50 protein-coding genes and 2 pseudogenes (1 of these 52 running past the window's edge) are annotated in these 57,545 nt (G+C 65.1%); 32 read left to right on the top strand and 20 right to left on the bottom strand.

What is annotated here, in order from left to right; all coding sequences use genetic code 11:
* From G3N94_RS12005 to G3N94_RS12040, 8 genes are all read left to right on the top strand, one after another.
* The coding region (locus tag G3N94_RS12005; RefSeq protein ID WP_205792605.1) for a 2-hydroxymuconic semialdehyde dehydrogenase at positions 1-1,374 on the top strand (1,374 nt) is incomplete at its 5' end.
* Positions 1,375-1,402: 28 nt separating this feature from the next.
* Positions 1,403-2,185: a 2-oxopent-4-enoate hydratase gene (dmpE, locus tag G3N94_RS12010; RefSeq protein ID WP_205792606.1), complete on the top strand. Its 783-nt coding sequence runs from the start codon at positions 1,403-1,405 to the stop codon at positions 2,183-2,185.
* 40 nt (positions 2,186-2,225) lie between these two features.
* Positions 2,226-3,158: an acetaldehyde dehydrogenase (acetylating) gene (locus tag G3N94_RS12015; protein WP_205792607.1), complete on the top strand. Its 933-nt coding sequence runs from the start codon at positions 2,226-2,228 to the stop codon at positions 3,156-3,158.
* A 45-nt stretch (positions 3,159-3,203) separates the two neighbouring features.
* Positions 3,204-4,250 (top strand): 4-hydroxy-2-oxovalerate aldolase, encoded by a 1,047-nt coding sequence (gene dmpG / locus G3N94_RS12020; RefSeq protein ID WP_205792608.1) that lies wholly within the window; start codon positions 3,204-3,206, stop codon positions 4,248-4,250.
* Positions 4,247-5,035, top strand: coding sequence for a 2-oxo-3-hexenedioate decarboxylase (gene dmpH / locus G3N94_RS12025; protein WP_205792609.1), 789 nt, complete (start codon positions 4,247-4,249; stop codon positions 5,033-5,035). Before dmpG ends, dmpH begins: the two co-directional genes overlap by 4 nt.
* 14 nt (positions 5,036-5,049) lie before the next feature.
* A complete protein-coding gene (locus tag G3N94_RS12030; RefSeq protein ID WP_205792610.1) occupies positions 5,050-5,241 on the top strand; it encodes a 2-hydroxymuconate tautomerase in 192 nt (63 codons plus the stop codon).
* Positions 5,242-5,280: 39 nt separating this feature from the next.
* Positions 5,281-6,102: an alpha/beta fold hydrolase gene (locus G3N94_RS12035; protein WP_205792611.1), complete on the top strand. Its 822-nt coding sequence runs from the start codon at positions 5,281-5,283 to the stop codon at positions 6,100-6,102.
* A gap of 144 nt (positions 6,103-6,246) precedes the next feature.
* Positions 6,247-7,149 (top strand): transporter, encoded by a 903-nt coding sequence (locus G3N94_RS12040; protein ID WP_205792612.1) that lies wholly within the window; start codon positions 6,247-6,249, stop codon positions 7,147-7,149.
* 123 nt (positions 7,150-7,272) lie between these two features.
* Here the strand turns inward: G3N94_RS12040 and dbpA are convergent, their stop codons facing one another.
* The 4 genes from dbpA to G3N94_RS12060 form a co-directional block, all read right to left on the bottom strand.
* Positions 7,273-8,667: an ATP-dependent RNA helicase DbpA gene (gene dbpA / locus G3N94_RS12045; protein ID WP_205792613.1), complete on the bottom strand. Its 1,395-nt coding sequence runs from the start codon at positions 8,665-8,667 to the stop codon at positions 7,273-7,275.
* Positions 8,664-8,861, bottom strand: coding sequence for a hypothetical protein (locus G3N94_RS12050; RefSeq protein ID WP_124599689.1), 198 nt, complete (start codon positions 8,859-8,861; stop codon positions 8,664-8,666). The genes dbpA and G3N94_RS12050 overlap by 4 nt, the downstream gene beginning before the upstream one ends.
* A 342-nt stretch (positions 8,862-9,203) precedes the next feature.
* Positions 9,204-10,862: a malate dehydrogenase (quinone) gene (gene mqo, locus G3N94_RS12055; RefSeq protein ID WP_205792614.1), complete on the bottom strand. Its 1,659-nt coding sequence runs from the start codon at positions 10,860-10,862 to the stop codon at positions 9,204-9,206.
* 530 nt (positions 10,863-11,392) lie between these two features.
* A complete protein-coding gene (locus tag G3N94_RS12060; RefSeq protein ID WP_205792615.1) occupies positions 11,393-11,881 on the bottom strand; it encodes an Lrp/AsnC family transcriptional regulator in 489 nt (162 codons plus the stop codon).
* A gap of 116 nt (positions 11,882-11,997) precedes the next feature.
* Between G3N94_RS12060 and G3N94_RS12065 the strand changes: the two genes are divergently transcribed.
* The 3 genes from G3N94_RS12065 (at position 11,998) to G3N94_RS12075 (ending at position 15,402) form a co-directional block, all read left to right on the top strand.
* Positions 11,998-13,032: a histone deacetylase family protein gene (locus tag G3N94_RS12065; RefSeq protein WP_205792616.1), complete on the top strand. Its 1,035-nt coding sequence runs from the start codon at positions 11,998-12,000 to the stop codon at positions 13,030-13,032.
* A gap of 115 nt (positions 13,033-13,147) precedes the next feature.
* Positions 13,148-14,224, top strand: a complete 1,077-nt coding sequence (locus G3N94_RS12070; RefSeq protein ID WP_205792617.1) for an ornithine cyclodeaminase — start codon at positions 13,148-13,150, stop codon at positions 14,222-14,224.
* 44 nt (positions 14,225-14,268) lie between these two features.
* The gene (locus tag G3N94_RS12075; protein WP_205792618.1) at positions 14,269-15,402 is read left to right on the top strand and encodes a branched-chain amino acid ABC transporter substrate-binding protein; all 1,134 of its coding nucleotides are present in this window, start codon (positions 14,269-14,271) and stop codon (positions 15,400-15,402) included.
* A gap of 96 nt (positions 15,403-15,498) precedes the next feature.
* Here the strand turns inward: G3N94_RS12075 and G3N94_RS12080 are convergent, their stop codons facing one another.
* Positions 15,499-15,975, bottom strand: coding sequence for a GNAT family N-acetyltransferase (locus G3N94_RS12080; protein ID WP_205792619.1), 477 nt, complete (start codon positions 15,973-15,975; stop codon positions 15,499-15,501).
* Between the two features lie 132 nt (positions 15,976-16,107).
* On the opposite strand from G3N94_RS12080, the gene G3N94_RS12085 reads away from it, so the two are divergent.
* Positions 16,108-17,631, top strand: a complete 1,524-nt coding sequence (locus G3N94_RS12085; RefSeq protein WP_205792620.1) for a PLP-dependent aminotransferase family protein — start codon at positions 16,108-16,110, stop codon at positions 17,629-17,631.
* A 25-nt stretch (positions 17,632-17,656) separates the two neighbouring features.
* Here G3N94_RS12085 and G3N94_RS12090 read toward each other — a convergent pair whose 3' ends face one another.
* Positions 17,657-18,694, bottom strand: a complete 1,038-nt coding sequence (locus tag G3N94_RS12090; protein ID WP_205792654.1) for an aldo/keto reductase — start codon at positions 18,692-18,694, stop codon at positions 17,657-17,659.
* Between the two features lie 293 nt (positions 18,695-18,987).
* Here G3N94_RS12090 and G3N94_RS12095 point away from each other — a divergent pair, with 293 nt between their 5' ends.
* The 4 genes and pseudogenes from G3N94_RS12095 to G3N94_RS42315 all read left to right on the top strand — a co-directional run.
* A complete protein-coding gene (locus G3N94_RS12095) occupies positions 18,988-19,287 on the top strand; it encodes a helix-turn-helix domain-containing protein (RefSeq protein WP_205792621.1) in 300 nt (99 codons plus the stop codon).
* Positions 19,288-19,299: 12 nt separating this feature from the next.
* Positions 19,300-20,652, top strand: coding sequence for an aminotransferase class V-fold PLP-dependent enzyme (locus G3N94_RS12100; RefSeq protein WP_205792622.1), 1,353 nt, complete (start codon positions 19,300-19,302; stop codon positions 20,650-20,652).
* A gap of 182 nt (positions 20,653-20,834) precedes the next feature.
* Positions 20,835-21,257 (top strand): cupin domain-containing protein, encoded by a 423-nt coding sequence (locus G3N94_RS12105; RefSeq protein ID WP_205792655.1) that lies wholly within the window; start codon positions 20,835-20,837, stop codon positions 21,255-21,257.
* Between the two features lies 1 nt (position 21,258).
* Positions 21,259-21,351 (top strand): annotated as a pseudogene (locus G3N94_RS42315) (short-chain dehydrogenase); the annotation flags it as partial.
* A 23-nt stretch (positions 21,352-21,374) separates the two neighbouring features.
* On the opposite strand, the gene G3N94_RS12110 reads toward G3N94_RS42315, so the two are convergent.
* Together G3N94_RS12110 and G3N94_RS12115 are read right to left on the bottom strand one after the other, a co-directional pair.
* Positions 21,375-21,674, bottom strand: a complete 300-nt coding sequence (locus G3N94_RS12110; RefSeq protein WP_205792623.1) for an AzlD family protein — start codon at positions 21,672-21,674, stop codon at positions 21,375-21,377.
* Positions 21,667-22,401, bottom strand: coding sequence for an AzlC family ABC transporter permease (locus G3N94_RS12115; RefSeq protein WP_205792624.1), 735 nt, complete (start codon positions 22,399-22,401; stop codon positions 21,667-21,669). The genes G3N94_RS12110 and G3N94_RS12115 overlap by 8 nt, the downstream gene beginning before the upstream one ends.
* A gap of 125 nt (positions 22,402-22,526) precedes the next feature.
* Here G3N94_RS12115 and G3N94_RS12120 point away from each other — a divergent pair, with 125 nt between their 5' ends.
* Together G3N94_RS12120 and G3N94_RS12125 are read left to right on the top strand one after the other, a co-directional pair.
* The gene (locus tag G3N94_RS12120; protein ID WP_124599676.1) at positions 22,527-22,985 is read left to right on the top strand and encodes an Lrp/AsnC family transcriptional regulator; all 459 of its coding nucleotides are present in this window, start codon (positions 22,527-22,529) and stop codon (positions 22,983-22,985) included.
* Positions 22,986-23,209: 224 nt separating this feature from the next.
* Entirely contained in the window at positions 23,210-23,779 is a 570-nt protein-coding gene (locus G3N94_RS12125) for a hypothetical protein (RefSeq protein WP_205792625.1), read from the top strand.
* A 36-nt stretch (positions 23,780-23,815) separates the two neighbouring features.
* Here G3N94_RS12125 and G3N94_RS12130 read toward each other — a convergent pair whose 3' ends face one another.
* The 5 genes from G3N94_RS12130 to G3N94_RS12150 form a co-directional block, all read right to left on the bottom strand.
* Positions 23,816-24,448, bottom strand: coding sequence for a LysE family translocator (locus G3N94_RS12130; RefSeq protein ID WP_205792626.1), 633 nt, complete (start codon positions 24,446-24,448; stop codon positions 23,816-23,818).
* A 216-nt stretch (positions 24,449-24,664) separates the two neighbouring features.
* Positions 24,665-24,997: a DUF2322 family protein gene (locus tag G3N94_RS12135; RefSeq protein ID WP_205792627.1), complete on the bottom strand. Its 333-nt coding sequence runs from the start codon at positions 24,995-24,997 to the stop codon at positions 24,665-24,667.
* A gap of 107 nt (positions 24,998-25,104) precedes the next feature.
* Complete coding sequence (gene atsR, locus G3N94_RS12140) at positions 25,105-26,925, bottom strand: hybrid sensor histidine kinase/response regulator AtsR (RefSeq protein ID WP_205792628.1); 1,821 nt, start codon at positions 26,923-26,925, stop codon at positions 25,105-25,107.
* Positions 26,922-27,422 (bottom strand): molybdopterin-dependent oxidoreductase, encoded by a 501-nt coding sequence (locus G3N94_RS12145; protein ID WP_205792629.1) that lies wholly within the window; start codon positions 27,420-27,422, stop codon positions 26,922-26,924. The genes atsR and G3N94_RS12145 overlap by 4 nt, the downstream gene beginning before the upstream one ends.
* Before the next feature lie 34 nt (positions 27,423-27,456).
* On the bottom strand, positions 27,457-28,344 hold the full coding sequence (locus G3N94_RS12150; RefSeq protein ID WP_205792630.1) for a helix-turn-helix domain-containing protein: 888 nt from the start codon (positions 28,342-28,344) through the stop codon (positions 27,457-27,459).
* A 655-nt stretch (positions 28,345-28,999) separates the two neighbouring features.
* Here G3N94_RS12150 and G3N94_RS12155 point away from each other — a divergent pair.
* The 4 genes from G3N94_RS12155 to G3N94_RS12170 all read left to right on the top strand — a co-directional run bounded on the left by G3N94_RS12155 (position 29,000) and on the right by G3N94_RS12170 (position 36,626).
* Positions 29,000-32,086 carry an ATP-binding protein gene (locus G3N94_RS12155; protein ID WP_205792631.1) on the top strand — a complete coding sequence of 1,029 codons (3,087 nt, stop codon included), beginning with the start codon at positions 29,000-29,002 and terminating at the stop codon, positions 32,084-32,086.
* Positions 32,087-32,205: 119 nt separating this feature from the next.
* A complete protein-coding gene (locus tag G3N94_RS12160; RefSeq protein WP_205792656.1) occupies positions 32,206-32,394 on the top strand; it encodes a hypothetical protein in 189 nt (62 codons plus the stop codon).
* Between the two features lie 392 nt (positions 32,395-32,786).
* A complete protein-coding gene (locus G3N94_RS12165; RefSeq protein WP_205792632.1) occupies positions 32,787-33,467 on the top strand; it encodes a response regulator in 681 nt (226 codons plus the stop codon).
* Positions 33,468-33,626: 159 nt separating this feature from the next.
* Positions 33,627-36,626, top strand: coding sequence for an ATP-binding protein (locus tag G3N94_RS12170; RefSeq protein WP_205792633.1), 3,000 nt, complete (start codon positions 33,627-33,629; stop codon positions 36,624-36,626).
* Positions 36,627-36,764: 138 nt separating this feature from the next.
* On the opposite strand, the gene G3N94_RS43185 is transcribed toward G3N94_RS12170, so the two are convergent.
* The 4 genes from G3N94_RS43185 to G3N94_RS12190 all read right to left on the bottom strand — a co-directional run bounded on the left by G3N94_RS43185 (position 36,765) and on the right by G3N94_RS12190 (position 41,937).
* A complete protein-coding gene (locus G3N94_RS43185) occupies positions 36,765-37,772 on the bottom strand; it encodes a fimbrial protein (protein WP_205792634.1) in 1,008 nt (335 codons plus the stop codon).
* Complete coding sequence (locus tag G3N94_RS12180; RefSeq protein WP_205792635.1) at positions 37,739-40,342, bottom strand: fimbria/pilus outer membrane usher protein; 2,604 nt, start codon at positions 40,340-40,342, stop codon at positions 37,739-37,741. The genes G3N94_RS43185 and G3N94_RS12180 overlap by 34 nt, the downstream gene beginning before the upstream one ends.
* A gap of 202 nt (positions 40,343-40,544) precedes the next feature.
* The gene (locus G3N94_RS12185) at positions 40,545-41,282 is read right to left on the bottom strand and encodes a fimbria/pilus periplasmic chaperone (RefSeq protein WP_205792636.1); all 738 of its coding nucleotides are present in this window, start codon (positions 41,280-41,282) and stop codon (positions 40,545-40,547) included.
* A gap of 112 nt (positions 41,283-41,394) precedes the next feature.
* Positions 41,395-41,937, bottom strand: a complete 543-nt coding sequence (locus G3N94_RS12190; RefSeq protein ID WP_205792637.1) for a fimbrial protein — start codon at positions 41,935-41,937, stop codon at positions 41,395-41,397.
* A 305-nt stretch (positions 41,938-42,242) separates the two neighbouring features.
* On the opposite strand from G3N94_RS12190, the pseudogene G3N94_RS12195 reads away from it, so the two are divergent.
* The 8 genes and pseudogenes from G3N94_RS12195 to G3N94_RS12230 all read left to right on the top strand — a co-directional run.
* Positions 42,243-43,046: pseudogene (locus G3N94_RS12195) on the top strand (IS630 family transposase); the annotation flags it as partial.
* Positions 43,047-43,247: 201 nt separating this feature from the next.
* Positions 43,248-43,802, top strand: a complete 555-nt coding sequence (locus G3N94_RS12200) for a CS1 type fimbrial major subunit (protein ID WP_205792638.1) — start codon at positions 43,248-43,250, stop codon at positions 43,800-43,802.
* Between the two features lie 247 nt (positions 43,803-44,049).
* Positions 44,050-46,203 carry a TcfC E-set like domain-containing protein gene (locus G3N94_RS12205; RefSeq protein WP_205792639.1) on the top strand — a complete coding sequence of 718 codons (2,154 nt, stop codon included), beginning with the start codon at positions 44,050-44,052 and terminating at the stop codon, positions 46,201-46,203.
* Between the two features lie 17 nt (positions 46,204-46,220).
* Entirely contained in the window at positions 46,221-46,910 is a 690-nt protein-coding gene (locus tag G3N94_RS12210) for a pilus assembly protein (protein ID WP_205792640.1), read from the top strand.
* Positions 46,907-47,383 (top strand): hypothetical protein, encoded by a 477-nt coding sequence (locus G3N94_RS12215; RefSeq protein ID WP_205792641.1) that lies wholly within the window; start codon positions 46,907-46,909, stop codon positions 47,381-47,383. The genes G3N94_RS12210 and G3N94_RS12215 overlap by 4 nt, the downstream gene beginning before the upstream one ends.
* Entirely contained in the window at positions 47,380-47,919 is a 540-nt protein-coding gene (locus G3N94_RS12220) for a hypothetical protein (protein ID WP_205792642.1), read from the top strand. Before G3N94_RS12215 ends, G3N94_RS12220 begins: the two co-directional genes overlap by 4 nt.
* An 8-nt stretch (positions 47,920-47,927) precedes the next feature.
* Positions 47,928-48,473: a hypothetical protein gene (locus tag G3N94_RS12225; RefSeq protein ID WP_205792643.1), complete on the top strand. Its 546-nt coding sequence runs from the start codon at positions 47,928-47,930 to the stop codon at positions 48,471-48,473.
* A 275-nt stretch (positions 48,474-48,748) separates the two neighbouring features.
* Positions 48,749-49,768 carry a hypothetical protein gene (locus G3N94_RS12230; protein ID WP_205792644.1) on the top strand — a complete coding sequence of 340 codons (1,020 nt, stop codon included), beginning with the start codon at positions 48,749-48,751 and terminating at the stop codon, positions 49,766-49,768.
* Positions 49,769-49,793: 25 nt separating this feature from the next.
* Here the strand turns inward: G3N94_RS12230 and G3N94_RS12235 are convergent, their stop codons facing one another.
* Complete coding sequence (locus G3N94_RS12235; RefSeq protein ID WP_205792645.1) at positions 49,794-50,846, bottom strand: RNA-guided endonuclease TnpB family protein; 1,053 nt, start codon at positions 50,844-50,846, stop codon at positions 49,794-49,796.
* Between the two features lie 86 nt (positions 50,847-50,932).
* Between G3N94_RS12235 and G3N94_RS12240 the strand changes: the two genes are divergently transcribed.
* Together G3N94_RS12240 and G3N94_RS12245 are read left to right on the top strand one after the other, a co-directional pair.
* Positions 50,933-51,124, top strand: a complete 192-nt coding sequence (locus G3N94_RS12240) for a hypothetical protein (protein ID WP_205792646.1) — start codon at positions 50,933-50,935, stop codon at positions 51,122-51,124.
* 155 nt (positions 51,125-51,279) lie between these two features.
* A complete protein-coding gene (locus tag G3N94_RS12245; protein ID WP_205792647.1) occupies positions 51,280-51,942 on the top strand; it encodes a hypothetical protein in 663 nt (220 codons plus the stop codon).
* A 108-nt stretch (positions 51,943-52,050) separates the two neighbouring features.
* Here G3N94_RS12245 and G3N94_RS12250 read toward each other — a convergent pair whose 3' ends face one another.
* Both G3N94_RS12250 and G3N94_RS12255 read right to left on the bottom strand, forming a co-directional pair.
* Positions 52,051-55,362, bottom strand: coding sequence for a GLUG motif-containing protein (locus tag G3N94_RS12250; RefSeq protein ID WP_205792648.1), 3,312 nt, complete (start codon positions 55,360-55,362; stop codon positions 52,051-52,053).
* Positions 55,363-55,583: 221 nt separating this feature from the next.
* Positions 55,584-57,545 carry the 3' portion of a filamentous hemagglutinin N-terminal domain-containing protein gene (locus tag G3N94_RS12255; RefSeq protein ID WP_205792649.1) on the bottom strand. Its footprint extends 1,134 nt past the window's final position, so 1,962 of the gene's 3,096 nt are visible here — the last part of the coding sequence; the start codon falls outside the window, past its right edge; its stop codon occupies positions 55,584-55,586.

Below are 57,545 nucleotides of genomic sequence, written 5' to 3' on the forward strand. Positions count from 1 at the left end.
ACGCTGATCGCCCGCGTCGCCGAAGCGGGGCGCGCGGATGTCGACGCGGCCGTGCGCGCGGCGCGCGCCGCGCTGTCGGGCCCGTGGGGCGGCCTGACGGTCGCGCAGCGCGTCGAGATCCTGTATGCGGTTGCCGACGGCATCGAGCGCCGTTTCGACGATTTCCTCGAAGCGGAAGTGGCCGACACCGGCAAGCCGGCGAGCCTCGCGCGCCATCTCGACATCCCGCGCGGCGCCGCGAACTTCAAGGTGTTCGCGGACGTCGTGAAGAACGTGCCCGGCGAAACCTTCGAGATGGCGACGCCCGACGGCGCCGGTGCGCTCAACTACGCGATCCGCCGGCCGGTCGGCGTGGTCGGCGTGATCTGTCCGTGGAACCTGCCGTTGCTGCTGATGACGTGGAAGGTCGGGCCCGCGCTCGCGTGCGGCAACACGGTGGTCGTGAAGCCGTCGGAAGAAACGCCGCAAACGGCCGCGCTGCTCGGCGACGTGATGAACGCGGCCGGCGTGCCGCGCGGCGTGTACAACGTCGTGCACGGCTTCGGCCCCGACTCGGCCGGCGAATTCCTGACGACCCACCCGGGCGTGAATGCGATCACGTTCACGGGCGAGACGCGCACCGGCGCGGCGATCATGAAGGCCGCCGCCGACGGCGCGCGGCCCGTCAGCCTCGAGATGGGCGGCAAGAACGCGGCGATCGTGTTTGCCGACTGCGACTTCGACGCGGCCGTCGAAGGCACGCTGCGCTCGTGCTTTGCGAACGCAGGGCAGGTGTGTCTCGGCACCGAGCGCGTGTACGTCGAGCGGCCGCTGTTCGAGCGCTTCGTCGCCGCGCTGAAGGCCGGCGCGGAGCGTCTGCAGCCGGGCCGGCCGGAAGCCGCGACGACCGGCATCGGGCCGCTGATCAGCCAGGAGCACCGCAACAAGGTGCTGTCGTACTACCGCCAGGCGGCCGAGCTCGGCGCGACCGTCGTCACCGGCGGCGGCGTGCCCGACATGCCGGACGACCTGCGCGACGGCGCGTGGGTGCAGCCGACGATCTGGACGGGCCTCGGCGACGACTCGCCGATCGCGCGCGACGAGATCTTCGGGCCGTGCACGCTCGTGATGCCGTTCGATTCCGAAGCCGAAGTCATCGGCCGCGCGAATGCGAACGCGTACGGGCTGTCGACCGCGATCTGGACCAGCAACCTGTCGCGCGCGCATCGCGTGGCCGCATCGATCGATGTCGGCATCGCATGGGTGAATGCGTGGTTCCTGCGCGACCTGCGCACCGCGTTCGGCGGCGCGAAGCAATCGGGCATCGGCCGCGAAGGCGGCGTGCATTCGCTCGAGTTCTACACGGAACTCCGCAACGTCTGCATCAAGCTCTGACCCTCCCGTTACCGACCGGATGAAAACCATGGATTCCACATTGATTACCACGCTCGGCGACCGGCTGTACGACGCGATGACGTCGCGCACGCCGATCGCGCCGCTGACGTCGCAGCACGAGGACCTGTCGGTCGACGACGCTTACCGGATCCAGCAGCGCTTTGTCGCGCGCCGCCTGGACGCCGGGGAAACCGTGATCGGCAAGAAGATCGGCGTCACGTCGAAGGCCGTGATGGACATGCTCGGCGTGTACCAGCCCGACTTCGGCTACCTGCTGTCGGGGATGGTGTACGGCGACGGCGAGTGCATTGCGCTCGACACGCTGATCCAGCCGAAGGCGGAAGGCGAGATCGCGTTCGTGCTGAAGCGCGACCTGCTCGGGCCCGGCGTGACGAACGCGATGGTGCTCGCCGCGACCGAATGCGTGATGCCGTGCTTCGAGATCGTCGATTCGCGGATCCGCGACTGGAAGATCCGGATCGGCGACACCGTCGCGGACAACGCGTCGTGCGGCGTGTTCGTGCTCGGCGACAAGGCGGTGAGCACGCGCAGCGTCGATCTCGCGACCTGCGGGATGGTGCTCGAGAAGAACGGCGACGTGATCGGCACGGGCGCCGGCGCGGCCGCGCTCGGCTCGCCGGTCAACGCCGTTGCGTGGCTCGCGAACACGCTCGGCCGGCTCGGCATCCCGCTGAAGGCTGGCGAGGTGATCCTGTCCGGCGCGCTGGCCGCGATGGCGAGCGTCGGGCCCGGCGACAACTTCCGCGTGTCGATCGGCGGGATCGGCGCGTGTTCGGTGCGGTTCGCGTGAGCGGCGCCGTTCCCATTTACTGGCAAACAAGGACATCCCCATGACCCGGAAAATCCGTTGCGCGCTGATCGGCCCCGGCAATATCGGCACCGACCTGCTCGCGAAACTGATGCGCAGCCCCGTGCTCGAGCCCGTCTGGATGGTCGGCATCGACCCCGAATCCGACGGCCTGAAGCGGGCCCGCGAACTCGGCCTGAAGACGACCGCGGACGGCGTCGACGGCCTCGTGCCGCACGTGCAGGCCGATCGCGTGCAGATCGCGTTCGACGCGACGAGCGCATACGTGCACGCGGAGAACAGCCGCAAGCTCAACGCGCTCGGCGTGCTGATGATCGACCTGACGCCGGCCGCGATCGGCCCGTACTGCGTGCCGCCCGTCAACCTGCAAGACCACATCGGCCGCGGCGAGATGAACGTGAACATGGTCACGTGCGGCGGCCAGGCGACGATCCCGATGGTGCGCGCGATCTCGCGCGTGCAGCCGGTCGCGTATGGCGAGATCGTCGCGACCGTGTCGTCGCGCTCGGTCGGCCCCGGCACGCGCAAGAACATCGACGAGTTCACGCGCACCACGGCTGCGGCGGTTGCGCAGGTCGGCGGCGCGAAGGAAGGCAAGGCGATCATCGTGATCAACCCGGCCGAGCCGCCGCTGATCATGCGCGACACCGTGCACTGCCTGACCGAAGGCGAGCCGGACGAGGCGCGCATCGTCGAATCGGTGCACGCGATGATCGCCGACGTGCAGCGCTACGTGCCCGGCTACCGGCTCGTCAACGGCCCGGTGTTCGACGGCCGGCGCGTGTCGGTCTATCTCGAGGTCGAAGGGCTCGGCGACTACCTGCCGAAATACGCGGGCAACCTCGACATCATGACGGCCGCCGCCGCGCGCACCGCCGAGATGTTCGCCGAGGAGCTGCTGGCGGGCCGCCTCGTGCTGGCGCCGCTGGCGCCGCTCGCGCCCGCAGCGGCCTGACGCCCACGCACGCCTATCCCACGATCGGACGAACAAGGAACCGCAATGAATCTCAAAGGAACGCGAATCACCGTCCACGACATGACGCTGCGTGACGGCATGCACCCGAAGCGTCACCAGATGACGCTCGACCAGATGCGCTCGATCGCGAGCGGACTCGACGCGGCCGGCGTGCCGCTGATCGAAGTCACGCACGGCGACGGCCTCGGCGGCTCGTCGGTCAACTACGGCTTTCCGGCGCACAGCGACGCCGATTACCTCGGCGCGGTGATCCCGCTGCTGAAGCGCGCGAAGGTGTCGGCGCTGCTGCTGCCGGGCATCGGCACCGTCGATCACCTGAAGGAGGCGCACGCGCTCGGCGTGCACACGATCCGCGTCGCGACGCACTGCACCGAGGCCGACGTGTCGGAGCAGCACATCGCGATGGCGCGCAAGCTCGACCTGGATACCGTCGGCTTCCTGATGATGAGCCACATGAACAGCCCGGAAGGGCTCGTGAAGCAGGCGAAGCTGATGGAGTCGTATGGTGCGAACTGCATCTACATCACCGATTCGGCCGGCTACATGCTGCCCGGCGACGTGACCGCGCGGCTTCGCGCGGTGCGCGACGCGCTGCGGCCCGACACCGAACTGGGCTTCCATGGCCACCACAACCTGGCGATGGGTGTCGCGAACTCGATCGCGGCGATCGAGGCCGGCGCGAACCGGATCGACGGCGCGGCGGCGGGGCTCGGCGCCGGCGCGGGCAACACGCCGCTCGAGGTGTTCGTCGCGGTGTGCGAGCGGATGGGCATCGAGACCGGCATCGACGTGTGGAAGATCCAGGACGTCGCCGAGGATCTCGTCGTGCCGATGATGGATTTCCCGATCCGCATCGACCGTGACGCGCTGACGCTCGGCTACGCGGGCGTGTACGGCTCGTTCCTGCTGTTCGCGAAGCGCGCGGGCGACAAGTACGGCGTGCCGGCGCGCGACATCCTCGTCGAGCTCGGCCGGCGCGGGATGGTGGGCGGGCAGGAAGACATGATCGAAGACACCGCGCTCACGCTCGCGAAGGCGCGCGCGGCACATGCGAAGCAGGAGGCAGCATGAATCTCACGACCGATATCGTCGACGCGCTGGCGACCCGCCTCGACGACTGTGCGCGCGACGCGCGCGACACGCCGAAGATCACCGACACGCATCCGGAAATGGACTGGGACGACGCGTATGCGGTGCAGGACGCGATCCGCGGCAAGCAGATCACGCGCGGCGCGCGGATCGTCGGCTACAAGGCCGGCCTGACGTCGCACGCGAAGATGCGCCAGATGGGCGTCAACACGCCCGTGTTCGGCTTCCTGACCGATATCTACACGCTGCCGGAAGGCGGCGAATGCGACACGGCCGCGCTGATCCATCCGAAGGTCGAGCCGGAAATCGCGTTCGTCACGAAGGCCGAGCTGAAGGGCCCCGGCTGCCATATCGGCGCGGTGCTCGCCGCGACGGATTTCGTCGTGGCCGGCATCGAGGTGATCGACAGCCGCTACCGCGATTTCAAATTCGACCTGAAGAGCGTGGTGGCCGACAACACGTCGGCTGCGCGCTTCGTCGTCGGCGGGCGGCCGCTCGCGGTCGACGGCGTCGACCTGCGCACGCTCGGCGTCGTGCTCGAGAAGAACGGGCAGCCGGTCGCGTTCGGTGCGGGCGCGGCCGTGCTCGGGCATCCGGCCGCCGCGATCGCGATGCTCGCGAACCATCTCGGCGCGCGCGGCGAAGCGATTCCCGCAGGCAGCGTGATCCTGTCGGGCGGCATCACCGAGGCGGTGGCCGTCGCGGCCGGCGACAGCGTGACGCTGCGCGTGCAGGACATCGGGTCGGTCGGCCTGCGTTTCATCTGACGAGGAGGCCAATCGTGCCGGTAGCTCATCTTTACATCCTGGAAGGCCGCGACGACGACAGGAAGGAACGCCTGATCGCCGAGGTCACCGAAGCCATCCATCGCTCGCTCGACGCGCCCGTCGAATCGGTGCGCGTGATCATCACCGAGATGCCGAAGGCGCACTTCGGGATCGGCGGGCAGAGTGCGAAAAAGCGCGGGCGCTGACGCGCCCGGCACACGACAGGAATCGACTGGAGGAGTGTCATGACGACCAACCCTGAAATCGGCCGCCGGATCGTCGCCGGCGGCATCGACACGAACTATCACGACGTCGGCGACGGGCCGCCCGTGCTGCTGATCCACGGCTCGGGGCCGGGTGTGACCGCCTACGCGAACTGGCGGCTCACGATGCCCGCGCTCGCGCAGCAGTTTCGAGTGATCGCGCCCGACATGGCCGGCTTCGGCGAGACCGAGCGGCCGGCCGGCTACCGGTATTCGCTGGACCACTGGGTCGACCATGCGCTCGGTTTGCTCGACGTGCTCGGCGTCGCGCGCGCACACGTGGTCGGCAATTCGTTCGGCGGCGCGCTCGCGCTCGCGCTGGCGATCCGGACGCCCGAGCGGGTCGGCCGGCTCGTGCTGATGGGCGCGGCCGGCACGCGCTTCGCGCTGACCGAGGGGCTCGACGCGGTATGGGGCTACACGCCGTCGATCGCGAACATGCGTGCGCTGCTCGACGTCTTCGCGTTCGACCGCACGCTCGTGAACGACGAACTCGCAAAGCTGCGCCATGACGCGAGCGTGCGGCCCGGCTACCAGGAAGCGTTCGCGAACATGTTTCCCGCGCCGCGGCAGCGCTGGGTCGATGCGCTCGCGAGCGACGACGCGAAGCTGCGCGCGCTCACGCACGACACGCTGATCGTCCATGGACGCGAGGATCGCGTGATTCCGCTCGCGAGCTCGCTGAAGCTGCTCGAGCTGCTGCCGAACGCGCAACTGCACGTGTTCGGCCGCTGCGGGCACTGGACGCAGATCGAGCACGCGGAGCACTTCAATCGGCTCGTGATCGATCACTTCGGCGGGTAACACGCATCGGCAGGTCGCGTTGCCGTCACGTGCCGGTTGGACCGGCGCGTGACGGCAGCGGAAGCGGTGGAAGCGGTGGAAGCAGTTTCGGCGCAGCAGAACACATAACAACACCAATCAGTAGAACGAATATTGGAGACATCGATGAAACGGAAGGCTGCATTCGGATTGATCTCGCTCGCCGCGTATGCGGGCATCACGTTGAGCACCGGTGCGTGGGCGACGGAAGGCGGCGGAGACACGATCGGCGAGGGCGCCGAGGCGTTCTTCGCGGGCGCGCTGCCGCCGGCCGGCCTGTACATGCTGGCGTACTACACGCATTACCATGCGTCGCGCTTCAACGATACGCATGGCAACGGCTCGGTGCCGGGTTTCAAGCTCGATGCGGACGTGCTGATTCCACGTGTCGTGTGGATGTCGAACCTGTCGCTGCTCGGCGGGCACTACGGTGCGTATGCGGTGCTGCCGATGCAGCATCTGGCGCTCGATGCGGGCGGCGCGTCGTTCGACCGCACCAATCTCGGTGACCTGATCGTCAGCCCCGCGATGATCGCGTGGGGCTCAGGTGCGCTGCGCACGGTCGCCGCGATCGAGTTCGTGTTCCCGACCGGCCAGTACGACGCGCACGCGGCGCTGAACACCGGCAGGAACTACTACACCGCGCGGCCCGTGTTCGGCGTGTCGTGGCTGCCGAACGACAAGGTCGAGGTATCGGCGAAGTTCACGTACAGCTTCAACGCGCCGAACAACGACACGCACTATCACTCGGGGAACCTGTTCCACGTCGACTACTCGGCGAGCTATGCGGTTACACCGAAGGTGCGCGTCGGCTTGTCGGGCTACCTGGTCAAGCAGACGACCGACGACATGCAGAACGGTCAGCCGGTCGCGGGCGACGGTTTTCGCGGACAGACGTTCGCGATCGGGCCCGGCGTTCGCTACCAGTTCAGCAAGATCAGCGTGGAAGCGCGCGTCGTGAAGGAGTTCTTCGTGCGCAACCGGCCGGCCGGGGAGGCCGTGTGGGCGAAGGCGGTCATACCGTTCTGACCGCACGGTTCGCGGCGGTCATCGTTGCGATGACGACGCTGTTCGCGCATCGTGATGGGCGGCGGAAGGTGGGGGCGGAGGGCGCCGCGCAGTATCTGGCGATGCTGCGCGGGCCCACCGCCATCATTCGTCCATCAGACGCACTTTCACCCGCTTGCCCTTGATCTTGCCCGCATTGAGCTTGCGCAACGCATCGTGCGCAATGCCGCGCTCGACGGCGACGTAAGTCGAGAACTCGGTCACGTTGATCTTGCCGATCTGCGCGCCGCTGAAGCCCGCATCGCCGGTCAGCGCGCCGAGCACGTCGCCGGGGCGGATCTTGTCCTTGCGGCCGCCGAGCACCTGCAGCGTTTCCATCGGCGGCAGCAGCGGCTCACTGGCGTCGGCCTTCAGTTCGGCGAGCGGATGCCATTCGACGTCGCGCTTCTGTGCGTGCTCGATGCCGCCGACGCGCCCCATCTCGTCCATGCTCGCGAGGCTCAGCGCCCAGCCTTCCTGGTCCGCGCGGCCCGTGCGGCCGATGCGGTGCACGTGCACTTCGGGATCGGGCGTCACGTCGACGTTGATCACCGCTTCGAGCTGCGCGATGTCGAGGCCGCGCGCGGCCACGTCGGTCGCGACGAGCACCGAGCAGCTGCGGTTCGCGAACTGGATCAGCACCTGGTCGCGTTCGCGCTGCTCGAGTTCGCCGTGCAGCGCGAGCGCGTGGAAACCCTGTGCGTGCAGCACGTCGAGCAGGTCGCGGCATTGCTGCTTGGTGTTGCAGAACGCGATCGTGCTGACCGGGCGATAGTGGTTCAGCAGCAGGCCGACCGCGTGCAGCCGCTCGTTCTCGGTCACTTCGTAGAAGCGCTGGCGGATCTTGCTGTCGTCGTGGCGTTCCTCGAGCTTCACTTCCTTCGGGTTGCGCAGAAACTGCTGGCTCAGCTTCGCGATCCCTTCCGGGTAGGTCGCGGAGAACAGCAGCGTCTGACGCGTCGGCGGGCATTGCCGCGCAACCTTCGCGATGTCGTCGAAGAACCCCATGTCGAGCATCCGGTCCGCTTCGTCGAGCACGAGCGTGTTCAGCGCGTCGAGCGTCAGGTGGCCGCGGTCCAGATGGTCCATGATGCGCCCCGGCGTGCCGACGACGATGTGCGCGCCGTGTTCGAGGCTCTGCGACTGCGGGCGCATCGGCGTGCCGCCGCACAGCGTCAGCACCTTGATGTTTTCCTCGGCGCGCGCGAGGCGGCGGACTTCCTGCGCGACCTGGTCGGCGAGTTCGCGCGTCGGGCACAGCACCATCGCCTGCACGTCGAAGCGGCGCACATCGAGGCGCGCGAGCAGCGCGAGCGAGAACGCGGCCGTCTTGCCGCTGCCCGTCTTCGCCTGCGCGATCAGGTCGTGGCCGGCCAGTGCGATCGGCAGGCTCGCGGCCTGGATCGGCGTCATGTCGGTGTAGCCGAGCTGCGCGAGATTCGCGAGCGTGGCGGGCGTCAACGACAGCGCGCTGAAGGGCGTGGTGGTCGGCTGGGTCATTCCAGGTCTCCGAGATAAGGGCGGCCTGCCATCTGTTCGTAGACGATCGTGCCGTCTTCGGCTTCGAAGCGCTCGACATAGTTGCGCGCGCCGCACAGCGGGCAGCGGAACAGCAGTCCCTGGCCTTCGTCCTTGATGACGACGTCGGATTCTTCCCACTGCGTGCCGCAGCTCTGGTTTCGGCAGGTAAACACGGTCATTCTCCAGCTGAATTCGGTTGTGCGCGCCGGCGCGACGGGCGCGGGCGCTGACGTTGCCCGGCCGTCGCGCGCGGCGGCCGCGTGAAATCGCGGCGAGGGCGGCGCACGGCGCGGCCGTTCGCGTGATGGTTCGTCGAGGTGGATGGTGGATCGGCGCGCGATCGGTGAAACGCGCGTGGCGCAATTCTAGCGGATACGGCGGCCGTGCCGGCGGTCTCGCGCGGGCGTGCGCCGAAATGAAAAACGGCCGCCCGGCCCGGACTGCCCCCCGGTGTGCGGGGTGGTCCGGATCGAACGGCCGTTTGATTCGATGCGGCGGTGCTCAGCGCATCGGCATCACAGTGCCATGTCGGCCGCGGCCTTGGCCGGCGCCGGCTTGGCAGGCTTGAGCGGGTTGAGCGGGTTGAGCGACGCTGCGGCGGCGCCCGGCTGAGCAGGCGCGGTCATGTCGATCTTCGGCGGCGGCGTGAGCTGCAGCACGTCGCTCGTATAGGTCCACTCGTCGTAGACCTTCGCGGGGCTGTCGTTCAGCTTCGTGCCGTAGCTCGGCACGATCTCGCGGATCTTCTGCTGCCACGCGGGCGTCGCGAGCTTGTCCTTGAACACGCGCTCGAGCAGGCTCAGCATGATCGGCGCGGCGGTCGATGCGCCCGGCGATGCGCCGAGCAGGCCCGCGATGCTGCCGTCCTTCGCGCTGACGATCTCGGTGCCGAGCTTCAGCACGCCGCCCTTCACGGGGTCGCGCTTGATGATCTGCACGCGCTGCCCGGCTTGCCACAGACGCCAGTCTTCCTTCTTCGCGTTCGGGAAATACTCCTTCAGCGCGTTGAAGCGGTCGTCGTCCGACAGCATCAGCTGGCCGGCGAGGTATTCGACGAGCGGGAACTCGTCGACGCCCACGCGCATCATCGGCATCGCGTTATGCGTGTTCGTGCTGGTCAGCAGGTCGAAGTACGAGCCGTTCTTCAGGAACTTGGTCGAGAACGTCGCGAACGGGCCGAACAGGATGATCTTCTTGCCGTCGATGATGCGCGTGTCGAGGTGCGGCACCGACATCGGCGGCGAGCCGACCGACGCCTTGCCGTACGCCTTCGCGAGGTGCTGCTTCACGACTTCCGGATTGTCGGTCACGAGGAACGAGCCGCCGACCGGGAATGCGCCGTAGTCCTTCGCTTCGGGAATGCCCGATGCCTGCAGCAGGTGCAGCGCGCCGCCGCCCGCGCCGATGAACACGAACTTCGCGTCGACGGCCTGCGGTGCTTCGTTCGAGTGCAGCTTGACCCACGACACGTGCCACGTGCCGTCCGCGTTGCGCGTGATGCCGCGCACTTCGCTCGACAGCGACAGCGAGAAGTTCGGCTGGCGCTGCAGGTAGCCGACGAACTGGCGCGTGATCTCGCCGAAGTTCACGTCGGTGCCGATCGGCGTCCAGGTGGCTGCGACCTTCTGCTTGCGGTCGCGGCCTTCCATCATCAGCGGCACCCACTGCCTGATCTGGTCGTAGTCTTCCGAATACTGCATGCCGCGGAACAGCGGGCTTGCCTGCAGCGCGTCATAGCGCTTCTTCAGGAAGCGGACGTTGTCGTCGCCCCACACGAAGCTCATGTGCGGCGTCGAGTTGATGAACGAGTGCGGGTTCTTCAGCACGCCCTGCTTGACCTGCCACGCCCAGAACTGGCGCGAGATCTGGAACGACTCGTTGATCTCGATCGCCTTCGTGATGCTGACCGTGCCGTCCGGCTTCTCCGGCGTGTAGTTGAGCTCGGCGAGCGCGGAGTGGCCCGTGCCCGCATTGTTCCAGCCGTTCGAGCTTTCCTGCGCGACGCCGTCGAGGCGCTCGACCATCGTCATCGACCAGTCCGGCTGCAGCTCGTGCAGCCAGACGCCGAGCGTCGAACTCATGATGCCGCCGCCCACCAGCAGGACGTCGACCTTCTTCGTGTCGGCCGCGTGAGCGGCAGACGCGGCTACGCACAGCGCGAGCCCGGACAGCATTACCCGTAACGTTTTAATCAAAGCACTACCCTTTTCAGCTTGGTCACATCAGGTCTGCCACGCCGCCCGGCGCACGGCTTCGTCGGCCGGCGCGCGAGCGTTCCGGACGATGCCGGATCGGCATCCGGAAATCCGGAGCGCATTTCCGGGATCCCGGAATGTGCTCGCGAAACACGCTGGTGCCGATGCGGAACCGATTAGAAGGACACCTTCCGATCGGCTTCGGGCGCGTCGTCCGTCACGTGCTGCCGGGACCGCGCAAAACGCGCGCGTGCCCTTGTGGAAAGCGTGTGCGGACGAGGCCGGCGGCCGCGCGCACGCATGCGGCGCGCGACGCGTTCATCGGGGGGCGGGTGGCAAGGGGCGCGTAATATAACCGAAGTCGATCATCGTGTCGTACGCGAAATTTGTCCTTGTTTTTGTGGGGTTTTTCGCGTGTCCGGCTTTCCGGAACGGGTTCGGTCGCGGCTGGAAAATGCGATGGTATCGGCAGGGTGCCGAACGGCATTTGTGCGCGCGCCCGACGGCGTTCACTCGTCCGGCACCGGCAACCGCGACGAGAACTTCACCTCGCGCAACGCGAGGCTCGACTGGATCGACGAGATGCCGGCCTGCTTCCTGAGCACGTGCTCGACGAACTCCGCATACGCATCGAGATCGGTCGCGACGACCTGCAGCATGTAATCGGCCGCGCCGGTGATCTTGTGGCACGACACCACTTCGTCGCGATGCCGGATCACCATTTCGAAATGGTCGGAGGTCTGGTCCGAATGCATGTTGAACGTGACGAGCACGAACGCGAACACGTTCATGCCGAGCGCGCGCCGGTCGAGGTTCGCCTGATAGCCGGTGATCACGCCCTCGTCCTCGAGCCGCTTGCGGCGCCGCCAGCAGGGCGTCACGCTCAGCGACAGCTTCTCGCCGAGCGTCGCGTTCGACAGCGCGCCGTCCTCCTGCAGCAGGCGCAGCATCGCGCGGTCGACGCCATCCATTTCGGTGGCCGGGCGATTTTTGCTCATATCTGGCATCCCGTAGACAGTTTGTACAAAAGTGTAAGCAACACACGCGCGAAAAGCAAAGCTATTGCCCACTCTCGCCAATAAACTGTTGCTCACCCTTATCGCAACGGTCAAACATGCTCACGATCTACAGCAGCGATCATCGCCTGCATCGCGGCGTCGAACTGAAGGACGGCGCCATCACCGAGTCGTTCGAGAACCCCCAGCGCGCCGAAACGGTGCTCGCGCAAGTCCGGGCGACCGGCCTCGGCGACGTGATCGCGCCGCAATCGTTCGACCGCGCGTGCTACGCGCTTGCGCACAGCCAGCGCTACGTCGATTTCCTGGCGGGCGCGTGGGACGAATGGCGCGCGACCGGCCGGACCTGCCAGGCGCTGCCGCTCGTGTGGCCGGTGCGCGCGATGCCGGCTGCCGCAACGCCGCCCGCGTTCATCGACGGCAAGCTCGGCTTCTTCGCGATGGATGCGGGCGCGCCGATCAACGCCGGCACGTGGGACGCGGTGAGTGCCAGCGCGAATTCGGCGCTGACGGGCGCCGACCTGCTGTCGAACGGCACGCGCGCGGCGTTCGCGCTGTGCCGTCCGCCCGGTCACCATGCGGGCCGCGAATACATGGGCGGCTACTGCTACCTGAACAACGCGGCGATCGCGGCGCAGCACGCGATCACGCGCGGCGCGGCGCGCGTCGCGGTGCTCGACGTCGATTTCCATCACGGCAACGGCACGCAGGACATCTTCTACGACCGATCGGACGTGCTGTTTGCGTCGATTCACGGCGAGCCTTCGGTGTCGTACCCGTACTTCTCCGGCTATGCGGACGAGTGCGGCACGGGTGAGGGCGAAGGCTTCAACCTGAACCTGCCGCTGCCGAAGGGCACGCTGTGGAACACCTACGACGAAGCGCTCGGCCGTGCGACGGCGGCGATCGCCGCGCATGCGCCCGACGTGCTCGTCGTGTCGCTCGGCGTCGACACGTTCGAGCACGACCCGATCAGCCACTTCCGTCTGCGCTCGCAGGACTACCTGCGGATCGGCGAGGCGCTCGCGCGCCTGAACCTGCCGACGCTGTTCGTGATGGAGGGCGGCTATATGGTCGACGAGATCGGCATCAATGCGGTCAATGTGCTGCTCGGCTTCGAAGGCCGCGCATAACGGTCACGCATGACGGCCGCACATAGCGACCGCACATGACGGCCACACACAACGGCCGCGCGCCAACCATTTCAACGGCGGCCTGCCGGCCGCCGCAACCGATGGAGCAACTTGCATGACGCGATATCTGGATGTGACGAGCGTGTCGAAGCTCGTCGACGCAGTCGGGATCCCGCAGATCCTGACGACGATGGCTTCGTACATCGAGCAGGACTACCGCCGCTGGGAGACGTTCGAGAAGACCGCGCGCGTCGCCAGCCATTCGCCCGACGGCGTGATCGAGCTGATGCCGACGTCCGACACCCGGCTGTATGCGTTCAAATACGTGAACGGGCACCCGAAGAACACGAAGGCCGACTTGCTGACGGTGATGGCGTTCGGCGTGCTCGCCGACGTCGACACCGGCTATCCGCTGCTGCTCAGCGAGATGACGCTGACGACGGCGATCCGCACGGCCGCGACGTCCGCGCTGGTCGCGCGCTTCCTCGCGCGCAGCGACGCGCGTTCGATGGCGCTGATCGGCAACGGCGCGCAGAGCGAATTCCAGGCGGTCGCGTTTCACGAGATGCTCGGTATCGACGAACTGCGCGTGTTCGACATCGATCCGGCGGCGACCGACAAGCTCGTGCGCAATCTCGCGCCGTTCACGGGGCTGCGCGTGATCCGCTGCGCGTCGGCGGCCGATGCGGTGCGCGGCGCGGACATCGTGACGACGGTCACCGCCGACAAGACGAACGCGACGATCCTGACGCCCGACATGATCGAGGACGGGATGCACGTCAATGCGGTGGGCGGCGATTGCCCCGGCAAGACCGAACTGCATGCGGACGTGCTGCGGCGCGCACGCGTCGTCGTCGAGTTCGAGCCGCAGACGCGCATCGAAGGCGATCTCCAGCAGATGCCCGCGGATTTCCCGGTCGTCGAGTTCGCGCAGGTCGTGTCCGGCGCGCAGCCAGGCCGGGAATCCGATGCGCAGGTGACGGTGTTCGACTCGGTCGGCTTCGCGCTCGAGGATTTCTCGGCGCTGCGCTATCTGAACGCGGCCGCGCGCGAGCGCGACATCGGCATCGAGCTTGACCTGATTCCGACGCCGCGCGATCCGAAGAACCTGTTCGGCGTCGCGACCGGCAGCGAGGCCAGTGCGGCGTCCGGCGCCGCGGGCCGTGCGATGCTCGCAGCCCTGAGCCATTGATGATTCGTACCGACACCAACAACATAGCCCACCAGGAGACAAACATGATTCGACTACACAAGACGACGTTGGCCGCGGCCGCCGCGATGATCTGCGCGCTGTCCGCGCACGCGGACGAAATCGTGCGCATCGGCCACGTCGCGCCGCTGACCGGCCCGATCGCGCACCTCGGCAAGGACAGCGAGAACGGCGCGCGGCTGGCCGTCGAGGAGATCAACGCGAAAGGGCTCGTGATCGGCGGCAAGAAGGTGACGCTGCAGCTCGATCCGCAGGACGACGCGGGCGATCCGCGCACCGCGACGCAGGTCGCGCAGCGGCTCGTCGACGACAAGGTGGTGGGTGTCGTCGGCCATCACAACTCGGGCACGTCGATCCCGGCGTCGCGCGTCTATCGGGATGGCGGCATCGTGCAGATCTCGCAGGCCGCGACCAATCCGATGTACACGCAGCAGGGCTTCAAGACGACCTACCGGGTCGTCGCGACCGACGCGCAGCAGGGGCCGGCGCTCGCCAGTTATGCGATGAAGAGCATGGGCATCAAGACGGTGGCCGTGATCGACGACGCGACCGCCTACGGCCAGGGGCTCGCGACCGAATTCGAGAAGGCCGCGCAGGCCGCCGGCGTGAAGATCGTGTCGCGCGATGCGACGAACGACAAGGCGATCGATTTCCGCGCGATCCTCACGAAGATCAAGGGCGAGAACCCGGACGCGATCATGTATGGCGGCATGGATGCGACCGGCGGGCCGCTCGCGAAGCAGGCGCGGCAGCTCGGCCTGCGCGCGAAGATCCTCGGCGGCGACGGCGTGTGCTCGACCGACCTGCCGAAGCTCGCGGGCGCGGCATCCGACAACGTCGTGTGCTCCGAAGCGGGCATCGCGCTCGAGAAGATGCCGGGCGGCGCGGCGTTCGCGCAGCGCTACGAGGCGCGCTACCATCAGCCGCTGCAGGTCTATGCGCCGTTCTCGTACGACGCCGTCTACATCATCGTCGACGCGATGAAGCGCGCGAACTCGACGTCCGCCGCGAAGGTGCTGGCCGCGATGCCGGCCACCGACTATCGCGGCGTGATCGGCGAGACGAGCTTCACGCCGCAGGGCGACCTGAAGCACGGTGCGATCTCGGTGTTCTCGTACAAGGGCGGCAAGAAGATGCTGCTCGACATCGTGAAAATGTGATGCAGCCTGGCGGACGCGGCGCGATGCAACTGCGTCGCGTCCGCAGCATCGATATGAAGCGACAAGCGGCGGGCGAATGGTCCCGCCGCTTGCCGTTTACCGCGGCAGCACCTTCCGGTAGATCACGAAGCCCGACTTTTCCGCGACCGTGTCGTAGAGCCGCATCGCGGTGTGGTTCGTCTCGTGCGTCTGCCAATACACGCGTTCCGCCCGCGCGCTGCGCGCCTCCGCATAGACGGCTTCGATCAGCGCGCGGCCGACGCCCTTGCCACGCTCGCTGTCGAGCGTGAACAGGTCCTGCAGATAGCAGGTCGGGCCGATCAGCGTCGTGCTGCGGTGATACAGGAAATGCACGAGCCCGACGAGCGTCCCGTTGCGTTCCGCGACGAACGCATGCACGGGTTCGTACCCGTCGAAGAAGCGCGACCACGTGAGTCGCGTGATTTCCGCCGGCAGTGCCGTCTCGCCGAAGCGCCCGTAGAAGCGGTTGTAGCCGTCCCAGAGCGGCAGCCAGTTGTCGTAGTCGTCCTCGCGGACGCGGCGCACGGTCAGGCTCGCATCGGTAGCGTTCATGTTATTGACCTCTCGTTGATTGGCGTGGAGTGGGGCCGTTGCCGGCATGGCGGGATACGGCTCGAATGCTTACGATAGAAAATTCGTGGCACCATGTGTAGACCCATGAGCCAACCCATTCCTGGAGCCACGATGGACTACGGTGTTTTGCTGTCGATGTTCGAGCGCGAAACCGGGCCGGACGCAGTCGCGCGAATGTCGCAGCAGCACCGGCTCTATGCGTGCCTGCGCGCGGCGATCCTCGGTGGCCGGATTGCGGAAGGCGCGCGCTTGCTGCCGACGCGCACGCTTGCCGACGAGCTGCGCATCGCGCGCAATTCGGTGCTGTACGCGTATGAACGACTGACTGCCGAAGGTTTCGTGATCGGCACGCGGCAGGGCACCGTGGTTGCGCGTGTGGGCTTGCCTCATCCGCCTGCTGCGCCGGTGTCGGCCGCTGCCGATGCCGATGCCGCTGCTGTTGCTCGTGCTGCTGCCGTGGCCGGCGATGCCGCGACGCTGTCGCGGCGTGTCGCGCACGCCGAGCGCGCGAGCGGCGGCATCGACGAGTCGCTGCCGTTCACGCCGGGCGCGCCCGCGGTCGATGCGTTCCCGCTGCCGCAATGGCGGCGCTGCATCGAGCGCGCATGGCGCACCGCCGGGCCCGCGCAACTCGGCTATCAGGCGGCGGAAGGGAACGCGCCGCTGCGCGAAGCGATCGCCGGCTACCTGCGCGTGTCGCGCGGCGTGCGTTGCGACGCGGAGCAGGTCATCGTCACCGACGGCACGCAGAATGCGCTCGACCTGTGCGCCCGCGCGCTGGCCGACGCGGGCGACACCGCGTGGATCGAGAATCCCGGCTACCACGGTGCGCGCAATGCGTTCCTCGCCGCCGACCTGCGCGTCGTGCCGATTGGCGTCGATGCGGACGGCCTCGCGCCGCGGGCGGACGACTGGCGCGATCGACCGCCGAAGCTGATCTACATCACGCCGTCGCACCAGTATCCGCTCGGCGCGGTGATGAGCCTCGAACGGCGGCTCGCACTGGTCGCGCACGCGCGCGCGGCCGGCGCGTGGATCGTCGAGGACGACTACGACAGCGAATTCCGTCATCACGGCGCGCCGCTCGCGGCTGTGCAGGGCCTCGCCGACGATGCGCCGGTGATTTATCTCGGCACCTTCAGCAAGGTGATGTTTCCGGCGCTGCGGATCGGCTTCCTGATCGCGCCGCCCGCGCTCGCGCGTGCGCTGCGCGACGCGGCCGGTGCGCTGATGCTGCACGGGCGCGCAGTCGAGCAGCACGCGCTCGCGGATTTCATCGAGGCCGGGCATTTCGCGCGGCACCTGCGGCGCATGCGCCGGCTGTACGCGGAGCGGCGCATGGCACTGCAGGACGCGCTCGAGCGCCACCTGCGCGCGCAGCTGACGGTCTCCGGCGGCGCCGGCGGCATGCATCTGTCCGCGCGGCTCGACGTGCCGGTGGCCGATACCGAACTGAGCCGCATCGCGCTGGCGCGCGGGCTGAACCTGCGGCCGCTGTCGACGTTCTGCCTGCCGGGCACGGAGCAGCGCTACAACGGCCTCGTGCTCGGGTATGGCGGCGTGCCGGCCGAACGGATGGACGCGCTCGCGCGGCGGATCGCGAGCGTGATCGACGTGGCACTGGCGGCGCGGTGACGGCGAGCGGCCGCCGCAGTCCGCGTTATCCGCGCATCGGCGGATTCAACCGCGCGAACGCCTGCTGCCGGTGATACGGAAAGTACGGGTAAGGGGCCGCCACCGCACTCGCCGCGTCGAGCTTCGCCACCTGCTCGCCGGTCAGCGACCAGCCGACCGCACCGAGGTTCTGCCGCAGCTGTTCCTCGTTGCGCGCGCCAATGATCACCGATGACACCGTCGGCCGCTGCAGCAGCCAGTTCAGCGCGATCTGCGCGACGCTCTTGCCGGTTTCCTGCGCGACGTCGTCGAGCGCGTCGACGACGCGGTACAGGTGCTCGTCGTCGACCGGCGGGCCGTAGCTCGCGGTTTCGTGCAGGCGGCTGCCGTCGGGCAGCGGCGCGCCGCGGCGGATCTTGCCGGTCAGGCGTCCCCAGCCGAGCGGGCTCCACACGAGCGCGCCGAGGCCCTGGTCGGCGCCGAGCGGCATCAGGTCCCATTCGTAGTCGCGGCCGATCAGCGAGTAGTAGGCCTGGTTCGCCACATAGCGCGTCCAGCCGTGCCGGTCGGCGGCCGCGAGCGACTTCATGATCTGCCAGCCGGCGAAGTTCGACACGCCGATGTAGCGCAGCTTGCCCGCGCGCACGAGCGTGTCGAGCGTGGACATCACTTCCTCGACCGGCGTGTGCGCGTCGAACGCGTGAAGCTGCAGCAGGTCGATGTAGTCGGTATCGAGGCGGCGCAGTGCGTCGTCGACCGCGCGCACGAGGCGCGAACGCGACGTGCCCGCGTCGTTCGGGCCGTCGCCGGTCGGCAGGCCCGTCTTGGTCGAGATCAGCACCTTGTCGCGGCGTCCGCTGATCGCCGCGCCGAGCACGGTTTCGGACGCGCCGTCCGAGTACACGTCGGCGGTGTCGAACAGGTTCACGCCGGCGTCGAGACAAATGTCGACGAGGCGGCGCGCTTCGTCGACGCCCGTGTTGCCCCATGCGCCGAACAGCGGGCCGGTGCCGCCGAACGTGCCGGCGCCGAAGCTGAGGACGGGGACTTTCAGGCCGGATTGGCCGAGCGTGCGGTATTCCATCATGCGTTCCTGTCGTCGGGTGGGGTAAGGCAGGCGCTTTCCGCAGAAGCGTTGCGAGCTTGCGTGACGCGCTGCCGCAGCGGGGCCGCTTGGCGGCCTGCCGTTGCAGTACAGCAATTTAGCGCGTGCCGCGCGCGCTGATAATTGGGCTGCCTTTGAAAACAACGTTCGAAGAAATTGAAAGATGCAGGCCCGCGATCACGGACCGATTACGGACCGATGATGGACCACCCCGCGTTTGCACGCATTTCATCATTTAGCTAATATTCGAAATGTTCGACGACGCAGACGCCATGGACGACCTCACCCGCATCAGCGCCCTTGCCAATGAAAGCCGGCTTGCCGTGATGCGCTGGCTCGGGAATCCGAGGCAGCACTTCCCGCCGCAGCCGCACGGCGACATCGACGCGCTCGGCGTGTGCTGCACGTTCATCACCGAGAAGCTCGGCATCGCGCCGGCGACGACGACCCGCCACATGCGCATCCTCGCGGATGCCGGCTTCGTGCGCGCGACCCGTGTCGGCAAATTCACGTACTACAAGCGGATCGACGCCGAGCTGAAGAAGCTGGGCCGCGATCTGTCACAACTCTGAGAGACACCCGACATGAACGAACTTGCGTTGCTGGCCGATGCCGATCAACGGGCGCGTGCGTACCTCGCGTCGGCGGATGTGCGCCGCGCGTTTCCGGACGCCGCGGCACTGGCGAACCTGGCCGCGTTCGACGAGCCGTTGCCCGAGCAGGGGAAGCCGGCCGGCGACGTGCTGCGCCTGCTCGACGAGGCGGGCTCGCCCGCGACCGTCGCGTCGAACGGCCCGAACTACTTCGGCTTCGTGATCGGCGCGGCGCTGCCGGCCGCCGCCGCGGCCGAGCGCCTGATGCTCGCGTGGGACCAGTGCGCGTCGTCGTTCGACAATTCGCCGGTTGCCGCGACGCTCGAACGGCTCGCGGCGCGCTGGGTCGTCGATGCGCTCGACCTGCCGCGCGACAGCGCGGTCGGCTTCGGCACCAGCGCCACGGCGTGCACGCTCGTCGCGATCGCCGCTGCGCGGCGCGCGCTGCTCGCGCGCAAGGGCTGGGACTTCGACGGCGACGGGCTGAGCGGCGCGCCGGAGATCAAGGTGGTGATTTCGGAGCTTGCGCACATCACGGTCAAGAAGGCGCTGCGGGTGCTCGGCTTCGGGATGAAGCGCATCGTCGTCGCGCCGGTGGACGCGCACGGACGCATCGACCCCGATCGCCTGCCGCCGCTCGACGACATGACGATCTTCTGCGTGCAGGCCGGCGAGGTGAACACTGGCGAGTTCGATCCGTTCGCCGAGCTGATCCCGCGCGCGAAGGCGGCGGGCGCGTGGGTGCACGTCGACGGCGCGTTCGGCCTTTGGGCGCGGGCGTCGTCGAAGCGTGCGCTGACCGACGGCATCGATGGCGCGGACAGCTGGACGACCGACGGCCACAAGTGGCTGAACACGCCGTACGACGGCGCGATGGTGATCTGCCGGGACGCCGATGCGCTCGCCGCGGCGATGAACGCCGACGCCGTGTATTCGAGCGCCGCGCGGGATGCGCAGAAAAACCTCAACCTCGAGTTCTCGCGCCGGGCGCGCGGCGTCCCGGTCTGGGCCGCGCTGCGCTCGCTCGGGCGCGACGGCGTGGCCGCGCTGGTCGACCGGCATTGCGCGTACGCGTCGCGCATCGCCGACGGTCTGCGGGCGGCTGGCTACGACGTGCTGAACCGCGTGGTGCTCAATCAGGTACTGGTGCGCGCGGGCACGGACGGGCAAACTGTCGCGATCCGCGAAGCCGCGCAGGCATCCGGCGAGGTCTGGTTCGGCGCGACCGTGTGGCAGGGGCGGCCGGCATTCCGGATCAGCGTGTCGTCGTGGCGGACCGGCGATGAACACGTCGAACGGCTCGTCGGCCTGCTTGCCACATTGCGCGAGCGGCACGCCGGCTGAAGCGTGCGGCGCGGCGATCGTGGACGAACACCGGGCCGCCGCGTTGTATTGCAACTAACAGCCAACCGATCGGTTGCAGCACCGCGTGGCGGACGGGTCACTCAATCCAAGCATCTATCGTTGCGAGCACAACCTTGACGAACAATCCTCGTGAATTGTTGAAGGCAGCCGAGATCGAGAGCATGGAGCCGGAGCGCTCGGTCCATTCGTTGAATGCCGACGCGGTCCGTCTCAAGAAACCGCTGGGCGACCTGACCGGGCTCACGCAGCTCGGCGTGGTGCAGGTCACGTTGATGCCGGGACACGGGACGGCCGAGTATCACATGCACCACTACGAGGAAGAATGCGTGTACGTGCTTTCCGGCTATGGCACCGCGACGATCGGCGAGCGCGACCATGCGGTCGGGCCTGGCGATTTCCTCGGGTTCCGGCGTGGCGGCGACGCGCACACGCTGGTGAACACGGGTGACGTGCCGCTCGTGCTCTTCGTCGCCGGGCAGCGGCTCGAACATGACGTGTGCGATTACCCGAGGATCGGCAAGCGCCTGTTCGTGGCCGGGAAGCGCGAGGCGCTGATCGATTTGCCCGACGGGGAAGACGCATGAGGCTTCCCGTGTCGGTGCGGTGGCGCCGGGCCCCGTCGGCACGCCACTAACCGCCGGTCGGGCCCACGCGCAGGCACTTTGGCGCGAGCGCGCATGTGCGCTGCGCGCCGCGCCGACTTACCCGAGCAGGTGCCGCAGCACACCTGCCGCGACGACGCCGATCGTCACGGTCGGCAGGATCGACAGGCGGGTCGCGGCGAGCAGCGTGATCGCGAGCGCGACCAGATCGGCGGGGCGGCTCGATACGAACGCCGGCGCAATCACCGAGATCAGCACGCAGCCGGGCACGTTTTCCATCACGGCGGTCATGCGCGGGCTCAGCGTGCGATTGCGCAGCATCACGTAGCCGAGGATGCGCGACAGGTACGTGCTCGACGCCATCAGCACGATCGTCGCGAGGGTAGCGGCGTCAGGCATCGCGCGGCTCCCACACCAGCGCGGCGATCAGCCCCGCGCACGCGCCGGCCGCGACATACCACGCGCCGGGCACGGCCAGATGTGTGGCGGCCGCGACGACGAGGCTGACGAACCACGGCCGGCTCGCGCGCATGCCTTTCCACATGCCGCGCAGCAGCACGAGAAAGACTGCCGTGAACGCCATGTCGAAGCCGTACTGCTCGACGTCGCCGATCGTTGGGCCGAGCGCCGCGCCGAGCGTGGTCATCGACACCCACGTCGAATAGAGGCCGGCTGCGATGCCCGCGTAGTACGCGACGCTGATGTGGTCGGCCGACCGCTGCCGCGCATCGGCGAGCGACATCGCCCAGCTCTCGTCGCACATGAAGAACAGCGCGGCGAACGCGCGCCGGCGCGGCAGGCGCCGGATATACGGCGCGAACGCGGCGCCCATCAGGATGTGACGCGAATTCACGAGGAACGACATCGCGACGATCAGCGCGATGTGCGGCGGCGACGTCCACAGATGGATCGCCGCGAATTCTGAACCGCCGCCGAAATTGAGGCCCGTCATCAGCGGCACTTCGAGGATGCTCAGGCCCTTCTGGGCTGCCTGCGCACCCAGCACCAGCGCGAACGGAATGAAACCCAGCATGACGGGCAGCGCCGCGCGCATCCCGCGGCCCATCTCGGCGATAAAGGCGGGCCGCTCGCGCAGCCCGGTCGATGTTGAAACGCTACTGCTCATTACTCCTCCTTCGGGGGGGAGGATTGTCTGCTTTTTTGACTCGAATCGGGTTGCGTTGTGGCCAGATATTTCGGAGAATTTGGCATTCAATGTCGTCGTTTACAAAATCATGGAATTTGATGCCAATGAAGATTGATGCGATCGACCGGCGAATCCTGAACGCGCTGCAGCGCGACGGCCGCATGCAGAATGTCGAGCTCGCGCACGAAGTGGGGCTGTCGCCGTCGCCGTGCCTGCGGCGCGTGCGGCTGCTCGAGGAGGCGGGCGTGATCGAGAAATACGTCGCGGTGCTGAATCCGGCGAAGGTCGGCAAGGCGCTGACGATCTTCGCGCGCGTGTGGCTGAAGGGGCAGGACGCCGACACCGTGAATCGCTTTGCCGATGCGGTCCAGCAGATGCCGGAGGTCGTCGAGTGTCACCTGATGGCGGGCGATTGCGATTTCCTGCTGCGCATCGTCGCGGCCGACATCGACGACTACCGGCGCTTCCAGATGGAATACCTGACGCGCATCCCGGGCGTGCAGAGCGTGAAGACCGACATTCCGATGCAGAAGATCAAGCTGACGTCGGCGTTGCCGACGTAGCGTGTGGTGTGATGCGGTGTCGCACGCCGCGACCGGAGATTGGACGAACGGTCACGGACTGGTGACAATCGAGCGGTATGTTGAACGCATGCGTGATGACTCGGCCACCCGTCTTGCAACTAACGGCCGAATCGCGCCGGCCCGCGCGAGTGCGCGAGGCGTCCGGCTGGCGCTCGCTCGAGTCGCGCATTCCGATTCCGTTTTGTTTCCCGTGCCGGGCGCCCATGCAAGCCATCGACAATCCGTGGAATTCGCTGGAAGTCTTCAAGCTCGCGATCGACATCCTGATGCCGCTGTCGGTGGCCGGCCTCGGCTGGTTCATCAGCCGCCGGCTGAAGCTGCTCGAACTCGTGCAATGGACCAACCAGAAGCTCATCGAGAAGCGTCTCGCGCTCTACGACACGGCCGCGCCGCTGCTCAACGAGCTGCTGTGCTTCTACACGTGGATCGGCCACTGGAAGGACATTTCGCCGGATGACGTGATCCGCGCGAAGCGCGAACTGGACCGGACCTTCCACATCTATCGCTACCTGTTCGACGATGACGTGTACGACGCGTATCACGCGTATATCCATGCGCTGTTCGAGATCCACACGGGCGCGGGCCAGGATGCGCGGATCCGTTCGCTGATCCAGGCGCCGAACGGCGACCGGACGCAGCACGGCACGTATGCATGGAACCCGGCGTGGAACGAGCGGTTTTCGAGCGCGAGCGTCGTGGATGCCGCCGACGTGCGCCGGCATTACACACGGCTGATGGAGCGGCTGCGGGTGTCGCTGGGCGCGGACCGGTGATGCCGGCGCGCTTGCGCGCGCCGATGCGCGGCGCGATCAGTTCCGGCCGGCGGCCGCGAGCCGCGCGGCGAGTCCCACGAACACCGAGCCAAGCAGGTATTGCGGCAGTTTCGACGGGCGCCGGCGTTCGCTGAACCGGCGGCTCAGCCGGCTTGCGGACAGGATCACCGCGCCGTTGACCACGAGGCCGATCGCGTTGAGCACCGTCGCGAGCACGAGGATCTGGATGGTGATCGACCCGGCTTCCGGCCGGACGAACTGCGGGAACAGCGCGAGCACGAACAGCGCCATCTTCGGATTGAGGAGATTGGTCGTCAGCCCCTGGCGAAAGATCGTCGCGGTCGAGCGGCGCCGGATCGACGCGTTCGGCGTGAGCGCGGTCGCATCCGACCGGAACGTTTTCCACGCGAGATAGAGCAGATAGGCCGCGCCGGCGAAACGCACGATGTCATAAGCGGTCGGCACGGCGACGAACAGCTGCGACAGGCCGAGCGCAGCGGCAAGTGCATGGCAGTAAGTGCCGGCCTGGATGCCGGCGAGCGTCGCGAACCCGGCGCGGCGGCCCTGGCTGACGCTGCGCGACGCGATCAGCAGCATGTCGGGGCCCGGCGTGGCGGTCAGCGCAAGACACGCGCCCGAGAACAGCGCGAGAGTGGAGACGTCGAGCATGCGATTTCTCCGCGCCGGTTCGGCGCAAAAGGGATCACAGTTTAGAAACCGGGCCCGGGCCGGTCAACCGTGATCGCGCGATGCGGTGCGGATCGCGGCGGCGTGCGAAGGTGCTGGCTGCAACGCCGGCTCATCGCTGCAGGCGGCGCAGCCCGATACGGCATGCGCTGCTGCACTTACGCACTTACACGCCAATATGCCTACGCACTTGCGCGCTCACGCGCGCGCGATCACGTCGATGCGCAGCGGCGCGCCGCCTGCCACGATCGCGAGCAGGTGGTCGACGTTCGGGTGAGCGCCCGGGCGGTTGCGCGCGTCGGCCGTGTGCTCGCCGAACACCGCGAGGCCGTGTTCGGCAGCCTTTGCGTCCAGCGTGCCGAAGGTCTGCTGCAGATAGTGGTAGACCGCGAGCGAACCCTGTTTGCCCGGCTTGTTCTCGATGCTCGCCACCACGTCGCCGTTGGCATTGACGAGGTCGATGCGCTCGATCCCGTCGATGGCCGGCAGTTGTGCGAGGTTGTCCTTGAATACGTTGCCCGGTTGAATCACTGAAACACTCCGTCTGGTCGGTAATTGGCGTGACGGGTCGTATCTTATCCGATCGGCCGTGGCGCGCCCGCCGCACGGGCGACGGAGCGGCGCCACGCGAAGCAGCGTTACCCAAGCAACCGATCCACGACCGTGCCGAGGTCCCGCAGGTGCACGGGTTTCGGCAGGAACGCGTCGAACACCTGCTGGTTTTCCTCGAGGGCTGCCGACTCGTACGCGCTGACGCCCAGGATCGCCGCCTGCCGCTCGCGGCCCGGCGGCAACGTGGCGCGGATCCGTTTCGCGACCTCGAACCCGCTCAGGTCCGGCAGTTCCAGATCGAGCAGCACGAGGTCGTAGCGGTGTCCGTTGAAGCGCGCGATGCCTTCGTTGCCCGTGCCGCACAGGTCGGCCGGAATCCCGAGCGCGGACAGCATCGAGCCGAGCGTCTCGCGCGCGTTGTCGTTGTCGTCGACGACGAGCGCGCGCCGCGCGCGCGGCGGCGCGGAACGCGGCAACGCGGGCGCGTCACCGGGCCGTTCGCCGCCGGCGGGCAGTTCGACCGGCAGCGTGACCGCGAATTCGCTGCCTTCGCCGACGACGCTGCGGACTTCGACGTGCCCACGCAGCGTCGTCACGATCTCCCGCACGACGGCGAGGCCCATGCCGATGCCGTCCACGTGCAGCCCCACCACATTGTTCGCGCGGTAGAACGGCTCGAAGACCTTCGACAGATTCGCTTTCGCGATGCCGACGCCGGTGTCGCGCACGACGATCGTCAGCTGATCGCCGGCGGGCGTGCCGGCGAGCGTCGCGGTAACGGCGATCGTGCCGCCGTTCGCGCCTCCATTCGTATACTTGACCGCGTTCTCGATCAGGTTCGACAGCACCTGCTGCAGCAGCTTGCGATCGGAGCACACCGCGAGCCCGGCCGGCTCGACCTGCTGCGTGATCTGGATACGCTTCGCGGCGATCCGCTCGCGAAATGGCTCCAGCACGTCGGCGACCAGCGCCGCGACGCCGACGACTTCCGATTCGGCGAGACGCTTCGTCGAGCGGAGCTTGATATAGTCGGTGAGCTCTTTCACCAGCGCTTCGAGCGACGACGCCGAGTTCTGCAGCCGCCTGATCGTCTTCAGGTTCGCATCGGACTGCGGCCGCGCGAGCAGGATCTCGATCGATCCGCAGATCGCCTGCAGCGGCGTGCGCAGCTCATGGCTCACCATGCCGAGAAACGCGTTCTTCGCCTCGATCATCTCGAACGCGCGATCCGACGCCTTCTTTTCGGCTTCGAGCGCCGCGTGCTGGCGCTCGAGCAGGTCGTCGCGCGTGCGCACCGTATAGAACAGCAGCAGGAACAGCGCACCGAGGATCACGCCGAGAATGCCGCCGAGAATCAGGATCGCGCGCTGCTTTTCCTTCAGCTGATGGAACGTGAAATCGCGCTGCGCCATTTCGATCGCGCGGAAATAGTTCGACAGGCCGTTCACCTTGGGCCAGAACGCGGCGACATCGGCGAGCACGCGCGCGGCATTGCCGGGCGTGTCGCGCAGCGGCGGCACGTCGCGCTTCAGGCGCGTCATGAATGCGCCGAGGGTCGCGATGTCGTCGCGCGCCTTCGGAATGCGCAGCCAGTACCTGGACACTTCGGACGGCCGCTGCAGGAAACCGAACGACACCGACAGGCTGTCGAGCTGCATCTGCAGGTGGTCGAAGTCGTCGTCCTGATGCGTCGCGTACAGGATCAGTTGCCGGTCGAAGCGGCTGTACGCGTTGCGGTATTGCGCAGCGGTCCAGAACACGCCTTCGCGCGGGCCTTCGAGCACGCCCTCGTTGACCGAGGTCGCGAGCAGGTCGTACAGCAGGAACGCCCACGCCGCGAATCCCAGGATCCACAGGGATCCGAGGACGATGATGATTTTTCTATTCTTCCATCGCTTGCCGTTCATTTCACCGTCAGACCGATGATCTGCCACGCGAACTTGGCCTCGCCGAGTGGCGTCTTCAGGTCGTCAGGGAACTGGTCGCGCGGATACATGATCCACAGCGGGCCGTAATTGTCGTTGCCGAGCACCTGGCCGTTCATCTTGCGCGCGAGGATCACGCCGTACTTGTCGGCGTCGGACACCGGAATCGTGAACGTGTATTCGTCGATGCAGCGGAATTCGATCTGCGTGCCCTGCGCGCCGACCACCTTCAGCACGTCGCTCAGGCGCGGGCCGCTGAAGGTCGCTTGCGGCGTCCAGCTCGTGGACGTGGTGATCGCGTGTTGCGGCAGCGCCATCAGCTCCTGCTCGGAAAACACGTACTGGGTCTTGCCGGGCTGGTTCGACTTCGCGATCCGGCCGTCGACGGTGAACGTAAACGATGCGGCCCAGCAGGCGGCGGCCGCACCCAGCAGGCTGGCGACCAGCAGGGTTTTCAGCCAGAACGTCGAAATTCGCATGTGTTTTCCTTGCGTGTTGTCGTGGGGCGGCGGTTCAGCCGGTGCTGCCGATGCTGTTGTTGAGCGGCTGCGCGACCTTCAGCTCGCGCGCCACTTCGGCGTACAGGATCGGCAAGCGAACCGGTTTTTCTTCGCAGCGCGCATTGTAGTGCGACACGACATGCGCGATTTCGTCCTCGCTCGCTTCGCCGGTCGAGATCTTGCCCGTCAGCAGGAAGATCGGCGCGTCGCCGTTTTCGCTGGACCGGATGCCGCGCACGAGATCCGCGGCCGTCTGGTCGCCGAGCATCCAGTCGAGGATGTAACCGTCGAAATCCTCGGTGGCGAGCGCGTTCCGGAACGAATCGCAGTCGAAAAACGGAATCGCGTTCACGCCCTTCTCGACGAAGTACTCGCAGATCGTTTCGGCGACGTCCGCCGAATCGTCGACCACGGCGATCCGTGCGACGTACGCGCTCTGCTGCGTGGAACGCAGCTCGATCAGGTCGACCGGATAGGTGCGGCCTTCCTGTGCGTACTGACGCTCGGTGACGATCCACTCGCCTTGCGACTGCACCGCGACGAAGTCCGAATCAGGCCGGCTGCTGGCCTTCGCCGCGATCGCGGCGCGGCAGCGCAAGCGCCGCGATTCGATCACGAGCGTCGCGTCGACCATCTCCGTGGCGGGCGCGCTCGCCTGTGCGCCGCGGTCGTCGAGCAGGATCGCGGGCGGCACGCCGAAGTGCGTCGCGATGTCCTGCAACTGCGACAGGTTCCACGGGATCAGCCCTTTCATCTTGCGCGTGACGACGGAAAAGCTGAGGCCGAGCACGTTCGCGATCGTCGTGTTGTGACTGCGTGGCGGGATGCCGTTCCGGGTCAGGAGGTCGCGCACCTTGGTGGCGGTGATGAGGTCGGCGCTGGCCTGCTCGATGTTGGGCATCTCGTTGGATCTCCGGTGATTTGCGCGTGGAAGCATAGCAAAAGTGACGCACCACGCAAGTTTTATTCAAGAGAATTGGCTTGACATGTCAATTTTCTCCGCTATTATTGCTCCCCGCGTCACTATTGTTTATCGCGTCATGTTTGGCGACCGCTGCTATCAGACAGTCGGCGCCTGCAAATGCGGCGCGGTGTGACAAAACGATTCAAAGCGGGAACCTGAGAGAGCCTTGGAACGCGTGTCGGCGCGGGCGGAGTTGCATCCGCCTGTTCGCCGCACGCGCGACCGGGTGCGAGTTCACTGGCAACATGGTTCGTATCTGCGACGATACGGGCTTTTCTTGTCGGCACAAAAAATCAGGTGTCCTACCAAATTGACGGCAACGCGCGACCGATGCGCGCTTGCACCGAACGCAGTGCTTCCGGCACCAGTCCGGCGTCCTCGATGGCCCGTTTTTACCCCAAGAATTTCGTTCAAGTTCAATAATCAGTCTCAACCCTATCTGACAAGTACTAAACCGGGGGTAGACGACTGATTTCCGACGGTCCGTTTGGCATGATCGTGGGATCCCTTTTCCCAAGAGTCGCCACCGTGAAGGGTGCCCCGGCCGGAAACCCGTGCGGTTTTCGCGTTCGGTGCGCCGTCGTCGTGCGTCATGCGTTACAGCCCGCTTCAATCCATCCGTCGCTATCAGAGCATTTCGATGTTCGGCGGCGGAATCGTCGTGACGGTCCTGATCCTGATCGCCTGCGGGCTCGGGATGTCGTCGATCGTCTACGGGCACCTCGAGGCCGAGCGGCGCAATTTCCTGAACGGCAAGGAGGAGACGCTCGACGAGCTCACGGTGAGCGAGACGTCGTTCCGCAACGGCGTGACCAATACGCAATTGATCTGGCGCGAGATTGGGCGGGCGCCGCACAGCGTCGTCGATCGCTTCTTCGACAACGACGAGCGGATCGTGATCAAACCGTATCCGTCGCTCGTCGTGGGCGTGCCGGGGCAGACCGGCAACCGCGCCGAGGTGGCGCGCTATCTCGAGTTGTCGGTGCTGCTGTCGCGCATCGCCGCGGCGAGTTCGATCAATCGCGGCCGCTTGCTCGAGGGCTACCACTACAGCACCCGCGCCGGCATGTTCGGCCTCGTGCCGACCCTCGACGACGGCTGGCCGGCGCTGGCGACGCCCGAGCGGCGGGCGCGCGTGCTGGATGCGCTGCGGATCGACTTTGGCGACGCGCCACCCCCTGGCCCCGGCGAGCGGCCCCGCGTGCGGTGGCTGCCGCCATACGACGGCCCCGTCACGGGGCAGTCCCGCATCCGGATTGCCGCGCAGGCCTACTCGGACGGCGAACCGTTCGCGGTCCTCGTGACCGAGTACGCGCCGGATTTCCTGCTGTCGTGGCTGTCCGAGCCGCGGTCGTCGGACGGGGTCTTCTTCATTACCACCGACGCCAACCGGCTCGTGACGATGGATCCGCGCGCCGCGACCGATCATGAGTTGAGCGGACGCCTGCTGGGGCTGGACGTGTCGCATGATCTGACGAAGCCCGATGACGCCGTGTTTCGCGACGGCTACGTGGTGTTTCGCGACAGGCTCGATTCGACCGGCTGGATCCTCGCGTATGCGATCTCGTGGAAGGACATCGCGGCGGGCGTCGCGTGGCGCACCGGCACGCTCGCCGCAGCGACGCTGCTGACGCTGGCGGTCATGTGGACGCTGCTGGTGCGGTTCTACCGGCACACGCTGGTGTCCGTCTATGCGCGCTCGCAGCGCGTGTTCGACAGCGAGGAACTGTGCCGCAGCGTGATCGAGACAGCGCCGATCGGGCTCGGGCTGATCTCGCGCCCCGACGGGCATTTCATGCTCGTCAGTCCGGCGCTCACTGAGATGATCGCGCGGCTCGGCAGCGACTACCGCTCGCTGTCCACGCAAGTCATCGCGAAATATCAGGCGCTGCTCGCGAGCGGCGCGTCCGATGGCACGCTGCGTGCCGACTTCGTGCTGGCCGGCGCTGGTGCCGGCGTTGGCGCCGGTGTTGGCAATGCGCCGCTGCGTTTCGAAGTGAGCGCGAGCGGCGCGCGCTACCAGGAAAACGACGTGCTGATCGTCGCAGTCGTCGACGTGACCGCCGAGCGGCAACTGGTGCAGAAGCTCGAAGAGGCCGTGCGCGCGGCGGATTCGGCGAATGCGGCGAAGTCGACGTTCCTGGCCGCGATGAGCCACGAGATCCGCACGCCGCTCAATGTCATTCTCGGCAATCTCGAACTGCTCGACCGCTCCGCGCTCGACGCGTCGCAGCGCACCCGGGTGCAGACGCTGCACACGTCCGCGACGAGCCTGCTCGCGCTCGTCAACGATCTGCTCGATTTCTCGAAGATCGAGGCCGACGCGATGTCGGTCGAGTCGACCGAATTCGACGTGGTCGCGGTGATCGCGCGCGAACTCGGCGCATTCGCGCCGATCGCGAAAGCGAAAGGGCTGCCGTTGTTTTGCGAAATCGGCACGAACGACACGCAGCGGATGCGCGGCGATTCGCGGCGGCTCGCGCAGGTATTCGGCAACCTGCTGAACAACGCGATCAAGTTCACGAGCACCGGACGCATCACCGCGCGGGTCTCGACCGTGCGGACCCGGCGTGGCGGCACCGATATCGTGATCGAGGTCGAGGATACGGGCATCGGCATTGCCGACGCGTCCCGGCACAAGCTGTTCCGGCCGTTTTCGCAAGTCGATGCGTCGATCACGCGCGAATATGGCGGCACGGGGCTCGGGCTCGCGCTGTGCGACCGGCTCGTGAAGGCGATGGGCGGATGGATCTCGGTCACGAGCACGCCGGGCGCCGGCAGCTGCTTCACCGTGCGCCTGCCGCTCGGCATGCAGGCCGCGCCGCTCGACCATCACAGCGCATTCGACCAGCGCGGGCTGCTGCTGATCGCCGCGCAGGCCGAATGGCGGAACTTCGCGCTGCCGCATTTGCGCGCATGGGGGTTCGACGTCGACGTGCACGAGCGCCCGACGCGCACGCCGGCCGGATGCTATGCGCAGGCATCCGTGATCGTGCTGTTCGGCGACTCCGACGCGTGGCCGCGCGAGGAGCTCGACAGCCTGGGCGGCCGCGCGCCGATCGTGTTCGCGACGCCGGACGGGCCGCTACTGCCTGACGTGTCGGGCCGGACGATTCGCGTATCCGCGTATTCGCTTGGCGGCTTGCGCACCGCGTTGACGCAGGCACTGACGGACCTCGCGGTCCTTGCAGCCCCCGCCGGCGGGCGGCTGCGGGCCGAACGGCCATCCCTGGCGGGCCGGCACCGCCCGCTGCGCGTGCTGCTGGCCGACGACGATACCGTCAACGGCTCGATTTTCCGCGAGCAGCTCGACGTGCTGGGTTGCACGGTCCGCGTCGCCGCGCTCGCGAAAAACGTGCTTGACGCGCTGGCTGCCGACGCATGGGACGTGCTGCTGCTGGGCGCCGACCTGCCGGACATGGACGCGTGCGCACTGGCCGAGGCAGTCCACGCTCTCGGGCTGACGTGCGACGTGGTGGTCGTGACCTCGCATCTCACGCCGGACGAGGCGCGTCGATACGCGGCGGCGGCGGTCGAAAAGGTACTGACCAAGCCGGTGACGCTCGCGCATTTGCGCGGCGTGCTGGCGCGCGTGGCGCGGCGGCGCGGCGCGCACGTAATGGAAGAGGGGGCAAGAGATCGGCACGTGGCGCACGCTGCTCATGGCGGCATCGCATGACGCGCAGCAGGCGCTCGCGGGTTGCGGGACGACATGTCCGATGAATGGAAGGCAGCGTGCCGGTGCGCTTCGCATGCGGCACGCATTTTTTAAGAGAGGAGGGCAGGGCCGTGCGCCATATGGTGAAAGTCTTTGCACTGCTGCTCGGTTTCGCGGCGCTTTCCGAGAAATCCAAAAAGGATTTTCTCCTGAAGATGAACGAATTCATGATGATGTCGCCCCTACAGAAGCGGCGCGCCATCACCGAGTGGAAGCAGGTGGCAGGCGGAGACGACGACGGGCCGGGCGACGACGCGATCCGGCAGTGATGCGGCGCGGCACGATCGATGCGACCTGCGCGGCGACGCGACAGCGCATCGGTGAGGGTCGCGATTCCGTGGGAACGGATCGATCGTGTCGTGCTGCCGCAAAGCCGTCACGACGCGAGGCAGGGGCATGAACGCGCGGCGGCGCATTCATGGGGGCGTGCCGTGCCCGAGGCTAGACAGGGTGGCAGGCGGCGCCGATTCCGGGTTCGCCCGGGCGTTCCCGCCGCTCCGCATGGTATCGCCAGCACCATTTATCTTAAAATCATGGCGCGCAGACTCATCCGATGCGCGGAACGCGGTGGCTTGTCGACGTGGTGTCACGCGATTCGCTTGAATTCCGGCGATTCCGGCAATCGGGCGCATGATCGAAGGCCTCGGGAAGAACAGATACCATGGATGAATTCTTTGTACGTGTGATGGTGGCAGACGATCATCCTGCATCGGCGCTCGGGATGTCGCAGGCGCTATCCGGCAGCAGTACCGTCAAGCTGGTCGGCACGGTGTCCAATTCGACCGACCTGGTGGCTGCGCTCGACGAGAGCCCGAGCGACGTTCTCGTGTTGGACTATGTGATGCCGGGCGGCAAGTATGGCGACGGGCTGTCGCTGCTGTCGTTCCTGCAGCGCCGCTACCCGGCGCTGCATCTGGTGACGATCACGATGATCGACAATCCGAACGTGCTGCATGCGATCCGGAGACAGGGTGTCGGTTGCATCCTGAGCAAGTCGGACGCGATTTCCCATCTCGTTGGTGCGGTGCACGCCGCTTACGTGGGCGCCAATTATCTGTCGCCATTCGTCAAGAAGCTGATCGACGATACGGAGGCGACTCAGGCGGCGCGGGTGCTGACCGCGCGCGAGATCGAGGTGGTCCGGCTGTATTGCGCCGGCTATACAGTCGGCGAGATTGCCACGCAGTTGCATCGCAGCAAGCAGACGATCAGCTCGCAAAAATCGAGCGCGATGAAGAAACTCGGCATCGTCCGCGATGTCGACCTGATCCGCTATGCCGACGAAGGCAGTTTCGCGGATGTGCCTGGGGAAAGCCAGCCGCCAGAAAAGCCAGCCGCCTGAACGCGATGCGTGACCGTCATCCGACGCGCGCCACCGGGCGCACCGCGACGCGGCCTCACTCCGGCATGAGCGGCAACGCCGCCGGCACGCGCGGCCGGTGATGCACCCGGCAGTCCGCAACCGATGCTTCGCTGCCTTCGGGTGACGACAACGACACCTATGCCAGCAAAACTGAAACGACTCGTCGCGCCGGGGGGCGCGGCGGGCAGCAAGCCATTCGAACCGGGCCGGATTCGGCGCTACCAGCAGACGCTGCTGTACGGCGGCGGCGCGGCGATCACGGCGTTCATCCTCGTGTGCGCGGCGCTCGTCGTGCGGCTTGAAGTGCAGGACTATTTCGCGCAGGCGCGTTCGACGTTCATTCAGCGCGAGGCGCAGTTTTACGCGAACCTGCAGGCGACGGATGCGATCCTGATGGCCTACGGGAACAGCACGGAGCAACTCTGGAACCGGCGCGTGCAGGCATCGCCCGAGGTGCTCCGCAAATTCTCGGACGGACACGGCAAGCTGATCGTGACCAATGCCGTCGGCACGGCGTCCTTCATTGCGTTGGGCGAGATCGCGGCGGATCGTCCCGCCGCGTCATATGCCCGGTATCTCGGCGTGGTGCTGGATCAAATCGATCTCAACGAGCGGAAACAGCCTCCGGCCGATGGCGAGCCGCGTGGCGGCTATCTGGTCGGGCTGGACGGCCGGTTTTTGGGCGTAGTGGGGCTGGGGCTGGCCACGCGTGCGCGTTCGCTTCAGGCTGACAACGGCCTGGAAGCGCTGATTGCCGAGTTGACGCCGAAAGGGGGCGCCACGACGCGGAAATCGAAGGACCAGAACCGCGAGTACTCGCTCGACCGTCACTTCGATCCGGTGGTCGGGCGAACCGTCCTGAGATTCGCGCGACGTCTGGACGACGCGGCCGGCCGGCCGTTCGGCTGGTTCGTGTTCAATGGCCCGTTCTATATAGACGACATCATGGCGCCGCGATCGAGCGACGAGGACACGGCGCTCGTCAATGCAAGCGGGCGCATCGTTTTCGGCCGGCAGCGCGACCCGGCGATGATCGAGCGTGCGTTAAGCCATGTGGGGCCCTCGTTCGGCGAACGCGTGGTCGCGCGCCGGAGCGGCGCGAATTTCATCATCAGCGACCGCGTGCCCGATTCCGGGCTGGTCATGATGACGACCTTCTCGTGGCGCAGCGTGGTGAAGGCTACGGCCACCCGCGTGGGCATCACCGTCGGGACCGCGCTGTTCGCGATCGCGCTGATGTGGTTCTCGATCGTCGTGTTCGACCGGCGTGCGCTGCGGCCGGCGAACCGGCGCGCGATCCGCCTGATCGAGAGCGAGGCGCTGAACCGGACACTGATCCGCACCGCTCCCGCAGGACTCCTGCTGCTGTCGGTGGCCGACGGCGAGACGGTCGTGAGCAATGACGCCGCGCTCGCCTATGACGATGCGGCCTCTGGCCCGCCGCTCGGCAAGCGGATCTGGCAGGCCTATAGCGAGCGTCAAGGCAGCAGCCAGCAACGCGTGGTCATGCAGCACGAACTGGCTGTCGACCGCCCGGACCAGGAGACGACCTATCTCGCGGCGAGCATCGTCCGAACCCGGTTCCGCGGCGTCGACGTGCTGCTCTGCACGTTGACCGACATCACCGCGCGCAAGGCGACGGAAGACAGGCTGCGTGACGCGCGCGCGGCGGCCGAGGATGCGAACAAGGCCAAGTCGACGTTCCTCGCGACGATGAGCCACGAGATCCGCACGCCGCTGAACGCGATCGTCGGCAACCTGGAATTGATGGAGCGCGCGCAGTTGCCGTCGCAGGAGCGGCGGCGCCTGAGGACGATCGTGTCGTCGTCGGACGCGCTGCTGCGCGTGATCAACGACGTGCTCGACCTGTCGAAGGCGGAATCGAACCAGATGACGCTGGAAAGCGTGCCGTTCGACGTGCGGCGCCTGCTGCAGGACGTCGCGGCGATTTTCCGGCCGCTCGCCGATGCGAAGGGGCTGACGCTCGCGTGTTGTATCGCGGCGGAACTGGCCGACGGATACATGGGCGACCCGACGCGGCTGCGCCAGCTCGTGTCGAACCTGGTCAGCAATGCGATCAAGTTCACGGAGCGTGGCGGCGTGACGATCGAAGCGCGGCCGGTGCGCAACGGTGCGGGTGCGCACGGCTTCGAATTGCGCGTCGTCGATACCGGCATCGGCATTCCCGCCGACAGCATGTCGTCGTTGTTCGACGTCTATATCCAGGCCGACGCATCGACCTATCGGCGCTTCGGTGGAACTGGCCTCGGGCTGCCGTTGTGCCGCCACATCGTCGCGCTGATGCACGGCGAGCTGGCCGTCGACAGCCGCGTCGGCGCAGGCACGACGTTCACGGCGGCGCTGCCGCTGGCGGAGGCGCCGCTCGAATGGCGGGAGGACGTGCACGACGAGGACGTGGCGGCCGACATCGAAGCCGATGCGGCTGCGGACGATGACGAGCCGCTGCGCGTGCTCGTCGCCGAGGACCACCCTGCAAGCCGCGCGCTGCTGCGCGACCAGCTCGATGCGCTGCGCTACGACGCGACGATCGTCGCGAATGGTGTCGAGGCGATGCGGGCATTTTTCGAGCACCCGTTCGATGTCGTGCTGACCGACCTCGGCATGCCCGAGCTCGACGGCTATGCGCTCGCGAATTTCCTGCGCGAGCAGGGGGCGCGCGTGCCAGTCATTGCGATGACCGCGCATGCGACCGAGGAAGATTACCGGCGTTGCGAGCAGGCCGGCGCGGCGGAAGTCGTGCTCAAGCCGCTGTCGATTACGGCGCTCGATGCCGTGCTGAGGCGGCATGCGGCGCGTGGTGTGGCGACCAAGGCGGCTTCGGTGAATCATCGCAACACGCCCGTTATGTCGGACGAAATCCGCGATACGTTGCGCGCCGCGACAGAGTGCTCACTGGTCGTGATCGGGGACGCGCTGTCACGTGGTGACACCGATTCGATCAAGATCGAGCTTCATTCGATGCGCGGCGGGTTTGCGTTGGCGAGTGACGCGGCGGCGCGCGATGCTTGCGCGGAGATGGAAAGGGCCGCGAGCGTCGGCGGGTTGGGCGCGTTGAACGATCGTTGGCCGGATTTCCAGCGCGCCATCGCGCGCGCGCTGGATCGGCTTCGACATTGATTTTTCCGGTTCCGGAGCTTGATGTCGTTCGGTGTTATGACTCACCGAACGACAGTGTTGTCCGGTTGTCTCCGGCACCGGATTCGCACTTGCCTGATATCGCGATCGCGTTTCGAAATCCTGAATCAGCCTGGCAGTTTAGTGGTAGGTGAAATTCACCTGCGCTCTGCTGTTCACGGTGCCCGCCTTCACCGCGGCGCCGGTGGCGACATATTCCGCAAACAGATTCAGCGACGCCTGCTCGTTTTCGAGGAGTGAACCTCGAACATTATTGGTGCCGTTTGCGCCGATCAATTCCCCATCGGACGTCGAACCGATATTGATCGCCACGCCGGTGGCCGTCCCAGTATTGGCAAAAGCAATTGGCCGGTTAGCATCCGGCGACCCGGTCATTTCGAAAATCACGAAACCCGCGCCTCCTGTTGCGCAATGCGTGAGACTCAGCGTGAAAGGTGTCCGGCCGGCGGTTTGGCCGGCGGACGAGAGCTGCGAGCTCCGCATCTCGGGCAAGGTCACCACTCGGCTCAGATTGCCCGTGTTCTGCGAGCAAGTCGACGTGCGAACGGTGAATGCTCCCGATAAGGTCTGGCGGAACGATTTTATGGATACGGCTTCACCCCCGATCTGAAGATAGTTTTCCCTATTCGGACCATATCCATGCCCACTGATAGGCGTGGACGAAGACCGCACAAGAGCCAATGAATAGGTTAGCGTAATTGTCATTTGAGAATTTGCGCTCATCGTATATCCGGTCGGAATGGTTTGACTAGCTCCATGGTAGAGTTTTCCATTAAATCTTAATGCGGACAGCACATTGATAGAGGAGTTGCCATTGCCAATTTCATAAAAATATATCGGTTCGGCTTTATTGTTTGTGTTGCTGCAATTGAGTGTGCGAGTAATTTGGTTGGATTCCCATAGTACATCCATAAACTCCTTGCCCTGCGGAATGGTTTGGCGTGTCGTTTGGTAGTCGGCCGTGTACAGTCCGGTGCTGGCATCCACGCACGACACACTCGCGTATGCTTGATTGGAAAAAACGAAACATAAAAATAACAGTTTCAACAATCTGGTCATTTTATTACCCGTCTGTTTATAGCGCTGCCGCACCATTACTTGTTTGCCATCGATGCGGTTGGTACGCACATCCCCGTTATCTGCTCGAACCCGGCGGACTTGCCTCGACCCTTTCGAACCGGCAGGTCGTAACGGATTCGGCAAGTCGACCGAGCGTCTTCACCCCACTTGACGGTGAGCTCGCCCTGCTCCTGGAGCCCACGGGCGAAGATCTTGCTCGCTTGCGCAACGACGCCCAGATCTTTCCCGGTCTCGTCGACGACCGCCGCACCGAAGGGCAACGGCGTGCCATCGGCGAGACGCGCCTGGATCACGGCCGAGCGCCCGGTGACCGTGCCGAATTTGAGCAGCGGAATCGCGCCTGCCCGCGGCGCGATCTGCTGACTGGTCTCCAGCAACTCGACGTCGGTCGACAGTCCCTTCGGATCGAGATCGATCCGATTCAGGCTGTAGGGCGTCAGGAAGGGCACGATCGCATAGCCGCGTCCGTCGACCCGCACACCCGATGCATTCGTGACGCGCGCGTCCGTGGCGCCCGGCGCCTCGACGATGCCGAAGGTGTCGGACACGGGCTGCGAGAGGGTCAGCCCTCCGGGGTGGGCCACGAGCGCGCCGCGAATGCCGATGGATCCTTGCTGATAATCGGTGCCCGCACCGGCGCTCGCGTTGACTTCCGCCCGTGAGCCGCGATACGTGACGCTCGCGCTGCCGTCGGCACTCGTGCTTCCCGAGCCACTCGAATGATTCGCGGTCAGGCTGTACGACAGGTTGTTGTCGACGCCCGTCGAACCGTAAAGCGATGACTGAACCTGCGTTTGGCCGTTCGTGTCGTGCGTCACGTTGCCGGACACGACCCATGAATTCGTCTTGCCGAGCGGAATCGTCACGCTTGCGTAGTAGAGCGTGCTCGCCTGGCCGCCAAAAGTGCGCTGGCGCGTCGCTTGAACGCTGTACGAGATATTCCGGAACGCGTTGTTATAGCCGACCGAATAACTGACATCGGAACCGGAGCGATTCCAGTAGTCGGACGCCGACGCCGTCACGTTCAATTGACCGCGCCGCTCGCCGAGATTCTGGTTGAGCGTCAGCGACGCACGATTTCGCTGGCGCCAGACGAGGTCGATCGTGCCTCGCTCACGCGCGGTTTCGCGCGCGAGCATCGCGTCGTTCAGTCCGAAGTAGCCGCTCGTCGAGTAGCGGTACGCTGCGAGCGCCAGATTGGTGCCTGTCTGCTCAAGCGATTTCGAATAGCTGATCCGCATGCTCGAGCCGGTGAAGCGCTTTGAGCCGGGGATGACGGTCGCCGCTTGAGTGACGTCGACGCCGACCGCGCCCAGCGCAGTATTGAGCGCCGCGCCCAGCATGACGGCGCCATATCCTTCGGCGATGGTGACGCCGCCGTAGCCCGTCACCATGTTCGTCAGGCCGCGCTGCCATGTCGCCTGCGTGAACAGCGGATTGCTGGAGCTCTGCTGGTTGCGCACGGTACCGGCCACAAAGCTGTAGCGATTGAGGCCGGGGCGCAACGACAACGGCACTGCCGCATAGGGGATCGAGAACGTGTGCACGGACCCGTCGGCTTCCGTGACCGACACCATCAGATCGCCGCCATATCCGGTCGGGTAAAGATCGTCGATCTCGAATGCACCGGGCGATACGGTGGTCTCGTGAATCAGCACGCCGTTCTGCCGGATCGACACCTTTGCATTGCTGTTCGCGACGCCGCGTACGACGGGCGCGTAGCCTCGCAGCGATTCCGGCAGCATCCGGTCGTCCGTGGAGAGGCGCACACCGCGAAACTGCGTCGAATCGAACAGTTCGCCCGTCGTGTGGGTTTCGCCGATCACGAGTTGCGACGACAGCGAAGGGATGTCCCGCGCGACATAAGTCGAGATGTTCTGGTAACGGCTGCCCTTTTTCGAATCCCACGTGTATGAGCCGTTATGACGAAAATGCCAGTTTCCCGCGTTGAAGCCCGCATTCAGGCCGACGTACGCATTCGTGTCTGCATTGCCGCCCTGAACTTTCGACGTGTACAGATTCGCGTTGTAACCCAGCATTCCGGCTGTGACGCCGGACGTCCACTGGTCCGGGCTGACATAGCCGCGCGCCGCGCGTTTCATCGACGCCTGCGGAATGCTCAGCGTCAGTCGCTGCTCGGAAAAATCGAAGCCCGCGCTTGCTTCCGGTACGAGCTGACCGATCCGGAAGCACGCTTTTTCCAGCGTGATCTGCTTGGTCAGTTCAGGCGCGAGCTTGCCGAGGTCCAGCCCGATCCGGCGCAACAGCGACTCGTCGAAGCAAGGTTGAGCGTCGCGGGTACCGGGTGCTGCGTTGAACGGGACGTCCAGACGCCCGATCCAGGCGTCGCCAACGTAGAGATCGACGTTATAGACGCCAGGGTTGACGATATTGCCGCGCTCGAAGCGCGACAGATCCACGCGGCTCGATTTGCCATTGTCGAGAAACCCGTTGTCAAACTCGACCTGCGCGAATTGCGCTTGTGCGACCTGCGTCGCGGTAGTGGCCTCCGCATGAACGATGCCTTGCCATGACGCGAGACTCGACAGTACAAACGCGCTCAGTGGCTTGAGGCGCGGTGTCGTACCCGAGGCATCTGATTGATTGTGAAAAACCATGCGGAGCTTTCTCAAATTGATATGGATACCGAAATGGTTGACAGTGCGAGTCGGCCGGATGGCAAGCTCGTGACACAAGCGGAAACGGATTCGACGTTCGGAAGCAGGCGACGGCGCGAGTCTCTATTTGCGCCGCGTGTCGCCCAATAATTCGGCGTGTCCTTCTGGAGCCGGTCCGCTCGGCCGGTTCGTCTGGCGGGGGTTAGTCCTTTACTGCGACGGGCTGTTCCTGGTCGTTGGTTCCGCCCCAGTCGTTGATGCTGGAGAACTTGACCTTTGCGTCGAGCGCGGGCGCCGAGTGCAGGCCTTCGATCTTGAATTTCTCGGTGTTTCCGGGTGGCACGAAACCGATTCGGGCTTCGTACTTCTTCCCGTTCGACTTGAGTTCGATATTGCCCAGATTCACGAAGTACGGCGTCGGATTGGTCGCCCTCAGTGAATAGTCGCCACCGTCGCGCACGATTTCCCAACGAACTTGTGCCGGCGCTTCCTCCGCTCGTCCAGGCAAGCCGTCGGGACGGAACATGAGCTTGATGCGCGTGCGGATGGAAAACTGAATCTTGTTTCGGTCATCACTTGCCGCTTTCGGCGGAATTTCGAGAACGTTCAGCCAGAACAAGGTTTCCTTGTCGGCGGGCAGCGGTTCGTTCGTATAGATGACGCGCAGCGATTGCCCCTTGCCAGGCTCCATCCGGAACATCGATGGCGTCAGCGTGAAGGGCACGTCGATCTTTTCGGGGGATGCGCTCGCATCACCATTGTCCAGCCATGCTTGAACCAGCACGGGCGTCGCGCCGTCATTGGTGAGTTTGACGGTGACTTCGCGCTCATTCGCCGGGAAGACCACGCGCGTGCCTGAAATGACGACGCTGGCATGCGCCTGGGCGGCGAAGATCGACAGGAATAGCGCGAGCATGCGAATGGTATTGAGCATCTTCATGGCTGATCGAATGGAGGCCTCTGGAAAGAACGGACGAAAAGAGCGTGCCGACTCGAAAGTGGCCGCGCCGCGAAGAAGGAGGGCCTCCGTACCGCTGGCCCTCCGGATTGCGTTACTGGTAGGTCAGCGAGTACTGGACACGTGAATTCACCGCGCCGGCCGTGACGGCGTCGCTTGCGTAGTACTCGGCGAAATAGTTCAGCGTCGCCTTGCCGTCAGTGCCGATATCGACGAGCTGCGAATTCTGGTTACCGGCGGAGCCGACCTTGATCTGCTGTTGCTGGTCGTTCAGCAAATTGATCTGGACGCCGGTAGCCGCGTCGGCGCCGGTGTCAGCGTTGAGTCGACCGCTCGCCAGATCGACGCTCGAACCCGGCTCGAAGTAGGCGCCGACCTTCATCGGCGAGCCATCACTCGTCGTGCAGTCGGTAAGCGACAGCGTGAAGGGGGTCCGGCCGCCGACTGCGCCGACGGACGACAGCGCCGTGCTGCGCAGGCTCGGCAGCGGTACGGTGACGTTACCCGAGCCGCCGTTGATCTTGCAGGTCGACGCGACGATGGAGCCGTTGATCGTGATCGTGCCGTCGGCCGCATGGGCAGTGGCAGCCACGGCAAACAAGGCCGCGGAAGCAAGAATGAGTCGTTTGATTTTCATCGATTGATCTCTGTCGGAATGATTTTTTAAAAACGATATTCCGCTTGAGGGCGGAGTCGGATTTGTGGGGGGCTGTTCCCACGAGAGATATTGTCGATGATTGCGGGGGATTTTTTTATAGGACGAGTACTAAAAGTAGATATTTTTATTGTTGAATTGTACGAATTTATATGGGAGGAATGTAAAATAATGAAAATTCGGCGAATATTTAAATCAATTTCTCATATGGCGTGCAGCGAGTCGGGATCCGGACGGTGAGCGGATCCCGATGGCCGCCATCGGCGCGGGCCGGCATTTGCCGTCGTCATGAGAAGCCGGACGGGGCAACGCACTGGAGCGTGCGTTCTGCTGCTGCTCAAACGGGTATTTCGAAGAGCTCGGTGGCCCGGTATCTGTCGCTGTTCGGTGTGCAGCCTCATCGCTCGAAGAGCTTCAAGCTTTCTACTGATCCGTACTTTGTCGAGAAGGTGCGCAATATTGTCGGGCTGTATCTGAGCCCGCCGACCAACGCCTTGGTGCTGTGTGTCGACGAAAAGAGCCAGTGCCAGGCGCTGGAGCGTACGCAGCCGGTGTTGCCGATGGGGCTGGGCTATCTCGAAGGTGTTACGCACGACTATATTCGGCATGGCACGACAACCTTGTTTGCTGCGCTCAATGCGGCAACGGGCGACGTCATCGCGCAATGCAAGTCGCGTCACCGACATCAGGAGTTCCTGGCGTTTCTGAATCACATTGACCAGGCGGTTCCGGATGATCTTGACGTGCATCTGATCGTCGATAACTACGCAACGCACAAGCACCCGAAGGTCAAGACATGGCTGGCGAAGCGTCCGCGCTATCACATGCACTTCACGCCGACGTATTCGAGATGGCTCAATCAGGTGGAGCGCTGGTTCGGCCTGATCACGCAGCAGGCTATCCGGCGTGGCTCGTTCAGAAATGTGCGCCAATTGATCGCCAGCATCGAGCGCTATGTCGAGCAGTACAACCAGCACAAACGTCCATTCGTCTGGACGGCAACCGCCGATTCCATCCTTCAGAAGGTGGCTCGGCTATGCAAAGTTATTTCTGAGACGGAACACTGGTCGACGATTGTTAGGTTCATTTGACATTCAACGGTTTAAAAAGGCGGGAAATATTTTTCGTACCTGTACGAATGTTATCGGCCTGATTTTTAAAACTCGTCCTATTCCTGATCTGGTTTGATTAATCGAAAATAGCGCCAGTGGAATTGATCTTCCACGCGGCGAATTCCGATTAATTCATCGTAATTCGATTTCCGAACCTCACTTTTAAATAGAGATCATTCGATGAAACTCAGCAAACTCGTTCTGGCACTGGGCATGACTGGCGTTCTGGTTGGCGTGGCACACGCAGCACCGAAGACGGACAACCAGGTTTCCAAGAAGATCACGCTCACCGCGCAGATCAACGACGGCATCTTCGTGTCGAAGCCGGACGGCTCGACCTGGTACAGCACGGAAGAACTGCAGGCCGAAGACTACACGCAGAAGAAGTTCAACGCGAACCTGCCGGTCCGCGTGTGGACGAAGAACGCCGACTTCAACATTTCGCTGGCGCAGCCGCTGAAGATGTCGAGCGGCAAGTACGAAATGCAGAACGTCAAGGTTTCGCTGTCGAGCCAGGCTGGCGACAAGGACGTCACGTTCGGCACGGCCCAGAAAATCACGCAAGTGACCTCGGGTAACGGCGGCTTCGACGAAATCCACGATCTGAAGATCGCCGTCGATGCACCGGCTCAGGTCGGCGAAGTGAGCACCAACGGCAGCTACAGCGGCGATCTGGTCATGCTGTTCGAGCCGGTCGCGGCGTCGGGCGGCGGCGACACCGAAGAAACCAAGTAACACACACCCTGCCTCCTGGCGAAGCCCCGCCCAGCTCGGGGCTTCGCCGTCTGTATCACGTCAGTCAAGAGATCTCACCTGTCGATCTAAATCCCAATCCATTTGAAAAGAAACCAGCGTGTTCGCCTATCAAGCCCCTTTCCAATTTAACAAGCTGTGGCTGGGTGCGTTCCTTTTTGTTTCGTCGCACTCATTCGCAGAGGTCAAGGTATCGTACGGGGTACCCGAAGGGTTCAGTGCGGCCGAAATGGACGACAGCGCGAACTACGTTGCCACTTTCAATGGAAAGACCCTTCCCGGGTTCATCAGTTATTCGTCATCGGACGCGTCGCTCGAATTCGACGCGGCCAAATATGCGGCGAACGGCATTTCGCCGGAGGATGTCGATACCATCCGCGGCATCATCTCGAAGGTCGACTACAAGCGCTGCAGCAAGGGCTGCGACGTGGAAGTCGACGGCTATTACGTTACCGTCGACAAGCTGAAGCGCTCGATCTCGATTCGCGACTCGCGCGACGATTACATCGCGCCGCCGACCGGCTTCGGCCTCGTCAACAACCAGTCCGTGGACTTCCGTGCGTCGTCGGACGGCTATCGCGCCGCCAACGTGAACGGCAACACGTGGATCGGCCTGCCGTCGCGCAGCTTCGGCTACCTGAGCTGGTATGCGAACCGCACCGAATCGCGCGGCACGAGCAGCAGCTCGCACGGGCTGTCGTCGTACTACCTGCAAAAGAACTTCACCGGCACCTATGTGCGGGCCGGCAAGCAGAACAGCATCGACTATGCGTCGGGCTCGGTCAGCACGCTGCTGTCGCCGAGTTTCGACCAGTTCGTGACGTTCGGCAGCCAGAACAACCTGCAGGTCGATCGCAATGCGGGCTCGCTGGTGCTGTACGCCACCGCGGAAGGCAACTACGAGTTCTACCGCAACGGTCGCCTGATCCTGAAGCGGCCGGCGATCCTCGGTCGCAACGAAATCAGTTTCGCGGATCTGCCGGGCGGCTACTACTCGGTGCAGGTGCGCCTGGTCGATCGCAACGGCAATGTGGTCACGCAGGAAATCCGCGAAGTCAACAACGTCAACTTCGGCGCGGGCGGCGGCAACGCATGGCACTTCACCGTCGGCAAGGAGATGAGCGAGCAGGGCGGCTTCCTGATGGAGGCCGCGGTGAGCCGAAACTTCCGCCAGTTCTACCTGAACGCGTCGACGCTCGTCGGGCGCGGCGGGGACTGGGCGGCCGAAGTCAACGTGACGCGCCCCATGAAGCTCGGCGATGTGGACATCACGCCGACGCTCGGCGTGCTGGCGGGCGAGCGCAAGGCTGGCGGCTACGTCAGCATTTCGGCGGCGAGCGAGGCGCTCGGCAGCCTTTCGGCGAGCCGCTACCTGAACAACGACGTGTCGCGGTTCTATCGCGGCACATCGAGCACGAGCTTGTCGTACAGCCGCAACCTGCGCAAGGCGACCGTCGGCTACAACTACCAGCGCTCGGGTTTCGGTGAAACGCACCAGGCCGAGGTGCGCTGGAACTATCGTCCGAACGGCCTGTGGGCGACGTTCGCGCTGGGGGTCCAGAAAGGCAGCTTCAATCAGACCAGCGGCGACTATGGCGTGTATTTCAACATGACCATGCAGCTCGAAAAGACCCAGGCGAGTTTCAGTGCCGCGCGCTCGGGTGGGCAGACGCAACTGAGCGGCGATTACCGCAAGGATTTCCAGGACAGCTTCGGCACCACGACGCTCGGCATCACCGGCAACCGCATCAATACGGACTACGGCGTGAACGTCTACGGTAGCCGCTCCGGCACGCGTGGCGACACGTCGTTGAACCTCGGCTACAACGGCAACGCGAGCAACGTGGACTTCAACTATCGCGGGATGTTCGCGGCCAGCAAGGACGGCATGGCGTTCGGCCGCTACAGCAGCAGCGGCGCCGCGATGCTGTTGACCACGCCGAAGATCGAAGGCATGAAGTACGGCTTCAACGTCGAAGGCAACCCGGTGGGCGGCAACAGCACCTATGCGGTGCCGGTCAACGCGTACAACGACGTGACGTTCGCGCGCGTGCTGAGCAACAGCGACAAGCTGGACATGAACATCGAGGTGCCGGCGAACATCGTTCGCGCGCACCCCGGACAGGTGTATGCGGCCAAGGCCAAGGTCGACATCAATATGATCTACAGCGGTTTCTTCAAGGATGCCGAAGGAAAGCCGATCAGCGGGACGGTCGTCGAAACCGGCGAAACGGTCCACCGCAACGGCCTGTTCTCGATCGTCAGCAAGAAGATGCTGTCGACGGTCACGGTCACGGTCGACGGGAGCGGGCACCGGTACACGTGCAGCCTGAAGGATGCCAGCGGCAACGACTTCCGCTGCGCGCCGCAAAACCTCGAATGAATCTACGGAGAAACGACATGAACTTCAAACTGCGAATCGCACTACCGGTCCTGATGGCGCTGCTGGGCGCAACGGCTCAGCCGGTCCAGGCCGAGGGCGAACTCATGGTGATGCCGGCCTCCACCCGCGTGTACAGCACCCATGAGCAGAAAGTGACGGTGAAGAACATGGGCGATGCGCCGCTTTACCTGAACATCGGGCTGCAGAAGGTGATGAATCCGGGCATGACGCCCGAGAAGAAAGTCGATATCGGCCAGCTCGACAATCCCGGCCTGATCGCGAGCCCGGACAAGTTGACGCTGGGGCCGAGCCAGACCCGGCAGATCGTGCTGAAGTCGCTGATGGAGCCGGGCCAGGAAGAGCTGTACCGGTTGTACATCGTGCCCGTCAAGTCGCTGAAGGTGGACGACGCGCCGCAAGACAAGATCACCGCGCCGATGTCGGTGGCGATCGGCTACGGCGTGCTGGTGCGGCACCTGCCGCCGCCGGGCAAGCTGCGCGCCGGCTGGGCGCATCGCTGCGAGAACGGCGGGATCACGCTGGAAAGCACCGGCAACGTGCGCGCGGTGCTGTCGGAGGTGATGTATGACGGCGCGAAGCAGCCGCAAACCATTGCCGTGTTCCCCGGCGCGCCGCAGCATTTCGCGACGAAGCGGATGACGCTGAACGTGAATGACCAGAAGAAAACGCTGGAGTGCTCGCAATGACACTCGGGCTTCGCGTTGCGCTCGGCCTGCTGACGGCCGTGTGCTGCACGAGCAGTCTGGCGGCAGGCGTCCTGAAGCTGTCGCGCACCGAAATGACACTCGCGCCGGACAAGCCGCCGGGCGAGCTGTGGGTCGAGAACAAGGGTGACACGCCGTTGTATCTCGATGTGACGCAGCAGCTCGTCGCGAATCCGGGGCAGATGCCCGAGCAACTCGTCCCCGTTACCGAGGTGCCGCACCCCGGTCTGCTGGTGATGCCGCGCCGCATGACGGTGTCGCCGGGGCAGAAAACCCGGATGACGTTGAAGGTGCTGGAGACCCCGCAGCAGGCACAGGTCTGGCGAGTGACATTCCGGCCCAAGGAGCGAATCGCAGTCGAGGCCAGCGATGCGGAGGGCAGGCCCGCACCGTTGTTCATCAGCGTGGGTTATGGGGTCGTGATTTATCAGCGGGCGGGGCGAATGGAACAATGAACAGCAATTTGACATTTAATAGCACTTTCGCCGGAGACGTGGAAGAAGTTAAGGGCGGCGTCTATATCAGTCGCGACGGCGTCAACGGGTCCTGCAAAGTGATCGACCCGATCGTTCCGCCTACACCGGAAATTGCGATCAACGTCACCGCACCCGACTGGAATCTCGGGGAATTGCCGGCGCGAAACGGAGAGAAAGTGTTCTCCAACAGTGCGGACCAGCTTTGTTTCAGCTATTCAGGCGCGGCCGTGAGCGGCAAGAACTTCATCATCAATGCCAGCAACGTCAATGGCCAGGTCAATAACCGTTACCGGCTCCGGAGCGTCGACGATCCCACGCAGGAGGTGCCCTATGACATCAAGCTCGACAGCGGAGCCCGTCTGTTGAATCTGCCGAATATCGGCAACGTCGATCTCACACTCGACAGCTCGGGCAAAACCTGCTTCGTTCCGACGTTCCGGACGACGGTCAACAAGATGTTGAAGCCAGGTAATTACAGCGACGTATTGACCTTCAAGGTCATCACGAGATCCTAGGAGTCTTCATGAAGAAGCATCGCATCGCTTGCCTGCTGGTCGCCATGCTGTCGCTTCCGGCTATCGCGCCGGCCGAGGTTAACCTAACCGGCAAGGTGACGAGCAAGGTGACGGCCACGGTCGTCAAGATGTTCCAGTTCGACGTGACGGACGACAAGGGCGGATGGTTTGACCAGGGGCTGGAAATGCAGCAGCTCGGCGGTTGGGACACGCCCTATGAGGTGAAGGCGCGGCTGCGCGTGCTGTCGACCAGCCGCGACTTCCAGGTGCGCCTTGACGAGCCGCTGGTGATTCGGAATCAGTCGAATGCCGCGCAAGTGTTCCGGCAACCGGCCGTCAGCCTCGGCGCGGAGGACGGCGCGCCCAAGCCGCTGGTGGTCGGACAGAGCACGGGATTCCAGAATCCGGCGCCGGTAGTATCGACCGAAGATTCGGTCGGTTTTTACACGCTGTCGGTTGCCGCCTATCCGCCGGAAGGCGACTTCAAGAGCACGGTGGGGACGTATAGCGGCACGTTGTCGATGACGTTCGAGCCGGTGGTGAAGGCGCCGTGACGGTCTGTCTTTCAGGCCCACGGAGCGCATTGCAGTCGGGGCCAGCGATGTGTGGGGCAGGCCCGCTTCGTTGTTCGTCGGCATGGGTTACAGCGTCGTGATTGATCGGCTGGCGGGTCGAACAAGACCGTGACGTGGTAGAAAGGCTAGCGTATTCACGATAACTGCTTGGACCGCGAATGATGCATATGCAACTAAATTAATTAAGTTGCCTGATCGACAGTAATTGAAGGGCCGCGTGGGAATAGGAGCGCATGGTTCGGAGGGTAAAGACAATGGTCAGTTATGGTTTTAAAGGGAAGTGGAAAAAGAGAATCGAGAAGATCATTTTGATGTTGTCGTTGCTCATTTTTGCTGGCAAGGCATCTGCTTACGTTCTTCAACTCGGAAAAGTCGTCGACAACTACAGCGCATGTTCATGGGAAAGCAGGGGCGATGGCACTAGCCGCCTTCGCGTGACCGTCAATTATAGGGAGGGATTTGCCATGGGGGGGTATATATGGAAGTCCCGAGGTCTTTTGGTGTACACGTACAACGCAAAAGGGCAGGTGAACCCGAGTGGAGGTGCCGCCCAAGCCATGTGGTTGAACGATGTTTATTATGGAAGCCAGTATTCCGATGCGTCAGGTTATGTGATGTATCACGGAGTCGCTGTGGGTGAGGGTGGCACAATAAGGCCTCAATGGGGGATTGAGCAACCATTTACTGCCAGATTTGATATTATCATTCAAGATAGTAGTGTTAAAGATTGGCCTGCGGTATCCCTGCGGGCCGGAAATTTCACGAACGGCGACGACGTCGGGGAAATTACCGGCGGCGCTTATATCAGTCGTGACGGCGCCCACGGGTCGTGCAACGTGGTCGACCCGGTCGTCCCCCCCGCACCGGAAATTGCGATCAACGTCACCGCACCCGACTGGAATCTGGGGGAACTGCCGGCAGGAAACGGCGAGAAAGTGTTCTCCAACAGTGCGGACCAGCTTTGTTTCAGCTATTCAGGCGCGGGCGTGAGCGGCAAGAACTTCATCATCAATGCCAGCAACGCGAATGGTCAGCTCAACAACCGTTACCGGCTCCGGAACCTCGACGATCCCACGCAGGAGGTGCCCTATGACATCAAGCTGGACAGCGGAGCCCGTCTGCTGAATTTGCCGAACGTCGGCAATGCCGCGCTCACGCTCGACAGCTCGGGCAAGACCTGCTTCGTTCCGACGTTCCGGACGACGGTCGACAAGCGGTTGACGCCGGGCGATTACAGTGACGTATTGACCTTCACGGTCGTCACGAAATCCTAGGAGTGCACTTGACGTCCTCCACCGCCTAAAGGCGGTGGATTCCCACAGCTGGCGATGCACGTCCGCATCGGAGAATGTTCAACGCAGCGTTGATATCGCGATCATGCACGACACCACATTCACTGCAGGCCCATTCTCTTACTCGCAATCCCGCGATACCTTTCGGCCGCGTCGTGCTGTCTTTCGACCCGCACGACGAACAGGACTGGGTAGAACCGCTTTCGTCAACTTCCTCGAACGTGACCCCGTGCGCCATCGCTTTGTAGCAGAGCTTGTTTCGGAAGGACGACCAGGATACGTCGTAGACGCTTTTCGCCATCCTGGTCTTGGCAAGTTTCACGGCCGATACGTTGCCGACAGCGATGTAGTCAAAACGTCGCACCAGACAGAGCGCGAGCTTGTGCTGGAAATCGGCGCGGGCATTCGCCACCTTGGCATGCAGTTTCGCGATATGCCGCTTGTGTTTTCGCGCCCGCTGGGCTTTCGCCAGCTTCTCGGCCGCCAGTCGGCCGAATCGGTCATTGGGCAGCTTCTCGCCAGTCGAAAGTGTGGCGAAGTCTTTCAGGCCAAGATCGATACCGACACCGGAACGGATCGGACGAGCCTGAACACCGGGTATTTCGATCGCGATGTTCAGGAACCAGTTACCACGCACGTCCTGCGCAAAGTTGGTTCCGTCCTTGATCTTGCCCTCGGGGAGCGGCCGGCTGTTAAACACGCGAAAGGTATTGCCGGCAAAGCGAAACGCGTCGCCTTCGCGCTTCAAGTCCCTGCCTTTCAGCGGCACCCAACCAAGCGATCTTCTGCCGCGATAGCGCAGGTAAGGGCGTCGGTGCTGGCTGCGGGACTTCGCATATTGCTCACACGTTGCGTTGACTGTGCCAGAGTGGATGCCGAGTTCCTTGCTACTGCCGGTCGTCAGTACGTTCAGGTCGAATCCTGTCGGCCACTTCTTGCGCCACTTGAGCGCGTGCTTCTGCGTGTCATTGCAGAAGTTCCAGACGTAGTTCACCGCACGGCTCTGCTTGTTAAGCAGTCCGTTAAGCGATTTCACCCGGTAGCGATAGACAAGGATCATACCGGCCACTCTAACGTTGGAATGCCGTTTGTCAACGGCGCTCCTTTCCTTCCCGCCATCAATGGCGGGATTTCTCGGAGCAACTGATGAAGAAGCATCGCATCGCCTGCCTGCTGGTCGCCATGCTGTCGCTTCCAGCTATCGCGCCAGCCGGGGCCAACGTGACCTTAACTGGCAAGTCTGAGGACGGCGCGCCCAAGCCGCTCGTGGTCGGACAGAGCACGGGATTCCAGAATCCGGAGCCGGTCGGCGCCACGAGACGATTCGGTCGGGTATGACACGCTGTCGGTTCCGGCACGCGTCTGTCAGCCATCGACCGTGACGGCCGCACCCCGATGCCGATTCCTGTCAGTTAGAGTACGGAACAACGAATCCCGAGTCGTCGGTGCCGGGAGCCGATGTTTGCGTCACCCCCCACCAGAGACACGATGTCATGAAGCTATCCACCCTCTACCCGTCGGCCATCACGCTGTTGGCCGCGCTCTCCTGTTCCGCATCGGCCTTCGGCGCGATCGACCTGATACCGAAGGAACTCAAGGTCCACAACAAACCCGTTTCCGTTCGGATCATCAACAACGGCGATCGCGCGGAATACGTGTCCATCTCGCTCGCGCGTTTGCTCAATCCCGGCGTGCCGCTGGAGGAAGAGAAACTGGAACCGGTCGGCGACGCTGCGCAACCAACGCTGTACGCATTTCCGTTCCGGGTCAGCCTCGCGCCCGGGCAAAGCAAGTCCATCACGGTAAAACCGGTGCGTGCGGTCGAGACGGAAACCGTGTATCGGCTCGAGGTCAAACCGGTGGTCAAGGTCTTGGGCGAGAGCCGGAAGCAAGCGGCGGGCAACGTCGTGGTCAACCTCGCATTCAGCGGGCTTGTCCGTCAGTTGCCGGCAAGCGAACGCGACAGCATCTCGGTGACTTGCGACGCGCAGGGGGCCCGCGTGGCGGCCACCGGGAACGTGCGCTACACGGTGAAGGGCGCGAAGATCGACGGTCGTGAACTGGGTGACTTCAATGTCTACCCGGGCGTGCCGCTGCCGTTGCAGGGGGGTGTCGTGACCATTCCGGGTCAACCGACCTGTAACGGCAATCGCTGAAATCGCCGTTCATCTGACGCGGATGGTTCTCACGAACCATCCGCGTTGCATCGTGGAGGCACGCATGTCATCCGGGCCGACGATGCCTGCCTCCACGAACGTTCCTGCTTAGTCCTTCACGGTGCCGGCGTTGAAGCCCACGAGCGGCAGCCCGGCGGCGTTCCCGCTTGCTTTGTTACCGACCAACATGCGGAAGTTGACGCCCGCGAGCGCACCGTACTGCTGGTTATAGCCGTTCGTGAATGCGACCGGACTACTCGTCGACGACTTGTTGACGTAACCGAAGTTGCCGCCAACCAGGCCACCCAAGTGCGCTTGGCGTCCGCCGGAAACGGTGCCGGTCGAGGATGAGTCTTTGACCGTGCCGTCATTGCGGCCGATGAGGCCGCCGACTCGGCTCGAATCCCCACCCTTGGCCGAACCGGTGGCATGGGATGCATCGACGGTGCCGCGGAGGTGGCCGATCAGACCGCCGACCCAGCTGTCCACGCCGGCTTCCACATCGCCATATGCGTACGACCCGGAAATGCTGCCGCTGTCGTTCGCACCGATCAGGCCGCCTGCGTCGGAGAGATTGCCGGCCTTCACGTTGCCGCGCGCTTCCGACCCTACGACCTTCCCGACGCTACGGCCGATCAGGCCACCGACGTTGCTGGAGTGACCGGCCAACACGTAGCCGGTTGCGCTCGACTGCTTGACGACACCCGTGTTGAAGCCCACGAGGCCGCCGGCCGTGCTTTCGTTGCCGGCCGTCACCAAGCCTTCCGCCGTCGATGCGTCGATGACGCCTTCGTTGGCGCCGGCGAGGCCGCCGATCGTTGCCTTGCCCGCCACCGTCACGTCGCCGCGCGCCTTTGCGTTGACGACCTTGCCGGTGTTTTGCCCGACGAGGCCGCCTGCCACGCTGTTCGCCCCGGCCAGCACGGCGCCGGTCGCGGTTGCACGGTCGATCACGCCTTCGTTGACGGCGGCAAAACCTCCCGCCCGGCTCGACGGCCCCGCCTTGACGCTACCGCTCGCGTCCGACCGCGCGATGCGGCCGGTGTTCGAGCCGGCGAAGCCGCCAGCCGTGCCGGACGTTTCGGCGACGACGTTGCCGTACGCGTGGGAGTCGTCGATGTTCCCGCCGTTCGTGCCGACGAGGCCGCCCGCGATGCTCTGGTTGCCGGCAGTCACCGAGCCCGTCGCGCGCGAATGCGCGATGGTGCCCGCGTTCTCGCCGACCAGCCCGCCCGCGACGGCGTTCTGGCCGGCCGTCACGGTGACGGACGAGCTGGATTCGGTAATGACGCTGCTGCCGTCGCTCACCCCGACAAGGCCGCCCACCTTCGCGTTCCCGCTGGTCGCGACGACGCTGCCCGCGCTCGACGAACGCTCGATCGCGCCGCGGTTGAAGCCGACGAGGCCGCCGGCGACGCCGCCGCCCGTCACGACGCGAACCTCGGCGCGGCTGTCGCTGATCCGGGCTGTCGGAAGCTTCGGCCAGGTCGCCGTGATGTTATCGCCGACGAGGCCGCCGATTGTCAGCGTGTCGCGATCGCCTTCGACGCGCCCGCTCACGCTCGCGCGCTCGATCGAGCCGCTGAGGTTGCTGCCGACGAGACCGCCGATGAACGTGCGGCCCCTGGCGCTGACGGTCACGTCCTTGGCGGTTACGTTCCGGATCGCGCCGAAGTTGTAGCCGGCCAGGGTGCCGATCGACATCGGTGAGCCATACCGGTCAGCCGTTCCGGACGTCTGGATGTTTTGCAACACGAGATTGGCGATCTCGCCGTGGTTGACCGCGAAGAGCCCGACGACGTTCTGGCCGGGGTTGGTGAGGTTCAAGCGGCTGATCTTGTTGCCGAGGCCGTTGAACACGCCGAAGAACGATCGGTCGCTGCCGATGCTGCGGAAGCTGGCGTTATAGCCGTCGATCGCGTTGCCGAGCACGTAGCGGCCGTTCAGGTTCTGGTCGACGTTGCGCAGGTCGGCGAGCGTATGCAGCACCGTGTAGTCTTCGCCGTTCGAGCTGAACGATGCGTTGTTGCCCGACAGCGTCACCACGGCCTTGTCGTTCGTGAACGTAGCGCCGTTCTTCGCGTTCAGCTCGAGATGTGCGTTGCGGCCGGTGAGCTTCACCGCGTCGTTCACGCGGATCTGGTTCGCGGCATTGACGAGCAGGCGCGCGTTCGTGCCGGTGGCCGACAGCACCTGCTGCAGATCGACGTTGCCCTTCTTCGACGTGAGCGTGAGCGCGTTGTCGCTGTTCCACGCGACGGGGCCGCCGACCGTCAGGTCGCCCTGTGTGTTGGCGAGTTCGATGTTGGTCGTGCCGAGGTTGCGCGACAGCGTGTATGCATTGATCGACTGCGTGCCGTTCACGCCGGCGTTGGCCGCTTCGATGGTCCACTTGCCGGCGGTGTTGCCGGCACGCGTATCCACTACCGTGTCGTTCGCGACGTCCACGCGCTCGCCGCGCGTCGTGACCGAGCCGGCCGGCGCGCCGGCTTCGGCCGCGCTTGCATCGAGTTTGCCGGCGACCTTCACGGTGCCGCCGTCGAGCGTGATCTTGCCGCCGTGTGCGTTCAGGCCGCGTGCTTCGACCTTGCCGGTGTTGTTAACCACCGAATCGAGCAGGTTGCCCGCCGCGCGCGCGGTCATCAGCACTTCGCCGCCGTCGGCCTTCAGCAAGCCGCCGTTGATCGCTTGCGCGCCCACCGCGCCGCCGTCGACCTGCACGCTCAGCAGTCCGTTGCCGTCGAAGTTGACGGTGAATGCGTTGCCCGCGCCGAGTGCGACGCGGCCCATCTTCGCCTGAATCACGCCGTTGTTCGACACGCGTGCGCCGAGCAGCGCGACGCTGCCGCCGTCGGCGGCGGTGATCGTGCCGTCGTTGACGATCGACTGGGTCGAGTTGCCGGAGAAGCGATAGTTACCGGCGAGGAAGTTTTCGTCGGAAATGTTCTGGGTGGAAGCGACGAGCCCACCGACGTTGATCTGCGCGCCGGAGCCGAACATCACGCCGTTGGGGTTGACGAGGAACACGCGGCCGTTGGCGCTGATCTGTCCGTCGATCTGGCTGCCTTTGTTGCCGATCACGCGGTTGAGCGCGAGCGACTGGCTGGTGGGCTGATTGAACGCGACGCGCTCGCCGCCGGCGACGCTGAAGTCCTGCCAGTTGGTGATGAGCTTGTCGGAGTGCTGGTTGATGCTCATCGACTTGCCGTCGTTCGAGCGCGCGATGTCGGCCTTGCCGGACATGATCGTCTCGCCGGACGGCAGCGCGAAGGCGGGCAGGGCGGCGAAGCCGAGCAGCGAGACGGCGGCGGCGGCGAGCTGCCTGCGGCCGCTCGACTTGCCGCGCCGTCGCGCGGTTTCCCCAACTGCGGCCCAGCAGCGCTGCGTCTGGTTCCACACCAGTGCGTAGGTCTTGTTCATGATTCTGGTTGCCTCGTGGTTGAGTTGATTCACTTGCAAAAAGTGATTTGCATACCTTAAGAATGCATGCAGTAAGGGCGGCAGTGCCGGCCCGTGTCACGCGGACAGAAGGGACTGTCCGCGCAGGCCGATGGGAAAGGTCAAGGTCCCATCGGCCGGTGACGGAGCACGGAAGGCCGTTCACCCGAATGTGCGGTGATGGTTTCCGCGCCTGTGATCGCTCAGTGCTGGACCGACGCGAGTGTGGAACCGACGAGCGGCACCCGCGGATCGCGCGGGTCAGCGGTGTTGTCGACCAACTGGCCTTCGTTGATGCCTGCGAGCGCGCCGTAGGTCTGGCCGGCGTTACCCGTGAACATCACATAGCTGCTGGTCGACGATTGACCGACGTAGCCGTGGTTCACGCCGACGAGCCCGCCGAGTGTCGCGAGCCGGTCGCCGAACACCATCCCGCTCGACGCGGACATCTTGACGGTGCCCCAGTTCACGCCGACGAGGCCGCCTACATAACTGGCGTAGCCGCCGTAAGCGGAGCCCGTGGCCGTGGAGGCGGAGACGGTGCCGCTCACGGTGCCGACGAGGCCGCCGACCCGGCTGCGCGAGTCTGCCACGACGTTGCCCGACGCATCCGATTGCGTGACGTGCCCCTGGCTGGCGCCCACCAACCCCCCGGCATTCGCTTGGGAGCCGGCGCGCACGTTGCCTTGCGCGGAGGATTCGATGACGATCCCGGCGTTGTTGCCGACGAGGCCGCCGGCGTCTGCATGGTTCCCGGCCGATACGTCGCCGGATGCCTGCGAGCGCCGGATGCTCCCCATGTTGTCGCCGACGAGGCCGCCCGCATGGCCCACGGCGCCGGCAGTCACCTTGCCGGACGCGCGGGACCCGTTGATGCCGCCCCAGTTGGTGCCCGCGAGTCCGCCTGCCGCGCTGTTCCGGCCGACGCGCACGTCACCGGAAGCGGACGACGAGTCGATGACGCCCACGCCATTGGTGCCGACCAGACCGCCCGCCGAGCTTTCGTCGCCCGCGGTGACCGTGCCCTCGGCGGACGACCCGCCAATGCCGCCCCAGTTGGAGCCCGAGAGGCCGCCGACCGACGACTGGAAGCCAGCCTGCACGTTGCCGCGAGCAACGGATGCATCGATATTTCCCGACCGCCTGTTGCTGCCGACGAGACCGCCCGCGAAACTGTATGAACCGGCCCGCACGTTGCCCGTCGCGAGCGCGCGGTCGAGCTTGCCGTTGTTTTCCCCGACGAGGCCGCCGACCGTGCTCCTGTCGCCGCCCGTCACGTTGCTGCCTGCGCGAGACGCCGAGATCGTTCCGAAATTCCGGCCGACCAGACCGCCCGTCGTGCCGTATTCGCCCGTCACCACTTCGCCGTCGGCACGCGACGATTCGATCCTGCCGATGTTGTAGCCCGCGAGGCCGCCCGCCGTGCTCATATCGCCGGCCTTGACCATGCCGGCCGCGCTCGAGGCGGCGATGGCGCCGGCGTTGTAGCCGACCAGCCCGCCCGCCGCGCCGCCGTCGAACGACTCGACGGTCACATCCCGCGCCGCGACGTTCGACACGGTGCCGGCGTTGAAGCCGGTCAGCGCGCCGACCACGTCGTTCGCATGGGCGGCCGTCGCCTTGATGCGCTGCAGGGCGAGGTTGGAGATCCGTCCGGTGTTGGTCGCGAACAAGCCGACGTTCGACATCGTGTTGTAGATCGACAGCCGGCCGATCGTGTTGCCGAGGCCGTCAAATACGCCGTTGAACGACTTGCGGCCACCGATGCTGCGGAAGCGGGCGTCATTGCCGTCGATCGCGTTGCCGAGCACGTAGCGGCCGTTCAGGTTCTGGTCGACGTTGCGCAGGTCGGCGAGCGTATGCAGCACCTTGTAGTCTTCGCCGTTCGAGCGGAACGAAGCGTTGTCGCCCGACAGCGTCACCACGGCCTTGTCGGTCGTGAGTGTGTGGCCGTTCTTCGCGTTCAGCTCGAGGTGCGCGTTGCGGCCGGTGAGCTTCACCGCGTCGTTCACGCGGATCTGGTTCGCGGCGTTGACGAACAGGCGCGCGTTCGAGCCGGTGGCCGACAGCGTTTGCTGCAGGTCGACGTTGCCCTTCTTCGACGTGAGCGTGAGTGCGTTGTCGCTGTTCCACGCGACGGGGCCGCCGACGGTCAGGTCGCCCTG

The sequence above is a fragment of the Burkholderia sp. Ac-20353 genome (genome assembly GCF_017104785.1).
In the GTDB taxonomy this organism is placed as follows: Bacteria; Pseudomonadota; Gammaproteobacteria; order Burkholderiales; family Burkholderiaceae; genus Burkholderia.

Coding starts and splice junctions, on each gene's coding strand:
- dmpE (WP_205792606.1), top strand. CDS start 1,403: ATGGATTCCACATTGATTACCACGCTCGGCGACCGGCTGTACGACGCG.
- G3N94_RS12015 (WP_205792607.1), top strand. CDS start 2,226: ATGACCCGGAAAATCCGTTGCGCGCTGATCGGCCCCGGCAATATCGGC.
- dmpG (WP_205792608.1), top strand. CDS start 3,204: ATGAATCTCAAAGGAACGCGAATCACCGTCCACGACATGACGCTGCGT.
- dmpH (WP_205792609.1), top strand. CDS start 4,247: ATGAATCTCACGACCGATATCGTCGACGCGCTGGCGACCCGCCTCGAC.
- G3N94_RS12035 (WP_205792611.1), top strand. CDS start 5,281: ATGACGACCAACCCTGAAATCGGCCGCCGGATCGTCGCCGGCGGCATC.
- G3N94_RS12040 (WP_205792612.1), top strand. CDS start 6,247: ATGAAACGGAAGGCTGCATTCGGATTGATCTCGCTCGCCGCGTATGCG.
- dbpA (WP_205792613.1), bottom strand. CDS start 8,667: ATGACCCAGCCGACCACCACGCCCTTCAGCGCGCTGTCGTTGACGCCC.
- mqo (WP_205792614.1), bottom strand. CDS start 10,862: ATGCTGTCCGGGCTCGCGCTGTGCGTAGCCGCGTCTGCCGCTCACGCG.
- G3N94_RS12060 (WP_205792615.1), bottom strand. CDS start 11,881: ATGAGCAAAAATCGCCCGGCCACCGAAATGGATGGCGTCGACCGCGCG.
- G3N94_RS12065 (WP_205792616.1), top strand. CDS start 11,998: ATGCTCACGATCTACAGCAGCGATCATCGCCTGCATCGCGGCGTCGAA.
- G3N94_RS12070 (WP_205792617.1), top strand. CDS start 13,148: ATGACGCGATATCTGGATGTGACGAGCGTGTCGAAGCTCGTCGACGCA.
- G3N94_RS12075 (WP_205792618.1), top strand. CDS start 14,269: ATGATTCGACTACACAAGACGACGTTGGCCGCGGCCGCCGCGATGATC.
- G3N94_RS12080 (WP_205792619.1), bottom strand. CDS start 15,975: ATGAACGCTACCGATGCGAGCCTGACCGTGCGCCGCGTCCGCGAGGAC.
- G3N94_RS12085 (WP_205792620.1), top strand. CDS start 16,108: ATGGACTACGGTGTTTTGCTGTCGATGTTCGAGCGCGAAACCGGGCCG.
- G3N94_RS12090 (WP_205792654.1), bottom strand. CDS start 18,694: ATGGAATACCGCACGCTCGGCCAATCCGGCCTGAAAGTCCCCGTCCTC.
- G3N94_RS12095 (WP_205792621.1), top strand. CDS start 18,988: ATGGACGACCTCACCCGCATCAGCGCCCTTGCCAATGAAAGCCGGCTT.
- G3N94_RS12100 (WP_205792622.1), top strand. CDS start 19,300: ATGAACGAACTTGCGTTGCTGGCCGATGCCGATCAACGGGCGCGTGCG.
- G3N94_RS12105 (WP_205792655.1), top strand. CDS start 20,835: ATGGAGCCGGAGCGCTCGGTCCATTCGTTGAATGCCGACGCGGTCCGT.
- G3N94_RS12110 (WP_205792623.1), bottom strand. CDS start 21,674: ATGCCTGACGCCGCTACCCTCGCGACGATCGTGCTGATGGCGTCGAGC.
- G3N94_RS12115 (WP_205792624.1), bottom strand. CDS start 22,401: ATGAGCAGTAGCGTTTCAACATCGACCGGGCTGCGCGAGCGGCCCGCC.
- G3N94_RS12120 (WP_124599676.1), top strand. CDS start 22,527: ATGAAGATTGATGCGATCGACCGGCGAATCCTGAACGCGCTGCAGCGC.
- G3N94_RS12125 (WP_205792625.1), top strand. CDS start 23,210: ATGCAAGCCATCGACAATCCGTGGAATTCGCTGGAAGTCTTCAAGCTC.
- G3N94_RS12130 (WP_205792626.1), bottom strand. CDS start 24,448: ATGCTCGACGTCTCCACTCTCGCGCTGTTCTCGGGCGCGTGTCTTGCG.
- atsR (WP_205792628.1), bottom strand. CDS start 26,925: ATGAACGGCAAGCGATGGAAGAATAGAAAAATCATCATCGTCCTCGGA.
- G3N94_RS12145 (WP_205792629.1), bottom strand. CDS start 27,422: ATGCGAATTTCGACGTTCTGGCTGAAAACCCTGCTGGTCGCCAGCCTG.
- G3N94_RS12150 (WP_205792630.1), bottom strand. CDS start 28,344: ATGCCCAACATCGAGCAGGCCAGCGCCGACCTCATCACCGCCACCAAG.
- G3N94_RS12155 (WP_205792631.1), top strand. CDS start 29,000: ATGCGTTACAGCCCGCTTCAATCCATCCGTCGCTATCAGAGCATTTCG.
- G3N94_RS12160 (WP_205792656.1), top strand. CDS start 32,206: ATGGTGAAAGTCTTTGCACTGCTGCTCGGTTTCGCGGCGCTTTCCGAG.
- G3N94_RS12165 (WP_205792632.1), top strand. CDS start 32,787: ATGGATGAATTCTTTGTACGTGTGATGGTGGCAGACGATCATCCTGCA.
- G3N94_RS12170 (WP_205792633.1), top strand. CDS start 33,627: ATGCCAGCAAAACTGAAACGACTCGTCGCGCCGGGGGGCGCGGCGGGC.
- G3N94_RS12180 (WP_205792635.1), bottom strand. CDS start 40,342: ATGGTTTTTCACAATCAATCAGATGCCTCGGGTACGACACCGCGCCTC.
- G3N94_RS12185 (WP_205792636.1), bottom strand. CDS start 41,282: ATGAAGATGCTCAATACCATTCGCATGCTCGCGCTATTCCTGTCGATC.
- G3N94_RS12190 (WP_205792637.1), bottom strand. CDS start 41,937: ATGAAAATCAAACGACTCATTCTTGCTTCCGCGGCCTTGTTTGCCGTG.
- G3N94_RS12200 (WP_205792638.1), top strand. CDS start 43,248: ATGAAACTCAGCAAACTCGTTCTGGCACTGGGCATGACTGGCGTTCTG.
- G3N94_RS12205 (WP_205792639.1), top strand. CDS start 44,050: ATGGACGACAGCGCGAACTACGTTGCCACTTTCAATGGAAAGACCCTT.
- G3N94_RS12210 (WP_205792640.1), top strand. CDS start 46,221: ATGAACTTCAAACTGCGAATCGCACTACCGGTCCTGATGGCGCTGCTG.
- G3N94_RS12215 (WP_205792641.1), top strand. CDS start 46,907: ATGACACTCGGGCTTCGCGTTGCGCTCGGCCTGCTGACGGCCGTGTGC.
- G3N94_RS12220 (WP_205792642.1), top strand. CDS start 47,380: ATGAACAGCAATTTGACATTTAATAGCACTTTCGCCGGAGACGTGGAA.
- G3N94_RS12225 (WP_205792643.1), top strand. CDS start 47,928: ATGAAGAAGCATCGCATCGCTTGCCTGCTGGTCGCCATGCTGTCGCTT.
- G3N94_RS12230 (WP_205792644.1), top strand. CDS start 48,749: ATGGTCAGTTATGGTTTTAAAGGGAAGTGGAAAAAGAGAATCGAGAAG.
- G3N94_RS12235 (WP_205792645.1), bottom strand. CDS start 50,846: ATGATCCTTGTCTATCGCTACCGGGTGAAATCGCTTAACGGACTGCTT.
- G3N94_RS12240 (WP_205792646.1), top strand. CDS start 50,933: ATGAAGAAGCATCGCATCGCCTGCCTGCTGGTCGCCATGCTGTCGCTT.
- G3N94_RS12245 (WP_205792647.1), top strand. CDS start 51,280: ATGAAGCTATCCACCCTCTACCCGTCGGCCATCACGCTGTTGGCCGCG.
- G3N94_RS12250 (WP_205792648.1), bottom strand. CDS start 55,362: ATGAACAAGACCTACGCACTGGTGTGGAACCAGACGCAGCGCTGCTGG.